Origin of the sequence: Streptomyces sp. NPDC101225 (assembly GCF_044767585.1) — a bacterium.
Lineage (GTDB): Bacteria > Actinomycetota > Actinomycetes > Streptomycetales > Streptomycetaceae > Streptomyces.
The window spans coordinates 1-57,671 of the sequence record NZ_JBIWOE010000036.1 but is presented as its reverse complement, the minus strand read 5'-3'; the positions used below and the strand labels follow the sequence as shown (position 1 = coordinate 57,671).

General features: G+C 70.2%; 41 protein-coding genes and 2 pseudogenes (1 of these 43 running past the window's edge). 25 read left to right on the top strand and 18 right to left on the bottom strand.

The window, feature by feature from the left end:
- The 9 genes and pseudogenes from ACIRPX_RS35515 to ACIRPX_RS35475 all read left to right on the top strand — a co-directional run.
- Positions 1 to 596 carry the end of an ABC transporter substrate-binding protein gene (locus ACIRPX_RS35515; protein ID WP_404203037.1) on the top strand. The gene continues 757 nt to the left of window position 1, outside the view, so 596 of the gene's 1,353 nt are visible here — the last part of the coding sequence; the start codon falls outside the window, past its left edge; it ends in the stop codon at positions 594 to 596.
- 45 nt (positions 597 to 641) lie between these two features.
- Positions 642 to 1,625: a carbohydrate ABC transporter permease gene (locus tag ACIRPX_RS35510; protein ID WP_404203035.1), complete on the top strand. Its 984-nt coding sequence runs from the start codon at positions 642 to 644 to the stop codon at positions 1,623 to 1,625.
- Entirely contained in the window at positions 1,622 to 2,503 is an 882-nt protein-coding gene (locus ACIRPX_RS35505; protein WP_404203034.1) for a carbohydrate ABC transporter permease, read from the top strand. The genes ACIRPX_RS35510 and ACIRPX_RS35505 overlap by 4 nt, the downstream gene beginning before the upstream one ends.
- An 88-nt stretch (positions 2,504 to 2,591) precedes the next feature.
- Positions 2,592 to 2,828: pseudogene (locus tag ACIRPX_RS35500) on the top strand (alcohol dehydrogenase); the annotation flags it as partial.
- A gap of 59 nt (positions 2,829 to 2,887) precedes the next feature.
- Complete coding sequence (locus tag ACIRPX_RS35495; protein ID WP_404203032.1) at positions 2,888 to 3,922, top strand: zinc-binding dehydrogenase; 1,035 nt, start codon at positions 2,888 to 2,890, stop codon at positions 3,920 to 3,922.
- 321 nt (positions 3,923 to 4,243) lie between these two features.
- On the top strand, positions 4,244 to 4,513 hold the full coding sequence (locus ACIRPX_RS35490) for a helix-turn-helix domain-containing protein (protein ID WP_404203030.1): 270 nt from the start codon (positions 4,244 to 4,246) through the stop codon (positions 4,511 to 4,513).
- 41 nt (positions 4,514 to 4,554) lie between these two features.
- Positions 4,555 to 5,550, top strand: coding sequence for an SDR family NAD(P)-dependent oxidoreductase (locus tag ACIRPX_RS35485; protein ID WP_404203028.1), 996 nt, complete (start codon positions 4,555 to 4,557; stop codon positions 5,548 to 5,550).
- A gap of 404 nt (positions 5,551 to 5,954) precedes the next feature.
- Complete coding sequence (locus tag ACIRPX_RS35480) at positions 5,955 to 6,290, top strand: hypothetical protein (protein WP_404203026.1); 336 nt, start codon at positions 5,955 to 5,957, stop codon at positions 6,288 to 6,290.
- A gap of 13 nt (positions 6,291 to 6,303) precedes the next feature.
- A pseudogene (locus ACIRPX_RS35475) lies at positions 6,304 to 7,516 on the top strand (cation:proton antiporter).
- A 217-nt stretch (positions 7,517 to 7,733) separates the two neighbouring features.
- Here ACIRPX_RS35475 and ACIRPX_RS35470 read toward each other — a convergent pair.
- Positions 7,734 to 14,771: a glycoside hydrolase domain-containing protein gene (locus tag ACIRPX_RS35470; RefSeq protein ID WP_404203024.1), complete on the bottom strand. Its 7,038-nt coding sequence runs from the start codon at positions 14,769 to 14,771 to the stop codon at positions 7,734 to 7,736.
- Positions 14,772 to 15,206: 435 nt separating this feature from the next.
- Between ACIRPX_RS35470 and ACIRPX_RS35465 the strand changes: the two genes are divergently transcribed.
- Complete coding sequence (locus ACIRPX_RS35465; protein ID WP_404203022.1) at positions 15,207 to 15,602, top strand: VOC family protein; 396 nt, start codon at positions 15,207 to 15,209, stop codon at positions 15,600 to 15,602.
- A gap of 368 nt (positions 15,603 to 15,970) precedes the next feature.
- Here ACIRPX_RS35465 and ACIRPX_RS35460 read toward each other — a convergent pair whose 3' ends face one another.
- Entirely contained in the window at positions 15,971 to 16,477 is a 507-nt protein-coding gene (locus ACIRPX_RS35460) for a universal stress protein (protein WP_404203019.1), read from the bottom strand.
- A 373-nt stretch (positions 16,478 to 16,850) separates the two neighbouring features.
- The gene (locus ACIRPX_RS35455) at positions 16,851 to 17,435 is read right to left on the bottom strand and encodes a TetR/AcrR family transcriptional regulator (protein WP_404203016.1); all 585 of its coding nucleotides are present in this window, start codon (positions 17,433 to 17,435) and stop codon (positions 16,851 to 16,853) included.
- A gap of 97 nt (positions 17,436 to 17,532) precedes the next feature.
- Here ACIRPX_RS35455 and ACIRPX_RS35450 point away from each other — a divergent pair, with 97 nt between their 5' ends.
- From ACIRPX_RS35450 to ACIRPX_RS35440, 3 genes are all read left to right on the top strand, one after another.
- Positions 17,533 to 18,780 carry an alpha/beta hydrolase family protein gene (locus ACIRPX_RS35450; RefSeq protein ID WP_404203014.1) on the top strand — a complete coding sequence of 416 codons (1,248 nt, stop codon included), beginning with the start codon at positions 17,533 to 17,535 and terminating at the stop codon, positions 18,778 to 18,780.
- 64 nt (positions 18,781 to 18,844) lie between these two features.
- Entirely contained in the window at positions 18,845 to 19,237 is a 393-nt protein-coding gene (locus ACIRPX_RS35445; protein ID WP_404203012.1) for a nuclear transport factor 2 family protein, read from the top strand.
- A gap of 114 nt (positions 19,238 to 19,351) precedes the next feature.
- Complete coding sequence (locus tag ACIRPX_RS35440; protein ID WP_404203009.1) at positions 19,352 to 20,029, top strand: class I SAM-dependent methyltransferase; 678 nt, start codon at positions 19,352 to 19,354, stop codon at positions 20,027 to 20,029.
- Between the two features lie 180 nt (positions 20,030 to 20,209).
- On the opposite strand, the gene ACIRPX_RS35435 is transcribed toward ACIRPX_RS35440, so the two are convergent.
- On the bottom strand, positions 20,210 to 20,749 hold the full coding sequence (locus ACIRPX_RS35435) for a YbhB/YbcL family Raf kinase inhibitor-like protein (RefSeq protein ID WP_404203007.1): 540 nt from the start codon (positions 20,747 to 20,749) through the stop codon (positions 20,210 to 20,212).
- 152 nt (positions 20,750 to 20,901) lie between these two features.
- On the opposite strand from ACIRPX_RS35435, the gene ACIRPX_RS35430 reads away from it, so the two are divergent.
- On the top strand, positions 20,902 to 21,606 hold the full coding sequence (locus ACIRPX_RS35430) for a GntR family transcriptional regulator (protein WP_404203005.1): 705 nt from the start codon (positions 20,902 to 20,904) through the stop codon (positions 21,604 to 21,606).
- A 365-nt stretch (positions 21,607 to 21,971) separates the two neighbouring features.
- Here the strand turns inward: ACIRPX_RS35430 and ACIRPX_RS35425 are convergent, their stop codons facing one another.
- Positions 21,972 to 23,873 carry an NAD-binding protein gene (locus tag ACIRPX_RS35425; protein WP_404203003.1) on the bottom strand — a complete coding sequence of 634 codons (1,902 nt, stop codon included), beginning with the start codon at positions 23,871 to 23,873 and terminating at the stop codon, positions 21,972 to 21,974.
- A 789-nt stretch (positions 23,874 to 24,662) separates the two neighbouring features.
- Between ACIRPX_RS35425 and ACIRPX_RS35420 the strand changes: the two genes are divergently transcribed.
- Complete coding sequence (locus ACIRPX_RS35420) at positions 24,663 to 26,123, top strand: glycosyltransferase family 29 protein (protein ID WP_404203001.1); 1,461 nt, start codon at positions 24,663 to 24,665, stop codon at positions 26,121 to 26,123.
- On the top strand, positions 26,120 to 28,450 hold the full coding sequence (locus tag ACIRPX_RS35415; protein WP_404202999.1) for a glycosyltransferase: 2,331 nt from the start codon (positions 26,120 to 26,122) through the stop codon (positions 28,448 to 28,450). Before ACIRPX_RS35420 ends, ACIRPX_RS35415 begins: the two co-directional genes overlap by 4 nt.
- A gap of 271 nt (positions 28,451 to 28,721) precedes the next feature.
- On the opposite strand, the gene ACIRPX_RS35410 is transcribed toward ACIRPX_RS35415, so the two are convergent.
- Positions 28,722 to 29,759 carry an SPFH domain-containing protein gene (locus ACIRPX_RS35410; protein ID WP_404202997.1) on the bottom strand — a complete coding sequence of 346 codons (1,038 nt, stop codon included), beginning with the start codon at positions 29,757 to 29,759 and terminating at the stop codon, positions 28,722 to 28,724.
- Between the two features lie 4 nt (positions 29,760 to 29,763).
- Positions 29,764 to 30,195 (bottom strand): NfeD family protein, encoded by a 432-nt coding sequence (locus ACIRPX_RS35405; protein ID WP_404202995.1) that lies wholly within the window; start codon positions 30,193 to 30,195, stop codon positions 29,764 to 29,766.
- A 455-nt stretch (positions 30,196 to 30,650) separates the two neighbouring features.
- Here ACIRPX_RS35405 and ACIRPX_RS35400 point away from each other — a divergent pair, with 455 nt between their 5' ends.
- Positions 30,651 to 31,532, top strand: coding sequence for a GNAT family N-acetyltransferase (locus ACIRPX_RS35400; RefSeq protein ID WP_404202993.1), 882 nt, complete (start codon positions 30,651 to 30,653; stop codon positions 31,530 to 31,532).
- Positions 31,533 to 31,703: 171 nt separating this feature from the next.
- Positions 31,704 to 34,364, top strand: coding sequence for an NACHT domain-containing protein (locus tag ACIRPX_RS35395; RefSeq protein WP_404202991.1), 2,661 nt, complete (start codon positions 31,704 to 31,706; stop codon positions 34,362 to 34,364).
- A gap of 245 nt (positions 34,365 to 34,609) precedes the next feature.
- Here ACIRPX_RS35395 and ACIRPX_RS35390 read toward each other — a convergent pair whose 3' ends face one another.
- The 9 genes from ACIRPX_RS35390 to ACIRPX_RS35350 form a co-directional block, all read right to left on the bottom strand.
- Positions 34,610 to 35,086, bottom strand: coding sequence for an SRPBCC domain-containing protein (locus tag ACIRPX_RS35390; RefSeq protein WP_404202989.1), 477 nt, complete (start codon positions 35,084 to 35,086; stop codon positions 34,610 to 34,612).
- Between the two features lie 64 nt (positions 35,087 to 35,150).
- Positions 35,151 to 35,396, bottom strand: a complete 246-nt coding sequence (locus ACIRPX_RS35385) for a hypothetical protein (protein WP_404202987.1) — start codon at positions 35,394 to 35,396, stop codon at positions 35,151 to 35,153.
- Positions 35,397 to 35,503: 107 nt separating this feature from the next.
- Positions 35,504 to 37,453, bottom strand: coding sequence for a PQQ-binding-like beta-propeller repeat protein (locus tag ACIRPX_RS35380; RefSeq protein WP_404202986.1), 1,950 nt, complete (start codon positions 37,451 to 37,453; stop codon positions 35,504 to 35,506).
- A gap of 49 nt (positions 37,454 to 37,502) precedes the next feature.
- Positions 37,503 to 39,086 carry a vWA domain-containing protein gene (locus ACIRPX_RS35375; protein WP_404202984.1) on the bottom strand — a complete coding sequence of 528 codons (1,584 nt, stop codon included), beginning with the start codon at positions 39,084 to 39,086 and terminating at the stop codon, positions 37,503 to 37,505.
- 31 nt (positions 39,087 to 39,117) lie between these two features.
- Positions 39,118 to 41,739 (bottom strand): hypothetical protein, encoded by a 2,622-nt coding sequence (locus ACIRPX_RS35370; RefSeq protein WP_404202982.1) that lies wholly within the window; start codon positions 41,737 to 41,739, stop codon positions 39,118 to 39,120.
- Between the two features lie 35 nt (positions 41,740 to 41,774).
- Entirely contained in the window at positions 41,775 to 43,160 is a 1,386-nt protein-coding gene (locus ACIRPX_RS35365) for a hypothetical protein (RefSeq protein WP_404202980.1), read from the bottom strand.
- Between the two features lie 98 nt (positions 43,161 to 43,258).
- The gene (locus ACIRPX_RS35360) at positions 43,259 to 45,121 is read right to left on the bottom strand and encodes a hypothetical protein (RefSeq protein ID WP_404202978.1); all 1,863 of its coding nucleotides are present in this window, start codon (positions 45,119 to 45,121) and stop codon (positions 43,259 to 43,261) included.
- Positions 45,122 to 45,708: 587 nt separating this feature from the next.
- A complete protein-coding gene (locus tag ACIRPX_RS35355) occupies positions 45,709 to 46,224 on the bottom strand; it encodes a putative immunity protein (protein WP_404202976.1) in 516 nt (171 codons plus the stop codon).
- A gap of 271 nt (positions 46,225 to 46,495) precedes the next feature.
- Positions 46,496 to 47,617, bottom strand: a complete 1,122-nt coding sequence (locus tag ACIRPX_RS35350; protein ID WP_404202974.1) for a hypothetical protein — start codon at positions 47,615 to 47,617, stop codon at positions 46,496 to 46,498.
- 128 nt (positions 47,618 to 47,745) lie between these two features.
- Here ACIRPX_RS35350 and ACIRPX_RS35345 point away from each other — a divergent pair, with 128 nt between their 5' ends.
- The 3 genes from ACIRPX_RS35345 to ACIRPX_RS35335 are packed head-to-tail and all read left to right on the top strand — an operon-like array spanning position 47,746 to position 50,840.
- A complete protein-coding gene (locus ACIRPX_RS35345) occupies positions 47,746 to 49,974 on the top strand; it encodes a TIR domain-containing protein (protein ID WP_404202972.1) in 2,229 nt (742 codons plus the stop codon).
- Positions 49,944 to 50,285 carry a RyR domain-containing protein gene (locus ACIRPX_RS35340; protein ID WP_404202970.1) on the top strand — a complete coding sequence of 114 codons (342 nt, stop codon included), beginning with the start codon at positions 49,944 to 49,946 and terminating at the stop codon, positions 50,283 to 50,285. Before ACIRPX_RS35345 ends, ACIRPX_RS35340 begins: the two co-directional genes overlap by 31 nt.
- Before the next feature lie 12 nt (positions 50,286 to 50,297).
- Positions 50,298 to 50,840 carry a hypothetical protein gene (locus ACIRPX_RS35335; RefSeq protein ID WP_404202968.1) on the top strand — a complete coding sequence of 181 codons (543 nt, stop codon included), beginning with the start codon at positions 50,298 to 50,300 and terminating at the stop codon, positions 50,838 to 50,840.
- A gap of 198 nt (positions 50,841 to 51,038) precedes the next feature.
- Here the strand turns inward: ACIRPX_RS35335 and ACIRPX_RS35330 are convergent, their stop codons facing one another.
- Entirely contained in the window at positions 51,039 to 51,320 is a 282-nt protein-coding gene (locus ACIRPX_RS35330; protein WP_404202966.1) for a hypothetical protein, read from the bottom strand.
- An 828-nt stretch (positions 51,321 to 52,148) separates the two neighbouring features.
- Here ACIRPX_RS35330 and ACIRPX_RS35325 point away from each other — a divergent pair.
- On the top strand, positions 52,149 to 54,464 hold the full coding sequence (locus tag ACIRPX_RS35325) for an FUSC family protein (protein ID WP_404202964.1): 2,316 nt from the start codon (positions 52,149 to 52,151) through the stop codon (positions 54,462 to 54,464).
- Between the two features lie 131 nt (positions 54,465 to 54,595).
- Positions 54,596 to 55,531, top strand: a complete 936-nt coding sequence (locus tag ACIRPX_RS35320; protein WP_404202962.1) for a MerR family transcriptional regulator — start codon at positions 54,596 to 54,598, stop codon at positions 55,529 to 55,531.
- Between the two features lie 346 nt (positions 55,532 to 55,877).
- Here the strand turns inward: ACIRPX_RS35320 and ACIRPX_RS35315 are convergent, their stop codons facing one another.
- A complete protein-coding gene (locus tag ACIRPX_RS35315) occupies positions 55,878 to 56,228 on the bottom strand; it encodes a GNAT family N-acetyltransferase (protein WP_404202960.1) in 351 nt (116 codons plus the stop codon).
- Positions 56,229 to 56,626: 398 nt separating this feature from the next.
- Between ACIRPX_RS35315 and ACIRPX_RS35310 the strand changes: the two genes are divergently transcribed.
- Together ACIRPX_RS35310 and ACIRPX_RS35305 are read left to right on the top strand one after the other, a co-directional pair.
- Positions 56,627 to 56,932 (top strand): DUF427 domain-containing protein, encoded by a 306-nt coding sequence (locus ACIRPX_RS35310; RefSeq protein ID WP_404202958.1) that lies wholly within the window; start codon positions 56,627 to 56,629, stop codon positions 56,930 to 56,932.
- Positions 56,933 to 57,054: 122 nt separating this feature from the next.
- Entirely contained in the window at positions 57,055 to 57,528 is a 474-nt protein-coding gene (locus ACIRPX_RS35305; RefSeq protein ID WP_404202956.1) for a GNAT family N-acetyltransferase, read from the top strand.
- Positions 57,529 to 57,671 lie beyond the last annotated feature (143 nt).

The window sequence follows — 57,671 nt, the reverse complement described above, 5'->3', positions numbered from 1 at the left end:
GTGCCCCGCAGGCCGGATTCACCGAGTGTCTCAACAGCTTCACCCAGGGCAAGACGGCGATGTGGTACGACGCCACATCCGCCGCCGGATCCGTCGAGGCGGCGGGCTCCCCGGTCGCCGGCAAGGTCGGCTACGTCCCGGCGCCGGTGGAACAGACCAAGAGCTCGGGCTGGCTGTACTCGTGGGCCTGGGCCATCCAGAAGGCGTCCACGCACCAGGACGCTGCCGCCAAGTTCATCGAATGGGCCTCCAGCCAGAAGTACGAGAAGCAGGTGGGCAAGGACCTCGGCTGGGCCAGGGTCCCGGCCGGCAAGCGGGCTTCCACATACGAGAACGCCGACTACGTGAAGGCCGCCTCCGCCTTCGCCCGGCCCACCGTCGACGCGATCAACGTCGCGGACCCGAACAACCCCGGCGTGCAGCCCCGGCCTACCGTCGGCGTGCAGTTCGTCGACATCCCGGAGTTCCCCGACCTCGGCACCAAGGTGTCCCAGGAAGTCAGCGCGGCCATCGCCGGCCGCGAATCCGTGAGTTCGGCACTGGACAAGGGGCAGAAGCTCGCCGAGGCCGTCGCCGCGAAGTACCGCAAGGGCTGACTCCGCCGAGCGGAGACGAGCAACAACGAGCGGAGACACCCTCCCATGACAAGCACATCCACCCACGGGACCAGGCAGTCCCGGGCACCGCGCCGTACGGCCGGGCCCGGGGCCGCCCGGCAACGCCGGCAGCCGTCGGCCAGGGCCCGCGCCTGGGGCCGGCGTGGTCCGCTGCTGCCCGCCCTGATCTTCATGATCGTCGTCACTCAGCTGCCCTTCGTGGCCACGCTGGTGATCTCCTTCATGAACTGGAACGCGCTGGCCCCCGGGGAACGCGGCTTCACCGGGTTCGGCAACTACACGCACGTGTTCAGCGACCCGGACCTTCGTTCCTCCGTCATCACCACCATCCTGCTGACGGCCACGGTGGTCCTCATCAGCCTCGTCCTCGGGCTGGGGCTCGCCCTGCTGATGGACCGCCACTTCTTCGGCCGCGGGCTCGTGCGCACTCTGCTCATCGCACCGTTCCTCGTGGTCCCGGTGGCCGCCGCCCTGGTCTGGAAACACGCCCTGCTCAATCCCGTCTACGGCCTGTTCAACGGGACCCTGGCCTGGCTGTGGAAACTCTTCGGTTCCACCCATCCGCCACAGCCGGACTGGATCACCGAGCACCCCTTCGGCTCGGTGGCGGCATCGCTGATCTGGCAGTGGGCCCCCTTCATGATGCTGATCCTGCTGGCCGGCCTGCAGAGCCGCCCGCTGGAACCGATGGAGGCCGCTCGCGTCGACGGAGCCAACGCCTGGCAGGCCTTCCGCCACATCACGCTCCCGCACCTGCGCAGGTATCTGGAGCTGGCCGCGGTCCTCGGATCGATCTACATCGTGCAGAACTTCGACGCGGTGTTCACCATCACCTCGGGCGGCCTGGGCACGGCGAACCTGCCCTACACCATCTACGAGAGCTTCTACCAGGCACACGACTACGGCCAGGCCTCCGCGGCCGGCGTCATCGTGGTGATCGGCAGCATCGTCTTCGCCACGCTCGCCCTGCGTCTGGTGTCCTCGCTGCTCAAGGAGGAGACGACATGACCACCAACGTCCTCGGGCGGCGTACCACAGGACACCGCACTCCTCAGGCCACCAAGGCCCGCCGCACCAACACCCTGTGGGGCCTGGCCGGCTGGGCAGCAGGCATCCTCTTCTTCCTGCCCATTGCCTGGATGGTGCTCACCTCGCTGCACGGCGAGACGGACGCCGCCACCAACCCGCCGTCCCTCGGCGCCCCTCTCACCCTGGACGGCTACCGTGAGTTCTTCGGCGCATCAACGGGAGCCGACCCGTGGCCGGCGCTGCTGAACTCCGTCATGGCGAGCGTGTTCTCCACCCTGTTCGTGCTCGCTCTGGCCATCCCGGCCGCCTACGCCCTGTCCATCCGCCCGGTCCGCAAGTGGTCCGACGTCATGTTCTTCTTCCTGTCCACCAAGATGCTGCCCGCCGTCGCGGGACTGCTGCCCATCTACCTCGCGGCCAAGAACCTCGCGCTGCTGGACAACATCTGGCTCATGGTCATCATCTACACGACGATGAACCTGCCGGTCGCGGTGTGGATGATGCGCTCGTTTCTCGCCGAGATCCCGGTCGCGATCCTGGAGGCCGCCTCGATCGACGGCGCCGGCCTGTCCACCGTCTTCCGCCGCATCATCATCCCGCTGGCCGCACCGGGCATCGCTGCCACCTTGCTGATCTGCTTCATCTTCAGCTGGAACGAGATGCTCTTCGCCCGTGTGCTCACCGGTGTCCGCTCGACCACCGCACCGGTCTTCCTCACCAGCTTCGTCACCAGCCAGGGCCTGTTCCTGGCCAAGGTGTGCGCCGCCGCCGTGGCCGTGTCCCTGCCTGTGCTGATCGCCGGATTCGCCGCCCAGGATCGGCTCGTCCAGGGCTTGTCGATGGGAGCCGTGAAGTAGTGAATGCCACCGACATCACCGCACCCGGACTCGCACATCCTGCGGGGCGAGTTCGCCCCCGACCCTGCCTGTCCTACCCGGCGACGCGTTCGTCAGCGCGCCGGTCGCCGACTGCGTCCCGTTGCCCGACCATGTACGTACCGCCGACGCCGCGCTCGTCGAACCGCTGTGCTGCGCCGTACGCGGTCATGTCGTGCTCCGCGACACCCTCGGTGCACGCGTTCTCGTCTACGGCGCCGGAACCATGGGGTTGATGATGCTCCAGCTCGCCAGGCGCACAGGCGTGGTCAGCGTCGATGTCGTGGACACCAATGCCGCACGCCTCCATGTACAGCCCGCCCACGACTCCGCGCACCACACCGCGCAGAACGGAAATCCAACGCCATGAGTGAATCGATGCGCCGTGTCGTCGTCCGCTCCATCGACGACGTCCAGCTGGAGCAGGTACCCGCGCCGGCTCCCGGAGACGACGAACTCCTCGTCCGGTCCACTCTGGTGGGCGTCTGCGGCTCCGACGTCCACGCGGCGCTCGGCGACCATCCCTTCATCGACCTCCCCTACCGGCCTGGCCATGAAGTCGTCGGTGCCGTGGTCGCCGCGGGCCCAGGGGCCGAGGACTTCAAGACGGGAGACCGCATCGTCGTCGAACCCAACCTCTACTGCGGCCACTGCCCCCAGTGCCTCGCCGGCCGCTACAACATCTGCGAACAGCTGAAGGTCTTCGGCTGCCAGACACCGGGCGCCATGGCCGACCTGTTCACCATCCCCGCCGACCGGGTCCACCGCCTGCCCGACACCATGACCGACCGCCAGGCCGCGCTCATCGAACCGCTCGCCACCCCCGTCCACGCCGTCGCCAAGGCAGGCGACCTCACGGGTCGTACCGTCGCCGTACTGGGCGCCGGCCCCATCGGCCTGCTCACGCTCATCGCCGCCCGGCACGCGGGAGCCGCACGCACGGTCGTCACCGATCTGCGGCCCGCCAAGCTCGAACGGGCCCGGCGACTGGGCGCGGACGTCACCCTGAACGCCGATGCGCCCGATCTCGTCGACCGTGCCCATGAGGTGCTCGGCGGGCGGGTCGACGTGGTCTTCGACTGTGTGGCACGCGCACAGTCGATGGCGCAGGCCACCGAACTCGTGGCGAAGGGCGGCCAGATCATCGTGGTGGGCGTCGGAGCCCCGGGAGCCACACCCGTCCGTCTCGACCTGGTACAGGACCGCGAAATCCGCATCGAGGGCACCCTGATGTACACCGCGGCCGACTACAGGACCTCCATCACCCTCATCACCTCCGGCGCCGTCGACGCCGACGAGGTCATCACGGCCGTCTACCCGTTGGAGGAAGCGGGCAAGGCCTTCACCGCAGCCCTCGACCCGGACCAGGTCAAGGTTCTCGTGTCCGTCCCCCAGACCTGACCGACGGGTGCCTACGGCCGGCAGGCCGCTCGGGTGCCACCGTACGGAGCAAACCACCGAGGGACCGCTGCGGTCACCCTGACACGCTCCGCTTCGTTCCGCAGCCGTCTCGCACGGGGCCCGACGAGACACGACGTCGCCCGGAGCCGGCCGTCCGCCGGCGCGTGCGGGAGGACTCCGACCGCGTCCCGCGGCGGTCTCAGACAGCTCGCTCGCCAGGCTTGTGTTCCGCCCGCCTCGCCCCCCGGGACACGGCTTCCCAGGACGCAGCGACCCGCCTACCGGGATCGTCGCGCCCTGTCGGGGCAGGAGGATGGAGTCATGGCCGGAAACGTGGACCTCGCCCAGTTCCTGCGGTGCTGCCGGGACCGCATCGACCCCAAATCGGCCGGTATCCCCAAACGCGGCACCTACCGCCGAGTACCTGGGCTTCGGCGCGAAGAAGTCGCCCAGCTCACCGATGTGAGCACCGACTACTACACCCGCCTGGAGCAGGGCCGAAACATCCCCCCTCGGACAGCGTCCTGGACCCCGTCGCCGAGGCCCTGCGCCTGGACGACGCGGAACGGGCGCACCTGCACCACCTGGTGAAGGTCCGGCCCGGCCGCCGCTCCCGGCGCACCACACCCGGCGTGCAGCGCGCGCGTCCAGGACTCCTGCGGTTCCTGGACTCCTTCCACGACCACGCCGCCTTCGTCCTCGGCAGGCGCGGCGACGTCCTGGCCACCAACCATCTGTGCCGCGGCCTGATCGCCGACTTCGACGCCCTGCCCTATCGGGAGCGCAACCTCACCCGCTGGATCGTCCTGTCGCCCGAAGCCAGAGCACTGTACGCGGACTGGGAACGACTGGCCGCGGAGATGACAGCGATTCTGCGCCTGGACGCCGGCCGTCACCCGGATGACGCCCGCACCACTGAGCTGGTCGGTGAACGGACGATGAAGAGCGAGCACTTCCGCCGCTGGTGGGACGACCACAAGGTACTCACTGCCCACGTCACCCCCGTCCGCGCCGACCTCGCCGAGGCGAACGGCATCGAGACCGTATGGAAGGCAGTGGAGGAGACCGGCCGCCCCCTGGCCGTCGCGGTGCTCAACGCAGGCCGCAGCATCGGAGGGCCTTTCCTCGACACCGACCTGGACGACGAACTCTCCCTCATCGCCCTGAACGTCACCTCGGTCGTCCACCTCGCCAAGCACGTCGCCCGGCACATGGCCACCCACCACGCGGGCAGGATCCTCGTCACCTCGTCGCTGTCCGCGACCCTGCCCACCCCCTACGAGACGGTATACGGGCCCTCGCGCGCCTTCACCCGCATGTTCGCCCTCGGCCTGCGCGAAGAGCTTAAGGACCATGGTGTCACCGTCACCACGCTCATGCCCGGTGCCACCGACAGCAACTTCCACGCCCGCGCCGGAATGACCAACACCGCCTTCGGCCCCGGCATGAAGAAGAACAGCCGCAAGGAAGTCGCCCGCCAGGGCTTCCTCGCCATGATGGAAGGCCGCGCGGAGATCGTAGGCGGCGACGCCGCCACCAAGCGCACCGCCATCCGACACCGCTTCCTGCCCGAGACCTACAAAGCGGCCCGGCACGCCGAAAAGGCAAAACCCCGCCCTCAGCACTGAGCACTCAGCAAGCTGGACAGCCAGGTCCAAGCGCCAAGACCGGGGGATGACAACGGCGTCAGCGGGCACGTGCGGTGGCGATCGGCCTTGAGCACCCCAGGACGTCGGTGCAATGGGCGGGCGTCCGCTTCGTGATCATGATCGCCTGCCGAGGCGAACCGTCCGTACGGCAGTAGCCGACCCTGCGTCACAGCGCGAGGATGTGGGGGAAGCGCCGCTGCCAGCGGCGTGAACCGGTCGGGCGGCCGGGCGGTCGGAGGCGCGGCGCGTTGTCGGCACGGGTCCGGGATGCCTTCCGCCGCACGGCGTACACCCGGTCGTGGCCGGCGAGGCACCGGGTGAGGGTGGCACTGGCCGAGTCGGTCGTGTGGCCGCCCGCCGCCGTCCTCTGCGAGGGAGATCTCATGTCCCAGAACACCGAGTCCAGGCCGGCAGAGCCGCGGATCGCGGGGACCGGCCGGGCCGTGCGGCGGCAGGCCCCCTTCGGCGACCGGCAGGACGCCGAAGGCGCACGGTGCGGCTTCGCAGCCAGGGCGCGAGGCAGGCTCGTCCGCGACGCCGACGGGCGCACCGGGCAGGGCCCGTACCCCGCCGGACCGGATGACGTGATCGTCCTTTCCGGGACGGACGCACGCGGTGGCGCGGTCACCGGTGAAGCGGTCACGGGTGAAGCGGACGGGACCACCCGCCTCGGACCTCTTGGCGCCGCGCGCCCGGACGCCGTCGTCGTCGCACCGTGACCGGAGGGGCTCCATGTCCAATTCCGGCACGCTGGTCCTGATCATGGCGGTGGCCGTGCTCGCCCCGCTTCTCGCGGAGGGGGCGGCGCGGCGGGTCCGTGTTCCCCTGGTCATCTTCGAGATCGCCCTGGGCATCGTGATCGGCCCGGACGCCCTCGGCTGGGCCGAGGACGATCGGGTCATCGACACCCTGTCCCGTCTCGGGCTGGCCATGCTCATCTTCCTGGCCGGATACGAGATCGACTTCGCGACCATCCGCGGTGCGACCCTGCGCCGGGCCACCGGGGCCTGGCTGATCTCGCTGCTCCTCGGGATCGGACTCGCCTTGGTGATCGGCGGCGGACAGACGTACAAGGCCTTCGTGATCGGTACGGCTCTGACCAGCACGGCCCTGGGCACCGTGCTGCCGATCCTGCGCGACAGCGGTGACCTGCACACCCGGTTCGGCACCGTGATGTCGGCGTTCGGGGCCGTGGGCGAGTTCGGCCCCATCGTCGCCATCGCGCTGCTGCTCAGCGGACGCAAGCCGGGCCAGTCCGCCGCCGTCCTGGTCCTCTTCGCGGCGATCACCCTCGCCGTCGTCCTGTGGGCGCTGCGACCGCGTCGGCCCTGGTTCTCCCGGCTGGTCGACAAGACCCTGGACAGCAGCGCGCAGTTCGCGGTCCGCTTCGTCATGCTGCTGCTCGCGGGGATGCTCGCTCTGGCCGAGTCCTTCGGCCTCGACATCCTCCTCGGTGCCTTCGCCGCCGGTGTCCTGACCCGGCTCGTGCTCCAGGGTGCCTCACCCGCTCACAGCGCCCAGATCTTCGGCAAGGTCGAGGCCATGGGGTTCGGTTTCCTCGTACCGCTGTTCTACATCGTCACCGGTATCGAGTTCGATCTGCGGGCACTCCTCGACGGCGCGCGCGCTTGCCCTGCTGCCGCTGTTCCTGCTGCTGTTCCTGCTCGTCCGAGGCGGGCCGGTGTACTTCTTCGCCCCGCGCGAGCTGCACCGCGCCGACCGGTCCGCCTTGACGCTCTTCGCCTCGACCTGCCTTCCGCTGGTGGCGGCGATCACGGCCATCGGCGTCGACCAGAAGGTACTCGCTACGGACGAGGCGGCCGCGCTGGTGGGCGCGGCGATGCTCTCCGTGCTCCTGCTGCCCCTGGCGGCGATGCGACTGCGTGCCGGGACCAGCGGGGGCGAGCGAGCGTCCTCCGCCTCGGCGGAGTCGGAAGCCTGGTGACACCGCGGGACCGGGTTCGAGTCGTGCAGAGGCAGAGGCAGAGGCAGAGGCAGAGGCAGAGGCACAGGCTGACGCAGCCGTTTCAGGCCGCGTCTGCCCCGGGCACCGTCACGGCTGTCCGGGGCGTAGGGCTCTGCGGGGCGCGCTGCGTATCCGCCAGGTCCGGCTCGGCGCAGGACCCTGCCGCGGCCTCTCGGGACGCGGCAGGGTCCGAGCGTCACGTCGTGCCGTGCGCCCGGGGGAGCCGCCCGGACTTCGCCCACTCCGCCGCCGGTGACCAGAGTCCCGCTCCGCCGGCGGCACCCGTGCCTGTTCCGGTGGCCGTCCCGGTACCCGTGCCGTCCCATGTGCCGGCGGGCCGCCATACGCCCGGTCCCCCGGAGGCGCCGGCACGGCCGTCACCGCCCGCCGCGACCGGCCGGTGATTGCGGTGCGTCCGCTGGAACCCGACCGTGTAGGTCCGGGTGACCGAACCGTTGGACGAGGTCACCTCGATGGTGCGGGTGGTGAACCTCGACGTGTGCGACGACAGGACCGAACCGCCGTCGGTGACCTTCACCCGGGCCCCGGACTGGGCCGGTACGGCGGACAGGACAGGGATCCTCCCGTTCTTCGGCCAGTCGACGACGTACGTGGACACGTCCGGATCGAACCCGTCGATCGCGACGCCCCCGACGGTGATCGCCTTGGCGTCGGCGACGCTCGCCTTGGTGGCGTCCGAGTAGTTCGTCACCCGGACCGACCCGTCGGCGCCCACGACCACCTGCGCCGTCATGGCCGCCGCCAGGTTGATCCGCTGCCAGCTCGCGCCACCCGCCGACGTGAGGTCGAGCGGGTACCCCGAATCCGTCGCCGTCTGCTCGAGGACCTGTGTGCGCTGCTCGGCGGTGAGATCCGGGAACGCCGTGATCAGCAGGGCCGCCGCGTCGGCCGGCGTCCTGAGCGCCTGCCCGGCCATCCCCGCCTGGGAGAACCCGTAGCTCAGGCGCTGGGTGTACAGGTCGACGTCCTGTGCCGGGCTCAGGCCGCCGTACGCGTCGCCCGCGCAGGCCGCGAGCGTGTCGCCGTACCCCTCCTTCTCGCACTGCTGGAGCAGCACGTTCTCCAGCTCGGTGTGGGCCTGCATCAGCAGCTTCGCGAAGTCGGGGTCGGCCCACCGGTGGGCCACGGTGGCCTGACCGGTGATGCGGCCGCCCATGACGTCGATCGGGTAGTGGAATCCCAGGACGATGCGGTTGTTCCCGTACTCCGAGGTGCGCGCGAGGATCGACGGTGCCAGCTCCGGCAGGAGGGTGGCCAGGACCGTGCCGGCCTCGTAGCCGCCGTAGGTGTGACCGCTCGGGTACGAGCCGCTGGTGGCGAGGCCGCTGTAGGAGCCGTCCTGCGACTCGTAGATGTCGCCGCCGTCGCCGACGAAACCGAGCCGCACGTACGGGCGCAGGTAGCCGTAGTGGTTTTTCGCCGCGTCATGGGTGTCGAGGTTCTTGGTGACGCGGCCGAACAGCGCGTTCGTCTTCGGCAGTCGGCCCGTGGTCAGGGCGTCCTCGTAGATCTGGCCGAGACGCGACCCGAGGCCGTCGGCCATGGTGACGGTGGCGCTGTGGGTCGCGTCGACCTCGGCGCGGTCCACCTCCTTCTGTGTCGCCGCGTTGTTGATGCGCACGGCGATCCGGTCGTTCTGAGCGGTGAGCGGGGTGCCGTTGGGCACCTTGGTGTTGGCGCCGAGGACGTCGGTGCGCAGATCGTCGATACCGCTGAGCAGGTCGTTGAAGTAGTCGCTCCCGTCGCCGGTCGCCGGCCACTTGTCCGACGCGTACGTCGCGTTGAGCGTGTCGTCCGGGAAGGGAGAGGGCACGTACGACGGATCGGAGGCGTCCGCCGCGGCGGTCACCGGGGCGGTGGCGGTGGAGTCGTCCGACGTTCCGGCCAGGGTGACCGCGGTGACGGTCGCCGTGTGGGTCTTTGCCCGGTCCCCGGTGGTCAGCAGCGCCGTGGTGGTCGTGGCGGGAACATGTGCGGTGGTTCCGTCGCCGAGGGACACCGTGTAGCCGATGATCGGGAACCCGCCGTCGCCGGCGGCACGCCAGGTCACACGGACCTGCTTGCCGTCGGTGAGCACACCCGTGACGGTCGGCTTCTGCGGCATCCCGCCGGCGGTGACCACGGGGGCCGTGGCGGGACTCGGCCGCGAGGAACCGAGCGAGTTCACCGCCCGGACGCGCGCCGTGTACGACGTGCCGGACGGCAGCCAGGTGAACGTCGTGCGGCGGCTGTCCGGATCGTGGATCTCGACCTGGTGACCGTCGTCGAGGGTGACCTCGTAGCCGGTGACCGGTGAGCCGCCGGTGTCCTCGGGCGCCTGCCAGGCGACGGTCACGCTCGTTCCGGACGAGGTCGCCGAGACCGCGGAGGGCGCGGCGGGCACCGTCCTGGGCTTCGTGGTGAGCGCGGCCATGGCGTGGTCGAGGGCCTCGTACCGTGCGGTGAGGGTCTCGTCCGTGGCCGTGTCGTTCGCGATCGCGGTCCGCGCGTCGGCGAGTGCCGTGGTGAACGCCTTCCACGAGGTGTCCGTGTAGCGGGTGTCGTCCAGGACCGCGGCGGTCGCGACCAGGTCCTCCAGCTTCAGTCTCGGCAGTGGGATCAGCTGGTCGGCGGCGAGGGTGAGGCTGCGGGTCCGGGTGTCCACCTCGAGCTGCGTCGCGTCCTCGGCGCCCACCAGGGCGCGCGCGGAGGCGAGTTCACGCCGGAAGACACCGAAGTCGATCGTGTCGTAGCGTGCGCCGTCGTCGGCGAGACCCTCGTACTGTTCGATCGCCTTCCGTAGGGCTGACGTGTCCGCGGGAGCGGGCGCGTCCACGTGGTCGAAGGTGATCCGGCCCAGGTTGGCGACGTACGGGTGCGAGGAGTCCGCGGTCGTCGTCAGCCGCAGGTGGACGGCGTGCGTGCCGGTGATCGCCTCGGGCAGCGTCAGGCTCGTGGTCCCGCCCGAGGACCACGCGGTTCCCGTGACCGGCAGGGGCACGGTCGCGTACGGCGTGCCGGGGTCGGCCGGGTCGAAGGCGCCGAGGTAGAGCTGAACGGCCGAACCGGTGCCGCAGCGCGCGGAGTTGTTGACGTAGGTGAACGTGACGGTGTTCTTCGGCGAGCTGCCGAAGTCGATGTCGCCGTAGTCGAGCCAGGCTCCGTCGTAGGTGCCGCCGAGATCGGTGGCGGAACCCGCGCCGGACCAGCCGGCCGGCTCGCTCTTGAGGCCGCCGCCGCTGTTCGAGTGGAACGCGGTGGCGTCGAAGCCCACGGGGGCGTCTGCGTTGCGGGTCAGGGTCAGCACGTAGACGTTGGCGACGTACGGCTGCGACGAGGTCTCGGTGCTGGAGACGAAGTCCGCGTAGACGTCCTGCACGCCGGTGAAGACACTCCGGTCCAGCTGCACGGTCGTGGTGGCGATGGTCCCCCAGCCCGACCCGGTGTAGTCGAGGGGGATGTCGACGCTCTTCGGGCCGTCCTTCGAGCCGAGGTGCAGCTCGATGTGGGAGTCCGACGCCGCACGTGACTGGGGCTTGTCGTAGCGGACGGTGAGGGTGTCGGCGCCGTCACCGAGGTCCGTGTCCTGCCACCGGGCCCAGGCACCGTTCGTCACGTTCTCGAAGATGCCGTTCGCGAGGTTGAGGGGAAGCGAACCGTCGCCGGTCGTGGTGCTGTTCGCCGCGCTGAGTGTGGCGAGCGTGGTCGTGGGGGAGGAGGAGACCTCGTTCGGCGAGAACTGGTACCAGTCGAAGTTCGACACCCACTGCTGGCCGGCCGGGGCGTGGAACACGAACGTCGCGCTCTTGGCGGCCAGCAGGGCGGCCGGGTCGGTGACGGCCGCCTGGACCGTGCTGTAGTACTGCCAGCCGCCGGTCCCGGGAAGCGAGGCGGTGGCGACCACGGGACCGTCGGCGGCGCCCGCGTGGATCTCGACGCTGCTCGGCTTCGCGTTCGCCGGCTGCGAGTTGGCGTAGCGGACCGAGACGCTGCGTGGGGAGACGCCGCCGAAGTCGAGCCCGGTGAACCGCTCCCACGCTCCCTCGGTGACACCTCCGAGGTCACCGTCGGAGTAGTACGCCTCCTTCACGAGGCTGGGGCCCTCCATCTGGGCCGGGGCCTCGGCCTGGAGCACGGCGTAGCCGCCCTCGTCGATGGTGAGCGTGTCGATGGCGGACCGTAGTGCGTCGTCCGCGGCCATCAGCGAGCCCGTCGTGGAGGCGGGGTCCGCGAGGAGGGTCCTCGCCCGTTCGAGCGCCGACCGGAACAGATTCCAGGAACCGTCGGAGTAGTGGGCGCTGCGCACCAGCGACGCCTGGTCCACGAGCGCGGCAAGGGTCTTGCGGTGCACCGCGGCGGCGGAGATGACGAGCGGATCGGTCGGTGATATCCCCGTGCCGCGCACGGTCGAGGCCGGCCGTCCATGGGCGAAGGCTTCGTCGCGGAAGGCGATGCCGAAGCGGGCGTCGACCTTCGTGGTGCCCTTGAGTGACAGCGTGGCCGTGCGCCGGCCGCTGACGCGGAGGTCCGCGGTGACGCCGTCCGGCAGGCCGGTCAGGCTCGCCGCCCCGGTCCTGGTGAGGCTGGTTCCCCTGCGGGCGGCGAAGGACGCCGGGCCGGACAGGGTGAGCTTCACGCTGTCGTCGACGGTCCCGTCCGCGGCGGTGTCGACGGTGCCCGGGTGGGCGGAGACGACGGTGTCGTGCCTGCCCGTTCCCGCGCCGCCGTCACCCGTGCCGCCCGTGTCGGTGTCGAGCGAGTACGCCGGCTCCGTGTCGGCGCCCCACCGGGAGGGCTTGGACCCCATGGTGAAGTCCAGGGATCCGCCGGAGATGATCTGGGAGTAGTCCAGCCATGTGTTGTTGAACCGCGAGCCGTTGAGGGTCGCCTTCTGCACGTAGTAGTTGCTCGGCGACACGCCGTCGGCCTTCACCGTGAACCGGCCGCCACCGGCGTACGTGATCGTCGTCGAGTCGAAGAACGGGCTGCCGATCTGGAACTGGCTGGAGCCCGCCGTCACCGGGAACAGGCCCAGGGCGGCGGCGACGAACATCGTCGACATGGTGCCGGCGTCGTTGTCCATGGTCGGCAGGAAGCCGTTCGGGGAGAGCTTGTACACCTGGGTTCTGACCGGCGGGGTGAACTCGCCGCCGGAGCTGGGGGCTTCGCCGGTGGAGCCGGTCGCGATGTAGCGGTTCCAGGTCGTGCCGGTGTAGATGGCCCGCACCCACTTCTGCGTCAGGCTCGGCTCACCGACGTAGTTGAAGAGGTAGGGGGCCTGCAGGTCGATCTCGTTGGCGTTGGAGTGCAGCATGGTCGAGCCGTCGTCGGCGGCGGAGTCCTCGCCGAACATGTGCTTGATCGCGGCCCGGCCGGCCTGCTGGCCGCCCATGGCCTCGATGAGGCCGCCCATGTCGTAGGCGTCGTACCAGTGGTACTGCCAGAGCGTGCCCTGGTAGAGGCCGGCCGCCTCGAACTTCTCGTAGTCGGCGCTCTGCCACTCGCCGTCCGCGGCACGCGGGGTGAGCAGACCGACCTCGGTGCCGTCGGCCGCGGTCCAGGCACCGGACTTCACGAGGTGGTCGATGGCCATGGTCGACTGCGTGCGCAGCTTCTTCGCGTCCGCCGTCTTGCCGAGGGCGTCGGCCACGACGGACAGTGCCCACTGGTCGTAGCCGCGCTGCACGGTGGTACCGGGATCACCTGTCACGTATCCCTGCCGCAGCTGCGCCCCCGTGTAGTACCCGGTGTACGCGAGCAGCGCCGGGTAGGCCTCGTCGAGCCGGTCGAAGTTCTTGTAGCCCTTCGACAGGGCGTCCGCGACCAGCACGGCCGAGCGCTCCCAACGCACCGTCGGGACCGAGTGGGTGAGGCTGCCCGGGCTCTTGCCGGCGGTGTGCGCGTCGGCGAACAGCTCGATGAGCGACTGCACCATGTCCCGGTAGGTGGGCGGGTCGATGTAGGCCTCGACGGAGTACTTGCGGAAGTCGTCCCAGGTGGACCAGCCGTCGTAGTAGGTGAAGCCGTTCGTCCTGTGCACCGCTCCGTCGACGCCGCGGTACGTTCCGCTGGTGCTGGTGGCGTTCACCGGCAGCGCGTACATGCGGTACAGGTGCGTGTAGAACTCCTTGGTGAGCGTCGACCCGGGATCGGACGTCGCGGAGGAGCGTACGTCGACGGCGCCGAGCGCGTGGTTCCAGTCCGCCTTGGTCCGTGCGCGCGCCTGGTCGAAGGTGAGGTCGCCCACCTCGTTGTGCTGGTCGGTCGCGGCCTGTTCTGCGCTGATCGGCGAGAGCGTGACGCGCAGTTCGACGTCGGCCCCGGCGGACGGGGCGAAGCCGAGCAGGGCTCCGGTGTCGGCGCCGTCCTGTGCGGTCGCGTCGCTCAGCTTGCCGTCGTTGCCCCAGCTCTTAAGGGAGGTGACGGGGACGTTCGTGGTGGCGTCGTAGTAGAGCTTGTACGAGGCGCCGTTGAACGACCCCGCGATGAGCCCGGTGATGGAGGTGGTCCCGTCCGCGAGCGTCGTCGCCTTCAGCGTCGAGCGGGTGCGGCTGGTGAAGTTGTTCGCGAGGTCGAGGACGAGTTGGGGACTCGCACCGGACGGGAAGCGGTAGCGCTCCAGCGCGGTGCGCGTCGTCGCGGTCATCTCGGCCTGGATGGTGCCGGAGTCGCTCTGCACCGCCGCCCCGGTCCCGGAGAGAGCCCCGAGGCCCACCTTGTAGGAGCCGGGCGTCGCGGTCTCGTCGTCATGGCTGAACGCGTGGGCGTAGGTGCTGGGGGCGGGGCGCCTGTCGTACTGCACGGAGGTCGGCACCACGAGCAGGTCGCCGCCGCCTCCGGACCCGCCGACGCCGTCGAGGTTCGTCGCGGTGAAGCCCGCGATGTGGTCCTGGTTGTAGTCGTACCCGGTGTGGTTGCGGCCCGGCGTGGTCATCGGGTTGACCTTGGCCAGTCCGTGGGGCGCCTGCGCGCCCGGCAGGTCGTTGCCGTCATCGCCCGCGGTGGACACGAACGGGTCGACCAGGCGCGTGTAGTCCGTCCCTCCCGACCCCGCGGAGGCGGCTGCGACCGGCACGGCCGCCGCCGCGCCGCCACCCGCCAGCGTGGCGATGCCGAGCGCCCCCGCGAGCAGCGCGGCGACCGTCGCGCGCAGCGGCCGGCGGCCGGGTCGGCGGACGGCTCTCGGAGGGACCACAGGGGGCAGGGCGAAGGGGGGATGGGATCTGATGGGCACGTCAACCTCTCCAGCAGCTGTTGTTCTCCGCACGCACAGGTCTGCCTCCGCGATCTGACAACGTTGTCTATTCGCGCCCGGGCGTACGACTCGAAGGAGGACGGAAAGTGAGCGCCAAGCATCGCACGCAACCGACGAATTGCACCCGCCGCGTTCACCGCCGTCTGTCATGACACACGGAGAAGACGTACGGAGCGCGACAAATATGCGAACACTGCGCGCGAGCCGGGCATGGCCACTACGCGCGCGTCGGCATGGCCTTTGCGTGCGTGCCGGACTGGCCAAGGCCCTTGGGGGTTCGGGAGAACGGTTCGGGGGAGGCTGCCGTCCGCCATGGGGCATCGATTCCACGGGCTGGCGGTCGTCGCGTTGGTGGACCAGAGGAGTGGCGTGGCCCCATAGGCTGAGCCCTCATCCGCACTGTCTGGGGGAGTAATGACAAGCAGGTTCACCGAGTTGGTAGTCGACTGCCACGACCCGGAGCGGCTCGCGGCCTTCTGGTGCGCGGTTCTGGGCTTCAAGGTGATCGACCGGAGCGAGGACAAGGTCGAGATCGGTTCCTGGGAGCCGACCGTCGAGGAGGTTCGGGCCCGTCAGATGCCGCCCACCCTGCTCTTTATCCGGGTGCCCGAGGGCAAGAGCGTGAAGAACCGGCTCCACCTGGACGTCAGCCCGATCGACGGCAGTACCGACGACGAGGTGGCCAGGCTGCTGGACCTTGGCGCCGCCAAGGTGGACGTGGGCCAGAACCCTGGCCTGAGCTGGGTGGTCATGGCCGACCCTGAGGGCAACGAGTTCGACGTCCTGCGCACCCTGGCACCGTCCAACTAGAGGTTCACGCCCATGGGTTGGCGGGCGTAGGCGGTCGGTGAGCGCGGGACGGGCTGATTCCCCCGCGTACCAAGCCATGCGCGGCCAGTTGGTGCTCGATGTCGCGGCCGAAGGAGTTCTTGTCGCCGATCAGGGTCTGTCCCGGCCGGGTGACAAGGAGTTGCGGTTCGGCATCGAGCAGGTCCAGCAGCGTCTCGCGCTCGTCGGTTGTCGCTCCGGTGAGGGGCGAAGGCGACGGGGAGTCCGTGGAGCGTGCACATCAGGTGCCGGGGCAAGGCCCAAAAGAATCCGCCGTGGCTGGCGCAGCAGCCGTACTCGGCCCATGCTCCCTCACCTCATGCGCGCAGCCGATCCGTTGGAATCGACACCTAGTGGTGGTGCGGTGGGTGCGGGGGCGTAGGTGGGGTGGGGATGCTGGACAGCGCCGGGGGGCTCTCCGGCCAGAGCAGGAGGATGGGGCAGGGGGCGTGGTCGATGACGAAGCGGCTGTGCGGGCTGAGGCTTTTCGGGCCCAGGCGGCTACGGTCACCGTCCCGGGCCACGATCAGGAGGTGTGCGTCCTCGGCTGCGGCGACGACCTCGCGCTCGATGCGGCCGGTGCGCGCGACGCGGGTACAGGGCCGGCCGAGCCGGTCGGCCGCCTGCCGCAGCAGGTGCTGCGAGGCTTCGGCGGCCAGCTCTTCCACCCGGGTGCCTGGATCCCGCTCCGGGCGGCCGCGGCCCAGCAGGCCGGCGAACGCGCCGTGCGCGATGGCCGGTAGCTCCTCGTCGCTCACGTGCAGCAGCACGATCTCCGCCCCGTCGGCCGCCTGGGTGCGGGCGGCGTCCACACAGGCGGGCCAGGTGCCCTCGACGATCCACACCACGACGGTCATACCAGTCATCCTCCGGCCTCTTGTTCCGGCGTCCGGCAGGTTCCGGCGGGCGCAGTGGTCTCCACCGGGTCGGTGCCGGGGCGGCAGGGGCAGTGTCGTGCCGAGCAGGTGAGCCCGGCTTCACCTCAGTGTCGTGCCCGCGCACGGTCCGCCGCCACAGCAGCGCCGCCACCGCACCGGCGCTGGTGAGGTCCGGTGCGATCGGTGCCTGGTGTTGCCTCTCGATCACCGGTCGGAACCAGCAGTCCGTGTCCTTCAGGATGCGCGCGAACGTCGCGGGGCTGTCGCGTTCGCTCGCCAGGGGCTCGACCTCGGGCTCGGGCTCGACTTCGGGCTCGGGCTCGGGCTCGGCCTCAGGAAAGGCGAACCCTGATTACGCGGCGCCCGCATCGCCGAGGAGTCTGCCCACCAGCAGTTCCGGGTAGCCGGAGGCCGGCGGGTCGATGCCGAAGATCGCCCGCAGGTAGAGCGGTGCGATGAGCTGGTCGAGGATCTCCTCCAGGGGCGGCGGGATCTCACCGCGGGCTGCGGCTCGCTCGCGGATGCGCTCGATGGAGTGGATCCGCCGCTGGAAATGCTGTGCGCGCTCCGCCCGAGTGGGGGTGCCGCTCGGCATGGACAGGGCGACGGCGCGTACGAGAAGGCGGCCTTCGGGCGTACGGATGCTCTCCACCCCCGCCTTCACCCAGGCGGTGAGGTCTCCGCGCAGGGTGCCGGTGTCGTGCAGCGGCCAGTCCCGTTCGAGGCGGGTGGTGACCACATCGGCCAGGAGAGCCTCGCGACTGCCCCAACGCCGGTAAATGCTGGTGTGGTTGACCCCGGCCCGTTGCGCGATGGCGGGGATGGTGAGGTCCGCGCCCTCGGAGAGCGACAGCAGGTCGATGACCGCCTGATGGACGGCTGCGCGGACCTGCTCGGAACTCTTGCGGACCCGTGGGGTCGGTTGTTGCGAAGTCACTCCCACATCGTAAGCACAGATGTTTGCTTGGCGGCGCTCATGGGTCTAGGGTGATCTCCGTAAGCACAGATCTGTGCTTACGGAATGAGGGAGTGACATGAAGCAGCTGCTGTTCCCGAACAACACCCAGTTCTGGTACGAGACCCTGCGCTCGATGAGCCACATCGCCTACGGCGGCGCCGACTTCGGTGAAGTGGTCTCCACCAGCGAGCGCATCGTCGAGGGCGACTACGACAGTTGGCACAGGGAGTGGCTGGCCACCGCCGACCGGGTGTCCGCGGAAGCGCTGAAGGCTCTGGACGCCGGCCACACGGTCAGCGCCCGGGACGGATTCCTGCGGGCCTCGAACTACTACCGCTCGGCGGAGTTCTTCCTGCACGGCCACCCCTGTGACCCGCGCCACGACCATGCCTACGACCGCTCCGTGGCCTGTTTCCGCTCGGCGGCGGCGCTGTACACCCCGGTCATCGAACCGGTCGAGATTCCGTACGAGGACACCACTCTGCCCGGCTACCTCTACCGGGCCGACACCACAGGGGAGCCGCGGCCGACCCTGATCATGCACAACGGTTTCGACGGCACCGCGGAGGAGATGCACTTCTTCGGGGCGCTGGCCGGCGTCGAGCGCGGATACACCGTGCTGGTCTTCGACGGCCCCGGGCAACCCGGGCCGCGCCACCACCAGGACCTGGTCTTCCGCCCCGACTGGGAGAACGTCATCACCCCGGTGATCGACTTCGCGGAGACCCTCCCCGAGGTCGACAACAGCCGCATCGCACTCCTCGGCATCAGCATGGGCGGCGTACTCGCCCCCAGGGCCGCGGCCTTCGAGCACCGCCTGGCCGCACTGATAGCCGTCGACGGCGTCTACGACCTCGGCCAGGTATCCGTCCGCAACATTCCCGGCGACCGCGAGGCAGCCGAACGCCTCCTGCGCGCGGACTCCGCCCCCGAACTCGACGCCGCGATGGAGCGGATCATGGCCACCGACGCGACGGCGCGGTGGGCGATCAACCACGGCATGTACGTCATGGGTGTCGACACTCCCCGCGCCTTCAACGCCTCGTACCTCGACTACACCCTCGCCGACGGTATCGCCGAAAAGATCCAGTGCCCCACCCTCGTCTGCGACGCCGCCGAGGACGAGTTCTTCAAGGGTCAGCCGGAGCAGCTCTACGACCACCTGACCTGTCCCAAGACCCTGATGGTGTTCACCGCCGAGGAAGGCGGCGGCGCCCACTGCCACCCTGGCGCCATGCGCCTGTCCCAAGCCCGCCTCTACGACTGGCTCGACGACACCCTCGCAGGCACGGGCACGGGCACGGGCACCGGCACCGGGGCCTGAGGCCCTCACCCACCAAGCACCGCCGCGCATCCCGCGCTTCCGAAGCCACCTGGAGGACACACCCATGACCCGCACGGGCATCAAGGCCGCACTCACCGACCTGCTCTTCAATGGGGACATCACCCTGACCGAGGCCGCCGAGCGCCACTTCACCCCCGACTACCGCCAGCGCACCGACGGCGAGTGGGCCGACCGGGCCGACTTCCTCGACCACATCGCCCACCTGCGTACGCTCGTGGTCGACGGTGAGGTCGAAGTGCACGAGGAGCTCTACGACGGCGACAAGTACGCCGACCGGCACACCTGCCACATCACGAAGAAGGACGGCTCGACCGTGAGCATGGAGGTCTACGTGTTCGCCGACCTCTCCCACGACGGCCGCTTCCAGCGCATCGAGGAGACCACCCTGATGCTCAAGGGCTCCGACGCCGACCGCGACCTGGGCAGCGCCCGCTGACCACGCCCCACGCGGCGAGGACACGCGCCCTCACTTTCGCACCACTCCTGCGAGCACCCGCGCGATCCAGAAGCCGGCACCGGCCGTGTCAGTGCCCCGGTCTAGGTTCGTCGCGTGACTGAGCCTTCCTACCTCGCCGCGGTCCGGGAGTCGTACGACACCGTGGCCGACGACTACGCCGCCCTCGTCAAATCCCCGTCTGAATTGGACCCGTTGTCACGTTCGATGCTGACCGCGTTCGCTGAACTTGTTCGAGCGTCCGACCAAGGTCCGGTCGCGGACGTGGGCTGCGGGCCCGGCAGGGTGACCGCGTACCTGGCCGGACTCGGAGTGACCTCCTTCGGCGTCGACGTGTCTCCGAAGATGGTCGAACTGGCTCGAAAAGCCTATCCAGACCTGCAGTTCACCGTGGGCTCCATGACCGCGCTGGAGATCGAGGACGGCGTGCTCGGCGGCATCCTGGCCTTCTACTCCATCCATCACACGCCTCCGGAGCTGCTGCCGGTCGTGTTCGCCGAGTTCCATCGCACCTTGGCGCCGGGCGGGCACCTTCTCCTCGTCGGCCACGTGGGTGCGGTTGAGTGCCGCCGTCCGACACATGCCTACGGCGGCCACCCCGTGTCCTACGAGTCCTGGCGCCGGCCGGCGGATCAGCTGGCCGGGCTGCTGGATGAGGCCGGGTTCACCGTCGCCGCCCAACTGGTGCAGGAGCGCGATGAAAACCTGAAGTGGAAGTTCGCCGGCTTCCTGGCAGACAAGCCAGTCGCCAGGACGGCCAGCCTCACTTCCTGACTCTCTGAGATGCTGATGAGAGCCCCTGGCGTCCGGGCTGTCCATCGCGCGAGTCGGGCACGGCCGGGCCGTTCCGACGTGCCGTGAGGAACGCTTCTGTGCCGGGACCCGCCTGCATGAGCTCCGCGACTCCGCGGGGATGCATCTCCGCGGAGTCGACGGGTGCGGACGTACTGCTTGTCAGGCGAGGATTTCGGCGGTGGCCGTCAGGACCGCGCGGCCGAGGATGTGGCCGGTCATGGTGAAGCCGAGGACGGCCGGGGTGGCATCGGCGGCAACACCTATGCGTGCGACGTCGAGAGCGTGCACCACGACGACATAGCGGTGCGGGCCGTGCCCGGCCGGCGGCGCGGCGCCGATGAAGCGAGCTGCACGGGCGTCGTTGGGCAGTTGGAAGGCGCCCTCGGGCAGCCCCGAACCGCTGTCGTCACCGGCGCCCTCGGGCAACTCGGTGACGGTGGCGGGGATGTCGGCGACGGCCCAGTGCCAGAAGCCGGAGCCGGTGGGGGCATCGGGGTCGTACACGGTCACGGCGTAGCTCCTGGTGCCCTCCGGGGCACCGCTCCAGGACAGCTGCGGGGAGACGTCCTTCCCGCCGGGGACGCCGAAGAGGCCGGAGAACTGCTCGGGCGGCCAGGCCGCGCCGTCGGTGACGGTGGTGCTGGTGACAGTGAAGGCGGCCGCCTCGGGGAGGCGTGCGAAGGGGTCGTTGGCGCTCATCGTGTCGTTCCTTTCGGACCGGGCTGTGGGTGTGGCGGTGCGGCAGGCGGGGGCCCGGCGGCATCGCGTGGGCCCGCGTCGCCCGGCGGCGACCGCCAGATCGACGATACAGCAGATAATCGATTATTGGGGTGACCGTCTATTGTGGAGGCATGACTCAGTCGGTCCACACCTCGGCCTCGTCGGGAAAGCAGATGCTCTCCGAGCAGGTGTACGCACACCTGCGGGACGCGATCATGCGGGGGGCCTACGCCCCCGGTGACGCCCTCAAGCCGCAGGACCTCGCCAGGGAACAGGGCGTGAGCCTCGCCGTCGTGCGCGAGGCGCTGGTGCGTGTGGTCGGTGAGGGCCTCGCCGACCGGCTTCCCAATCGCGGCTTCGCCGTCCCGGCCTTCTCCGACCGCCGCTGGCAGGAGATCAGTGAGGCGCGCCGGGCCATCGAACCGGTGGTGCTGCGCATGTCCGTAGAGCGCGGCGACATCGACTGGGAGGCCCGCGTACGCGCCGCTCATCACCGTCTGGCTCGCACCCCGGCGTACGAGCCGGGGGAAGGCGAGTACTACAGTGGCGCGTGGGCCGAAGCCCACCGCGTCTTCCACCGCACCCTGCTGGAGGGCTGTGGCAACCCCGTGCTGCTCGAGACCTTCGACCGGATGTGGAGTGCGAGCGAACTTGCTCGGCGCTGGTCGGCGCACCGCGTTCCCGACCGGGACCACGTGGCCGAGCACCGGAGCCTGGAGGAGGCCGCTCTGGCCCGCGAAGCCGACACCGCGGCCGAAGTACTGGCCGAGCACCTCACCCTGACCGCGGCCGGACTGACCGACTGCGCATCCGAGGAACCGGCAGGGAAGAGCTGACACAGCTCGCGGGATCGGGCCGGACGGACGGGACCTGATCCCCGGCGCCGCAGCCACTTTGACGACTCCGACGCGTCAGCTCTTCTCCCGACCGCCGTCGGCGGCGACTTCACGCTCCTTGACCTTGCGCCCGGCCGTACGCCCAGCCCTACGCCCGGCCAGACATCAGCCGCTGCCGGCCCCGACCGACAGGCCACGCGGCGCCGTTGCCTCGCTCACCACACCCACGCCATGGACGGCGGCCAGGCTCTCGATGCCTCCGGTCGCGATCCCTCGATGCCTCCGGTCACGATCCGCCGTCGCAGGCCGTGCGGCGCACGTGGATTCAGACGTTCTCGCCCGCAGCTCCTGCCGCGCACATGGGCTCAGACATTCTCGCCCTCGGACCGGACCGTCCTCATCCGCGGTTGCCGGCCGAGGAGTTCGGCCAGGCCCTGGCGTGTCGTGGCCAGGACGACCCGATCCTCGGGGCGCAGGACGTAGCCGGGGTGCAGATCCCACACCAGTCCGCCAGGGCGGCTGCCGTCGTCGTGGGCCGGCGTGGCGGACAGGTCGGGCAGGCGGTCGCCCGGCGCGGCGGTGTCCAGGGCGAGTACGCGCCAGGCCCCGGCCCGGAACGACTCGGCGATCGTGCGCCCTTCCAGCTGCGGGTGTCCGCCGACGTTCAGGGCGGCGAAGAGCAGCACGCGGCGTTCGACCGGGATGGCGCCGAGGATCTGCCGGCCCATCATCGCCCCGGCGAAGGCGGGGGCGGCAAGGGTGGAGACGCTGCGGCTGCGGGTGAGGGCCCGTGGGTGCGCGGCGCGCAGGGTGCGGTAGACGGCGGCCGCGAAGTCGTCGTCGTACAGGCGCAACCCCACCCTCAGATCGGGCTTGACCGAGCGCGCGTACAGCACGGCTTCGAGGTTCGTGGTGTCGCTGCTGGTGAGGGCCAGGAGGGAGTGCGCGCGGTGGACGGCGGCGGCTTCCAGGACGCCCTCCTGGGTGACGTCGCCGATGACGGTGGGCACGTGCAGGCGGCGGGCGAGCGGGACGCCGCGGGCCTCGGGGTTCTCCTCCAGGCACACCACCGGAATGCCGAGTTCCCTCAGCCGGGCCAGCACCCGGGTGCCCACCTTGCCGAGGCCGAGCAGGACGACATGACCGGACAGGCCGCGGGGCGGGCGGCGCAGGGCAGAGGCCGTACGGAAGGTGTCGAAGGCTTCCAGGGCGGCCGCGAACAGCACCGGCAGCAGCAGCAAGCCCGCGAGGCCCGCGAGGAGTTGGAGGATCTGGCGGGACGTGGGCTCGTCGACTGCCGGGTCGTTGATGGCGAACAGGTCGAGCAGGGTGAGGTATCCGGCGTGCAGCGGGTGGGAGTCGGTGGTCAGCCAGGTGGCGGCGGCCAGGCCCAGGAGGGCGGCCATGAGTCCGGCGATCGACCAGCACAGCCGGCGGGAGAAGAGGGAGGCCAGTGGTACTCCGCGCCCGGCGAGAGGGCCCGGTGGGGGAGTGGAAGCGCTGTGGGCGAGGGCCTCCAGGACCACCGTGCCGCGCCCTGTCGCCGCGGCCACGGTGTCGGCGTCCGGCAGCAGCGTCGGTGCTTCCCGGCCGCTGGCGTCCGAACCCTCAGCGCCCGCCGGGTCGTTGGTGGTGGACGACAGCAGAGCGAGCGTGCACAGCCCAGGGTCGGCGACCTCGCCGTGGCCCGGCGGGGTGCGCTCGGCGGCGCGCAGCAGCAGCCCGTCGGCCTGTACGACTTTGCTGGTGCCGGCGATGGCGGTGGCCGCGAGCGCTGGTGCCGCCGTGTCCGCGTCCGACAGGACCGTCGTGGAGGTGTCCAGGACCGCCGGGTCCAGCCCGGGGACGGCGAGGGCGGCGGCCTGGTCGAGGAGGTCCTCCAGGTGCTGACCGAGCCTCCGGTTGTAGAGCCGGATGACCAGGCGCAGCCGGGGGTTGAGGCGGCGGGCGGCCAGCGCCGTGTGGATGTTGGTCTCGTCGTCGTCATACACCAGCGCCAGCGCGGCGGCCTCGCGTACCCCGGCCTCGGCCAGGGCGGTCTCGTCGGGCAGGGGCGTCTCGATCACCCGCGGGGTCCCGGGCCCCGCGGCGGTGCGGGCCAGCGCCGCCTGCAGCCGGCCGAGCAGCGCCGACGCGCGGGGCACCGTCCCGCCGCCCGGTTCGATGCGTCCCGCCGACGGCACGACGAGGACGACGTGCTCGCCGTACACCGTGGTGAGTTCGGCGGCCAGCCGTTCGGCGAGGGCGTCGTCGCCACACACGATCATGTGTCCCGGCTGGGGGACCGATCGTGGCGGCTGGGGAATCACGGCCATGCGGTCCACAACCTCCGCTTCGGGCAGGACGAAGCGCCGCGGCCGGCCGTGCCGTCCCGCTCGGCGCTCGGAAGAGATCGGGCGGGGGGCGGGCTGCTCAACGGGCGGGAGGTGTACGCGGCGTCGCGGATCGCGGGGTGCTGGATCACGCCCCGGGGCGGCGGTGTACGGAGCGCTGGACACCTGGCCGTGGAAGTCACCGGACCGGTTTCCCTCAGCGTGGGCACGCGGCCTGGGCCTGTTCCCGCCGAGGAACCGACCGCGTCCGCCTCGCGCGGCCGTCGGTGTGCCATGCCCCGTTCCCGTTCCTCGTTCCGTTCGCCCTGTCCGGATGGCGGCCACGCCCCCCACCGCCACGGGCTCGACAGCCGCACCCCGCAGGAGAGGCCGATACCGCTCGGACCTGCGCGGGCCCGCCCCACGCTAGCGAAGATCGTCTCGCCGCGGTAGCGCGTGGCCGATCGACCGGCAGAGTCGGAGCGCGCCGTGCGAGGCGCCCCGTGACGCCACCCTCGCGTTCCTGCAGGCTCCGCGACCGGCTTGAGCGCGACGGGGCCGAGTCATGGAGAGACGTTGGTTGACGGGCCAACGATTCTCGCATCGGTCCCCATCGGTTCACCTGGATGTCGTTTTCGCTACCTAATTTTTCCCAGCAACCCCCCACGTCGCGGTAAACCTGTCGCCCGGCCAGGTCATCCGCATCAATTCACAGCAAGCATTTGGCAAATGCCCAGGAGTGCCATGACGAGGGTCGAGAACAGACGGACACGCATGCGCGGAGGGGAGTTGGACCACTGCCTGCGCGCGTGCGCCACGCACAGCGGCAAACTGGTCGGCAGCGTCGACAAGCGCCGCGTCGAACTGGCGGAACAGCTGCGCAAGCTGCTCGTCGTATGGGGCACGACCGTCGGCACCGCCCCTGCCCCGGCCGCCGGTGCCGCCGTGCTGCTCAAGCGCGCCGTCAAAGGGGCGGCGGCCCCCGCCTCCCCGATCGTCCCGGAGCTGCTCGACGCCCTGCTCGCCGTCGGCAACAAGGCACTGGAGTGCGGCTACGACGACGAGCTGAACCTTGCCCTGGTCATCAGCGACACCGTCCTTGCCCAGCGCAGGAACTCCCGCGCCGGCTGGCGGTTGCGCGCCCGCCTCCTGGAGGCCCTCGGCGACGAGGCGGAGGCGCTGGAGGCGTACGAGAAGTACCTCGAACTCACCCACGACGACGGCTTCGGCACCAAGGCCCGCATCGCCGGCCTGCGCGTCGCCGGTGAGAAGGAGCGCGAGCTGCTCGCGGTGCTCCGCCGTCAGGTTCCGCGCGGCGAGGAGTTCATCCGCCGTCCCGCCACCGACGTTTGGGCCGAGGGACTGGCCGCGCACGCCGTCGGTGACTGGGCCGCGGCCGAGCCCCGCCTCGTGGGAGCGCTCCTCAGGCTGGCCGACCAGCACGCCCCGGCCGCCGACCGGCAGGAACTGCTCAGCCAGTACCTGGACCTGCGCACCACCGTCCCGGGTGTCGACCTTCCCGCTCTCACCGAGGTCCTGGCCCTCTACGCGGAGCAGCGTCGTGCCCGGATGCGCGGACCGGTCGCCGACCCGACGATCGGTGGCGTGCAGTGGATCAGCCTGGGTGAGTTCCGTAACCAGATCACCGGCAAGTCCATCTGCCTGATCGCCAACTCCGGCCGTGTCGGGGCGAGTTCCCTGGGGGACGAGATCGACTCGTACGACCTGGTCGTGCGTTTCAACTCGTACAGGATCGATCCGCGGCACACCGGCCGCCGCACCGACGTCCACGCCACGATCCACAAGCACGGCTTCAACTGGGAGCAGCAGGTCACGACCCGCCTCGTCTTCGGCGGGATCTCCGGCGACTGGAAGTACTCCCTGCGCAACCGCCTGGTGCCCGGTGCCCAGACCTTCCTCGGCGACGAATCGCTGCGCTGGCCGGTGCGCAACATCGGCAGACTCGACTCCGACGTCTGGTCGGGCATCCCGACCACCGGGTTCAACATGCTGTGGCTGCTGGACTTCCTGGACGTCAGCCCGAAACTCGACCTGATCGGCTTCGACTTCTACCAGAGCGGTGCCTATCGCGTGCCCGAGGCCATGAAGCTGGCCATCACTCCCGTGCACGAATACACCAGCGAGAAGGAATGGGTCATGGAACGGGCCCAGAGCGTGACCGACATGAGGATATCCCTGCGATGACCATGACCTCCCTGACGCCGGATGCCTCCCAGGACTCGGCGATCGACGCGCGCGCCCTGACCGGCAAGCGGCGGGTCGCCTTCGCGAGCTTCGTCGACGAGAACTACCTGCCCGGCTTCCTCGCCCTGCTGCGCAGCCTCGCCCTGTCCAACCCGGAGGTGTGCGAGGACTTCGTCGTCCTCCACGACGACCTGCGCCCCGGCTCGATCGCCCGGATCCGGGCCCTGCACCCGCGGATCGTGCTCAGGCGCGTCGACGCCGAGCGCTACGACGCCTACAAGAAGGGCGACCAGGACAACTACCTGGTCCGCAAGGCCTACTTCATCCTCGACGTGTTCAGGATCCGCGGATACGACACGGTCATCACCCTCGACACGGACATGGTGGTTCTGGGTGATCTGAGCGAACTGCTGAGCCTGCGCGAGGGGTTGGCGGCCGTCCCGCAGTTCTTCTACGGACAGCACAAGCTGAACTCCGGGCTGCTCGTCATTCAGCGCGAGTACCTCAGCGACGAGTTCTGTGACCGGCTCGACAGGTGCGGCCGCGCGGGCGACTACGAGCTGGACAAGCACGACCAGGGCATCCTCAACGCCGTTCTGGACGGCGACTTCGTCCGCCTCGACGCGCGCTACAACTTCGTCAAGCGGCGTCTTTCGGGCGACCTGCCGGTGCCCGAGGACACGGCGATCCTGCACTTCACCGGCCGGCACAAGCCGTGGCAGGGCGGCGAGGCGGGCTACAGCCTGGCGGAGCAGCGCTGGCGGGAGTTCGAGCTGCCCGACGCCGAGTTCCACGCCGCCTACCTGGCGCGCGAGGGCGCTCTCCACCACGACCTGCTCGTCCACTACGGCACCCCGCACGTCGCCCGCACCGGCGATGTGGAGGTCGCCCGCAAGGTCGCCGCCGCGCACATCGCGGCCGGCGACTATCAGGACGCCGTCGACCTCCTGAGCAGCGTGCACATCCCGGTCGACGAGGCCTGGCCGCACGAGGTCCTTGGCCACGCCCTGATGAGCGTCTCACGCTACGAGGAGGCCAGGGCCCAGCTGCTGCTGGCCACGGCCGCCCCCAACCGGGCCGCCACGGCCTACGCCCGCCTCGCCCAGATCTCCTGGGTGCACGGCGACAACGCACAGGCACTGCAGCACGCCACGGCCGGCCTGTCCGTCGACCCGACCCACCGCCCCAGCCGTCTGTGGGCGCAGCGTGCGGCGGCCGTGCCGGGCCAGGAGCAGGGTGCCCCCGAGGACCAACTGGCCCACGTCGCCTTCTACATGGACCGCCAGGGCAATGCCGGAGACAAACTCCTTCCGCAGAGCGTCCGTTCGGCCTTCGGGCCGGACACCACATCCCGGCGCTGGCACTCCGTCCACGCCCACCGTCTGTTCGACGAGGCCGCCCTGCGACGGGTCAACCACCGTCGGGGCCTGGTCATCGGCGGCGGCGGCCTGTTCATCCCGGACACCATGCCGAACGGCAACAGCGCGTGGCAGTGGAACGTCCCGGACGAACTGCTCCGGCGCGTCGACGTGCCGATCGCCGTCTTCGCCGTCGGCTTCAACGCCTTCGACGGCCAGTCCTACCGTGCGGGGCGCTTCCGGGAGTCGCTGCGGCTGCTGGTCGAGCAGTCCTCCTTCTTCGGCCTGCGCAACCACGGGTCCATCGAGAAGGTGCGGGCCATGCTTCCGGCCCGGCTGCACGACAAGATCCGCTTCCAGCCCTGCCCCACCACGGTCACCCGGCAGCTGGTGCCCGGCCGGCAGGACCCGGCGGGCCGCGACGACACCATCCTGATCAACGCCGCATACGACCGCGCGGGCCTGCGCTTCGGCCATGACTACGGCTATTTCCTGGCCCAAATGGCCACAGCCGTCAAGGACTTGGGCGACCTCGGGGACGTCCGATGCGTGGCGCACTCGCTCGACGACGAGAAGATCGCCTTCGATCTGCGCCGGGAACACGGCATCTCGATGCCCGTCATCCCGATGTACGACTTCGAGAACGAGGAGATCCTCGACGTCTACGCCCGCACCAAGCTGGTGATCGGCATGCGCGGCCACGCGGGCATGATCCCGTTCGGCGTCGGCACGCCGATCATCAGCCTCATCTCGCACCCCAAGATGGCGTACTTCCTCAACGACATCGAGCGCCCCGAGTGGGGTGTCTCCGTCCACGACCGCCACCTCGCCGCCCGCCTGGTGGAGCGCTCGCGTGACCTGCTCGCCGATCACGCGAAGACCGTGGCCGACGTGCACGGTCGCCAGCAGGAGCTGTGGAAGGTCACCGAGGCGAACGCCGCCGATCTGCGGGTCCTCCTGGGCGACTGAGGAGGACCGCCCGAACCGACCGGCGCTCCCCGACGCCGGAACGGGCCCCTCGCCTTCGTCCGAAGCGTCGACCACGGTCGGTGCGCCCGGGACCGTCCGCGGGGAGCCGGTGGAAGGGGAGTCGGGCACGCGGAAGGGAGTCGGGCACGTGCAAGGGTTCGCGGCCGGCGTGGTCGGTCGCGAACCCGGAGCCGGACGAGCCGTCCGGGAAAACACGCCTGCAGGCCCGGCGGCAGGCGTGGCACGGATGGCGCGTAACGGTTCTCGGCCGTCAGAGAGGGGGCTGGGACGGGAGGGAGCCGGGAGTCACTCGATCGGCCCTGGCCGCGTCCGCGAGGGCGGCGGCCGCGGCCTCCGCGGCCTGAGCCGTGTCACTGGCCGCTCCGGCGGCAGTGTCGTCGGCCGGCTTCTCGCGGGTGGCCGGCGACTGCGGCAGCACCTCGGTGAAGGCACGGGAGACGCCCTGGAGCGCCGCGGTCACCTCGCTGGGAATCATCCAGAAGGTACTTCCCGAGCCCTGCGCGAGTTGAGGCAGTGTCTGGAGGTACTGCCAGGCGAGCAGCTTGGGGTCGGGGTCGTTGCGATGCACGGCCTGGAACACCTCGTCGATGGCCCGGGACTGTCCCTCGGCCTGGAGGATCGCGGCCGTGCGGTTGCCCTCCGCGCGCAGCACGGCGGCCTGCTTGTCGCCTTCCGCCGTGAGGATCTGCGACTGGCGCTGCCCCTCGGCGGTGAGGATCGCGGCCCGCTTGTCCCGCTCGGCCCGCATCTGCTTCTGCATCGCGTCCTTGATGGTCTGCGGAGGATCGATGGCCTTGATCTCCACACGGTTGACCCTCAGTCCCCACTTGCCGGTGGCCTCGTCCAGCACGCCCCGCAGTTGGCTGTTGATCGTGTCCCGTGAGGTGAGGGTCTTCTCCAGGTCCATGGATCCCACGACATTGCGCAGGGTCGTGACGGTGAGCTGCTCGACCGCCTGAAGGAAACTGGCGATCTCGTAGAAGGCCGCTCGTGGATCGGTGACCTGGAAATACAGGACGGTGTCGATCTCGACGACCAGGTTGTCCTCGGTGATGACCGGCTGCGGCTTGAAGGAGACGACCTGTTCCCGCAGGTCGATCAGCGGATGAACGCGGTCGATGTAGGGGATGACGAGGTTGAGTCCGGGATTGAGGGTCCGGTGGTAGCGGCCGAGTCGCTCGACATTACGAGCCCGTGCCTGGGGGACGATACGGACGGCCCGCACCACGGTGAAAATCGCGAACAGCGCGAGGATCAGGCCGGCAATCAAGAACGCCGATGTTTCCATGGTTTCAGTCCCTGGGGTAGACGATCGCTGTGGCGCCGCTGATCTCTATGACGTCGACGGTCTTTCCGGCAGGGATCACCAGCGTCTCGTCGTAGGCGCGGGCCGTCCATTCTTCGCCGTCGATACGGACCCTGCCGCCCTGGCCCGTCACCTCCGAGACGACGTGGGCGGCCTTCCCGACGAGCGCGTCCACGCCGAATCGTGCCGTTTGGGGCTGGAGCACGTGGCGCAGCGCGATCGGGCGCACGAACAGCACCGTGACCGTGGAGACCGTGGCGAACACCAGGAACTGGAGAGGCACCGGCAGTCCGACCGCGGCGGATCCCGCCGTGACCAGGGCGGCCACACTCAGCAGTCCGAGCGCGGCAGTCAGCGTGAAGATCTCCGCGACCGCCAACACGGCTGCGATCATCAACCAGATCAGCCACAGGTCCATTGCGTGCCTCTTTTGACCGGTGCGGGTGCTCAAGGGCGTGACTCCCACCAGTGAACCGCGACTTGGGGCCACCGCGACACCCATGGGCGGGAAAGCCCCACCGGCTCAGCGAAGTGGGCCGGTCCGGCGCGCCCGCAACGACTCATAGCGCTCTTTGCCCCTACTTTACCCACGAAAGGGAGATCACTATCCTCACCGCGGGGGGTAATCCGGAGTCGATCTTCTACCGCCGGAGGCTCCCGTGAACGCCCGAAGGCGCCTGCGGCGAGACGCCTCACCAGCCCGGCGCTCCGAAAAGCCTTTGCCTGCGAGCCCTCCGGCCCGTTAGGTTCTGCCGGCCGTCCGCGTCGTGCCGGACCGGCGCTTCGAGGAGGAGGTGTGGAGCACATGCGCAGGAGTGCCCAGCAGGTGAGCCCGTGCACCGACCGCCGCCACCTCCTCACGACGGAGACACCTTGTCACTCCGCATCACCGAACTGACCGACCCCGCCGAAGGGGCCCACAGCCGACGCCTTGCATGGCTGGCGTCCGATGCCGACTCCATCCCGGTCGGAACCGCGTTCCTGCGGCTGTTCAGCGATCCCGGACAGGAACACCTGGCCGAGCTGACCCTCCACGTCCACCCCGCTCAGCGCCGCAACGGCGTCGGCTCCCGACTCCTCGACGCGGCCGCGGCCACCGCACGGAGCGACGCCCGACGCTGCGTCCTCGCAGAGTGCGCGGCCGGATCACCCGGCGACCACTTCCTCGCGGCGCGCGGATTCCGCAAGGTCCTCACCCTGCGGTACACCCGTCTGCGGCTGGCCGACGCGGACACCACCGCCCTCACCGAGATCACCGGGCGTCCCCATCCCGGCTACCGGCTGGTGTCGTGGCGGGGAACCGTCCCGGACGAACTCGCCGGGACGTTCGCCGCCTCACGGCGCGCCATGGACGACATGCCCATGGACGACGCCGACCACGGCACCGTGACCTGGGACGTGGACCGTGTCAGGGCGGTGGCGAAAGCCGTCGAAGACCGCGGCGACCAACTGCACACGGTCGCCGCCGTCGACGCCTCCGACGGCACGATCGCAGGGTTCACCGAACTCGTCGTCCCGGGCAGCGGCACAGGGGATGCCCAGCACTACGGCACCGGCGTACTGCCCGAGCACCGCGGACGCGACCTCGGCCGGTGGATGAAGGCCGAGTCGATCCGGCAGGCCCGTGAGCTCCACCCGGAGCTCGACAGCCTCCTGACCGACACCGCCGACAGCAACACGCACATGAGGCGGATCAACGACAGCCTCGGCTACGCACCCACGCACACCACATACCAGTACCAGCTCGACCTCTAGGAGGTGAACGAACGGGCCGGACGTGGGCACCACCCCGTCCGGCCCGTTCGAGGCCAGATCCGGAACCCGGGTGTTCCCGTGAGCGCCGGCCCACCCGATCCGGGTGATCGGTCACCTGGCGTCGCGGGAGGCGCTCTTGAACGCCGCAGGGACACCTTTTAGGTTCGAACGATGGATCCTGCAAGCATCGGATTACGGATCTCGGCGAGCGTCGTGACGCCCTTGGTGAAGCGGCTCATCAGGCAGGACGGACCCGGCGCCGGGCTGGTGGACGAGCAGGTGCGTCTCTCAGCCCTCGTCTCCTTCCACGGGGAGAAACGCGATCTCGCCGAGGACGACCTGCGCCGGCTCACCGGAGAACTGGTCTCCCGGGCACGGCGCGCCACGGGACCGCGCGAGGGTTTCCCGGATGACGAGTACACGGCCGTGGTGGACGCCGTGACCAGGACCCTGTCCGGGCTGGGCGAACTCGACATGGACGACGTACAGGCGGTGGCGCTCGGCCCGGAAGGGTTCGTGCGCCGGCTGCGCCTGAGCACGCCGGACGCGTGCCAGCACCTGTCGGCGGACGCCACCTGGTTCCACGACCGGCTGGTGGAGACGGCCGGCGTGCACATTCTGCACTTCTTCACCCAGCGGTCCACGTTCCTGGCCCGGACCGCCGTCGAACAGAGCCGACGCCTGGAGCAGGCGATGCGCCTGCTCGAGCAGCTGCCGTCGCCCGACGCGGCGGACCTGGGGTTCGAGACCGCGTACGTGGAGAGCCTCGTCCCTCTGCACGGGCAGGTGACGATCGTCGGTGTCGACTTCGTGAACTCCCCGGGAAGCTGGTCGCTGGACGCCACGTACGTGCCGCTGGGAGCGGAGCCGACCGGCGAGGAGCCCGTCGAGCGGCGGCCCGGCGAGGCGCCGGGCGACAGCGCGACCGGCACCACCGGCGGCCCGGCCGCCGTCGGTGCGGCTGCCGGTCCGCCGCCCACCGTTCCCGTGGATCACGCGCTCGGCGGAGCTCCCCGCATCCTGGTGCGCGGAACCGCCGGATCCGGCAAGACGACGCTGATGCAGTGGCTGACCGTGCAGACGGCCGCCGACCGGCTGCCCGAGTCGCTGCGCCCGCTACGCGGTCTGGTGCCGTTCATGCTGCCGGTGCGGCGCTTCTCCGACCAGGACATGCCCTCACCCGCCGACTTCCTGTCGGCCTCCCACCACCCCATGGCGGGCTCGGAACCGGACGGCTGGGCGGTGCGGGTGCTGCGCTCGGGCCGGGCCCTGCTGCTGGTGGACGGCATCGACGAGGCCCCCGCCGGACGGCGGCAGCGGATCCGTGAGCAGATCGACATGCTCCGGCGCACGTTCCCCGGCAATCGCTGGGTGGTCACCACCCGCCCCTCCGCGGTACGCGAACAGTGGCTCACCGACCAGGAGTTCACCGAAATCACGCTCACGCCCATGAACCGCGACCAGGTCGCCCGGTTCATCCGCGCCTGGCACCGCGCAGCGGCAGGTGAGGCCGGCACCGACACCGCACGGCTGGCCGAGTACGAGCGTCGGCTCCTCAACTCCGTACGCCTGATCCGGGAATTGCGCGGGCTGGCCACCAATCCGCTGATGTGCAGCCTGATCTGCGCGCTCAACCGTGACCGCAACGGAATCCTGCCGCGCGGCCGCAAAGCCCTCTACAAGGCGGCGCTCGCCATGCTCCTGGAGCGCCGCGATCCGGAACGAGAGGTGGACGCGGACGGGATCGTCATCGACCGGGAGGCCAAGGAGCGTCTGCTGCAGAAACTGGCGCACTGGATGCTGCTCAACGACCTCACGGAGATGGACAGGACCACCGCCGTGGGCACGCTGGAGCGGTTCCTGCCGGCGATTCCCAGCGCGGGCAGCCAGGGCAGCGCGGAGGCGCTGTTCGAGCACCTGCTGCACCGCACCGGACTGCTGCGGATGCCGACACCGGGCTCCGTGGACTTCGTGCACCGCACCTTCCAGGACTACCTCAGCGCCAAGGAGGCGGTGGAACGGCACGACTTCCGTTTCCTGGTCAACAACGCGCACCGCAGCGACTGGGACGAGGTGATCCGGATGGCGGTGTCCCTGGCACGGCCCGACGAGTGCGCGCAGATGATGCAGGACTTGGTCTCCACACGCCCAGGGCTGACCGCCGCCCAGGCCAAGTACTGCAAACTGCTGGCCTCCGCCTGCCTGGAACACGCCACGGAGATGAGCCCCGAGACCCGGGAGATGGTGCGCCGGCGCACCCGTTTCATCGCACAGCCGGACAACCTCGCCAGCGCCCGCACCCTGGGCTGGATCGGCCCGATCGCCCTCGAACTGCTGCCGGATCCGGAGAAGATCTCGGACCGCAAGGCCCTCCTCCTCGCCGCCACGGCGAGCGGCGTCCGCGACGATGCCGCCATCGACTACCTGGCCCGCCTGCGCGACCGCCGTTCCCTCGCCGTCCGCAACGAACTGGCAGCCGCCTGGCCCCGCTTCGACACCGAACGCTACGCCGCCGAGGTCATCGCCCACCTCGACCCCGAGGACCTCTACTTCACGGTCACCAGCCCCGAGGAGATGGCGGAGCTGCGCCGCCTGGGCGGCCGCGCCAGGATCCGCGTCACCGAACTCCTGCCGTCGGAGCAGCTCTTGTCAGGCCTGGTCCGATCGTGTCTCACTCATCTCTACCTCTTCGTCCACGACACGAGCAGCTCCTTGGACTGGCTGGCGGCCTTCCCCCACCTGACCACCCTCCGCCTGGGCCCCCACGCCGGCCTCGCCCAGGACCTCCCCGCGGGCATCCACGTACAACGCGACGCCGTGCGGGGGGCGTGAGGCTTGCGCAACGCATCACTGAGGGTGCACGGTCCTCATCCCGGGAGGCGGACGTCCACGACGTCATAGCCAGGTGGTGGCCTGGCGTGAAGGCGACACGAATCCGCTGGGCCGCTCGTTCGCCGTGATCGAGCCTTCCGCCGGGACGGCTCCGCGCTGCGCACGATCGCCCCTTGCCGTGGCAGCGTCAGGTGAGGCCGCCTGACCACTCCCGACAAGTCCCGGCGGCATCCGGAAACGATCGGTCAAGAACCGACCACCTTGGCGAGGTTGTCCATCTCGTTCGTCCGCCCGGCGGCCAGCCGCCCGGTCCATTCCTCGTCGTGCATGGTGTCGGCGGTCATCGTCACCTGCGTGCCACCGTCGTCCGTCGGACGCAGCTCGACCTCGGTGAGGAACTCGTACGGCTCGACGTCGGGGATGAAGTCGGCGAGTGTGCTGTAGGCCAGACGCCGGGTGGGCTCGACCTCGGTGAACGTCTTGTGCGAGGTCGTACTCAGCGGCAAGCCCGCGTTCTCCATGAACGCGACCTGCTGGGGGCCGGTCGCGGTCATCGTGTAGGTCAAGGTGCCGCCGACGCGCAGGTCCAGGGTGTCGACGTGCACGGTGAACCCCTCCGGCGCCCACCAGGCCTCGATGCCGGCCGAGGTGGTCCACAGCTCCCAGATCTTCTCCGGTGCGGCGGCGTAGGTCCGTTCGACCTGGATCTTCCGCGTCGTCATACTGTCTCCTGGTTTCACGAATCGGTGACGGCATCGAAGAGTCTGGCGTCGGCCGGGTGATCTGTCATCGGTGTTCATCGGGCGGCGTGTTGGACCTGCGGCACGAGCGGGTGACTCGCCCCGGCGACCAGGGGGTCTCGACCATGGTCGTCTCCAGGATGCGTCCTGCCTCGACGAGCGGCACCTCGACCGCCTGCGTCCGGCACACCGAGGTCCCGGCCGGCCGGGAGCGCTCGTCCGGCACGGCCTCTGCGGCCGGCTCAACGGCCGGAGCCTCGACGGCCTCGGTGTCCGTCGTGGTCTCGCCCACCGGACGCCACCTTGATCATCGGTTCTGCCGTCCGCTGCCAGAGCCATCGCCGCGCGCGACACGGCAGAGGGGGCGGTCCGCGACGGACCGCCCCCTCTGCAGCGCCGCTACCGCGGCCCCGGTGCCGCCGAGGGCAGCGCGTGGAGCATGCCGCCGGACGACGTCGCGTGGATGCTCGTGCCGCCCGGGGCGCAGACCGTGGCCAGGATCTGTCCGCCGAGGTCGAAGCTCTGCAGTGACGTCCCGTCCGTGGCGTCCAGCAGATGCAGTCGTCCGCTCCACCCGCCCGCGTAGACGGCGGCGCCGTCCGTGCACAGGGCGAAGAACTCTTCCGGTCCCGGGTGCGGTGAACGCCAGACCTCCTCGCCCGTCGCCGCGCTGTGGCAGTGGAGCATGCCCGCAGCGTCCCCGACGACCACCGTGTCGGCCACCCGCACGGGCGGTGCCAGCACCGGCGCGTCGAGCTGTACCTCCCAGACGGGGAAGCCGTCGGCGCTGGACACACAGCGCAGGGTGCCCTCGCCGTCCGCGACCACCAGGTGCTCCTCCAGCGGCAGTGGCGCGGCGAGGACCGGGGCGGGCAGCGCCGTCGGCGACCTCCAGCCGAGCGTGCCGTCCTCGTCGTTGACGCACAGGATCTCGCGGCCGGCCGCGGCCGACAGGTACACCTGCCGGGCGCCCGCCGCCACCGGCAGTGCGGGGGCGCCCGAGGCGTCGGTGAAGGGCCCGGCCGCCCACCACAACCGGCGTGTCACCGCGTCGAAGTGATGCAGCCGACCGGTGGCCTCGCCGAGGAACGTGCTCTGCCGGCGGAGCAGGACCTGGGCACCGACGGCGGTTCCGGACTGCCGGGACCACAGCAGGCGGCGGTCTCGGCTGTTCCAGGCCTCCAATCGGCCCTCGGCGTCACACAGCACCAGCACGTCGCCGTCCGCGCACAGCCGGACCGGCGCGGCGAGATCCGTGCGGCGCTCCACCGGGGCACCGGTCGAGGCATCCAGCCAGCACACGGCGCCGCTGCGGTCGGCGGTCACCACAGCGCCGTCCTCGGTGGCCACGAGGCTGTTCGGCCACTCCCCGACGCGGGCGCTCCAACTGCGCCGCCCCGGGCGGAAGGGCACGGTCAGATCGGTGGCGTTGCCCGCCGCGGTCAGGAAATCGTGCAGCTCCGCCCGGTAACCGGCCAGGCCGCGGACCACGTCCCTGGGCAGCCGGAACGTGCCGGGCGGGCCGAAGCCGTCGGCGATCTCGTGCAGCTTGGGGCGGGCGGCCGGGTCGGGGGAGAGGCAGGCGCGGATCAGCCGGCCGGTGGTGTCGTCCGGCAGCCCGGACAGGTCGGGTTCCATCCCGGTGAGGCGGCGGACCAGCATGGCATGCCCGGTTTCCTCCCCGGTGTAGGGGGCGTGGCCGGTCAGGGCGTAGAGCAGGATGGCCGCCACGCCGAAGACGTCGGTCTCGTGGTCGGTCCGGTCCAGGCCGCGGATCTGTTCGGGCGCGCAGAACTCCGGATGGCCCATGACCGTGCCGAGGGCCAGCGTGACCCGCTGTCCCCTGATCCGGGTGAGCCCGAAGTCGATGATCCACGGACCGTCCTGGGTGAGCAGGATGTTCCCCGGGTGCAGGTCCCGGTGCAGCAGCCCCTTGTCGTGCGCGGTGCGAAGGGTGTCCACCAGCTCGGCGGCCACAGCGTGCACCGCGTCCCGGGGCAGCGGACCGTGCGTGTCCACGATGCGGTAGAGGGAGAGGCCCGGGATGAAACGGGTGGCCAGGGTGGGCCGTTCGCCGACGCGGAAGTCCAGGGCCAGAAGCTCGGGGATGCGGGCACCCTCGCAGCGTTTGAGTGCTTTGCTCTCCTGGTGGAAGCGCTGCATGTGCTGGGAGTCCTCGATGAACTCCGACTTGAGCAGTTTGACGGCGGCCAGGGTGTCGGTGGCGTGACGGCCGTCGGGGCGCCGGCCGAGGTAGACCTTGCCGAAACCGCCCGTCGCCAGCTTTCCGAGCAGCCGGAACCCCGCCGCCTCGGGCGGATCGTTGTCCGGGTCGAGCGGTGTCACCATGTCTGCGTCCTTTCCGCCGGGCGGACCTCACGCGGCGGGCCCGGACGCCTCACCGCGCCTCCGCCGGCACGCTCTCCGTCTCGTGCGAGAAGCCGATGCCGCACAGCACGGTGGACTTGCCGAGCTCGCAGACGCCGCTGTCGTCCAGCCGCTCACCGCCCCGCAGCGGCGCCGGGCGCTCGCAGTGCAACCGGAGCACCTCGCCCCCCGCGTTCCGCCGGCCGCGCACGGTGACCCGGGCACGCACCTGCCCGGCATCCGTCTCATGGACGACCTTGCGGCCGTGCAGCGGAATCCCCTGGCGGTTGCCGGACCGCAGATCCGTCACGACCAGCAGTCCGGACAGCCTCGGGTTGCGCCGGTTGTGCACCTGGACGGCCGCCGCGCCACCGAGCAGCAGCACCAGCAGGACCAGCGGGTAGAGCCAGCCGGGTGTGTGGCCGGGCACGGTGCCCCGGAGCCGCACGTCGGTCATGACCGGTGCACCCGGGGAGAAGTCCCGGTCCCCGAGGGAGCCGCGCACCACCGTCGTCCACCCGGAGGAGACGTCGGCGCGCAGCGTCACGTGCGACTGGAAGTCGCTGGAGCCGGGGAACACGCTGAACTGCGCGTCCTGACGCCAGGTCAGCCGCACACGGACGGTCGTGCGCTCGCCGGGGTGGAGGGTGACGGGGCCGGCTCCGCTCAGCCGCGCCGACCCGGGGCCGCCGTCGGCCGAGAGGCGCACGGTCAGCGGCACGTGCCGGGTCCTGGACTCCAGGGTCACCCGCAACGTGCGGCTGCGGGACCCCGTGCCCCCGCCGGTCGACACCGTGACCGCGCCGTTGTCGGCCGGGCGCACCGCCTCACCGCCGACCGACACGGCGACGCTGCGGCCGCGGTCGGTGCGCAGCACACTCAGCGCCTTCTGGCTGCGGACCTGGTCCTTGGCGTCGCTGAGCTGGGAGCCCAGGGCCGCCGGGTCGACCGGCAGGATGCGCGGTGAGGCGAAGGCGTTGCCGAGGATGTCGGCGATCTTGGTGCCCTCGGCCAACGGCAGCCCGTAGCCGGTGATCCGGCGGTCCGTGCTCAGCGCGCCGTAGCGCTTCTTCAGATCCCGCCATGCGGGGCTTCCCAGCGTGGCGTAGGGGGTGCCCTGGGCGTTGACCGAGCCGTCGGTGAGCATCAGGACCGCTCCCACCGGCGCGGTGGTGTGCTCCAGTTGCTCGGCGGCGGCGTTGAGTCCGTCGCCGTGATTGCTCGCCGACTCCTCGGCGGTGCGCGGGAGTTCCTTGTCGATCAGGTCACCGGTGCGGGTCGCCGGCGACAGGGGGTGCACGACGCTGGTGGCCCTCCCGAAGGTGATGACGGCCACCTGGTCGGCCGGGGTGAGCGAAGCCAGGAAGTCGGCCAGGCGCCGCTTGACCGTGGTGTAGAGCGGTACGCCGTCGGGCCCTTTGTCCTGCATGGAGCTGGAGACGTCGACGAGCACGACGTAGGCCGCCGGGACGTCGTCGACCTTGAGTGAGCGGTAGATGTCGTCGCGGGTGACGGGCGCGTCCGCGGCCGGCGCGGGCACCGCTCCGAACAGGGCCATCAGGACGGTGAGGGCAAGCAGCACGGCGTGGCGGGCCGCTGCCCGGATGGTGAGCATGAGGTGTCAGTCCCCCTGGAGCGTGCGTGGTTCAGGTGCGGGTGTGGCCGGAGGCCTTGAGTTTGCGCAGGCGGTCCATCTCGACCTTCCACAGCGACCGCCGGTCTTGGAGCTGCCGGATCTCGTCGGCTGCTTCGGTGTCCTGCCGAGCCAGCAGTCGCGTCGCGTGGTCGCAGTAGTACGTGAGGAGCGGGCGGTCCGTGTCCACCCTGGCGATGGCGTTCTCCAGGTCGGCCCGTTCCTCGACGGCGCGTTCCGCCCCGGCGTAGAGGGCCCACTCCGTCTGGTAGGCGTTGAACACGGCGAGGATCCGCTCGCCGATCTGGCGCTGGCCGCGGACCGCCCAGGCCATCAGGGCCGCGCAGAGCTGGTCCTTGTCGGCCTCGGCGCGTCGCGCGGCGCACGCGTGAGCGGCCAGCGTGCCGCAGTCCTCGGGCGTGCCCGAGGACTGCTTCGCGAAGCGCAGGACCTCACGCAGGGCCAGTGCGGAGCGCAGCGCGGGGAGCCGGCCGGTCAGCCGTGTCAGCCACTCGGTGTCCCTGTCCGTCTCGTCCCAGTGCGGTGTCTCGGCGGCCAGCCGGTGCACGGCGGCGAGGACGCTCTGGGGGTAGGGATCGGACCAGTCCAGGACGTACAGGGTCAGGTTGCGGCCGGCCGGGCCGGGGCCCTGTCCCGTGGCCGGGTCGACGGCAAGGACGCCGGCCAGCAGGTCGCGGACGATGCCCCCGGCATGCCGACGCAGAAGCTTTCCCTCGAGTGCCGCCCGAAGAGCGGTGGCATAGGTGGTGACCCGGTGTTCCGAACCGCTCGTACCGGGCAGCGGCGGCGTGGCGACCACGGTGGTGAAGCCGGACGGGGGAAGCCCCGTCAGTGCGCACAAGACGTCCCAGAGGGCCGCCGTCTCGGGCCGCAGTCCGTCGGGCCGCCGCGCGAGCGCCTCCTGCAGCAGCGCCCCGGGGTCCGCGTCGTCCGGCGCCACGGCGGCCGTGAACAGGGAGCCGATCAGCGTGTCGAGGAAGCCGGGATGCTGCAGCACCTCGTTGCCGTGGCCGCAGGCGACCGCGCCCTCCAGCAGCAGAGCCGGCGCGCCGGGTTGGCCGGCCGTCCACTTGCGGGCGGCCCCGGCCAGGCCGGTGCCGGTGCTCAACATGGAGTACAGCACGGGCAGTTCGGCGCTGCCGGCGATCTCCACCGGGCGGCGGGGGTCGGGTTCGCCGCACAGCCACCGCAGCCAGGCGTGCACCCGTGCGGCGGGCTCGGACATGTCGTACAGAGCGCGGACCAGTCGGCTCGCCAGGCCGGCCCTCTGGCGCAGCATGGACTGGGTGAGGTCCATGCTGCCCGCGGCGAACGGTACGACACCGGGCAGCAGGGACTGCGTCACCGGCTCGGGTTCGTGCGGCGCGCAGGTGGCCAGCGCCTCGTCCATGACACCGGCCAGGATCTGGTCCAGCGGATCCAGGTCCAGCCCGGCCCTGACGCGGGCGGCGCGCATGTTCTCGAAGGAGGACAGGGCCGCCTCCGTCCGACCGTCGAGGAGGTCGCCGCGCAGCTGCTCCCGGAAGGCCTGGGAGGTGCCGTCCTCGGACAGATGCGGGGCCACCGCCGCCAGGCTCTCCTCCGGGCCCTGCAGCGCGAGCGGCGCGAGGACGGCGAGTTCCGCGGAGCCGATCTGCGGGGTGCGGACGGCGAGGGCGATCTGCTCGTGGCCCAGCGTCCGGCCCTCGTCGATGTCCTGTACCGCGGCCAGCGCCCGGTCGAGCCTCGCCAGCACGTCCAGCGCGTACCCGGGCGTGCCCGGGTCGGCGATGTCCAGCGGTTCACGGGCATCGGCCAGATGGCGTACGACCGCCGTGCCGCCCTGCTTGGTCCAGTTCTTGAGGAGCAGGTCGTGGTACGTGCGTGCCTGCGAGGACAGTCCGCCGAGGTCCGGCAGTTCGCCGCTCAGGGGCAGGCCGGTCACCCCGGGCGCGCCGAGCGGATCGCCCCAGAACAGGCGCATGGGAACCTGGGCGCCGGGGGAGATCGAGGTGGCGGCGGACAGCGTGCCGCGCACACCGAAGGGCAGCAGCGCGGCCACCGAGTCCAGCGTGCGCAGCACGCCGAACGGCTCGTATCCGCTGTTGCCGGTCAGCGCCACCGGGCCGTCCAGCAGATACGCCGCGGCGGCCGCCAGCCATCGGGTGGTCGCCGAGACGCTCGGCGTGATGTGGCCGGCGATGTCGTTGACCAGGAGGTCCTCGTCGTCGAAGATCAGTTCGGCGGGGCCGGTGCGGGTCTCGCTCAGGCTCTCGGCGGTGGTGACGGCCGCCCGGGCCAGGGCACACCAGCCGATTCCCGTGTCCCGCACATGCGGGTAGGGCACCGCGAAGTGGCTGATCCGGTGGATGAGCCGGTTGCTGATGTCGAAGTCTTCCGATCCGTCCAGCAGGAAGACCCCGACCGTGCCGGTGCCCTCGCTGTCCGGGGCGCAGCCGATGGTGATCCAGGGCAGCCGGTCCCCGGGTGACGGTGTCCCGGGCGTCCAGTGCTGGATGGCTGCGTTGAACTCGCCGCTGCGGTCCGGCGGATGGGCGGCGAGAACCTCGTAGCCGCGCGTGGTGCGGGGGACCTTGCCCCACAGCGCCCAGTCGGCGATCAGCCCCGATGCCATGGTGTGCTCCTCCTCGTACGGTGTCGGTTGCCGGATCAGGGATGCACGGGGCCGAATCCCCGAAGGAAGAGGTACGGCTCCAGGACGTTCACGGGCCGCGGTGTCGACAGGAAGTGGACGGCGTCCTCGGCGTGGTTGATCAGGGACGGGTTCTCGATGTCGAACCCCCGGTCGGGGTCCACCCAGAAGCCGACGGCGGAGCAGGCGAAGTAGCCGATGCGTTCGGGCGCGAAGTACTGGCCGATGAGCTTTTGGATCTCGGGCAGGCTGCTCTGCGGGATGGCGTGGCAGAGTCCCTCGTAGAGCCGTTTGGCGTCCACGACCTGGGGCTGGCCGGTACGCGGGTTGACCCGGATGTTGCCCTGCTCGCAGGCCAGGCGGAAGATGCGGTCGTCGTCGAACTTGGCGATGCACACGGCGATGCTGTGCGGCAGGTGGTTGCCCTGGCGCTCCCCGCGCATGTGGATCTCGGTGGCGACCCGGCGCAGGACCCCGCTGAAGAAGTCGGCGCTCTGGCGGGTGTCGTGCGTCAGCGGCCCGTCCTCGTCGTTGACCAGCCACTCGCGGACCGGGTCGACGACGTAGACCATGGCACGGGAGTCACTCAGATCCCTGATCAGCTCGTCCCCGTACTTCTTCCCCGTGTCCGAGTGCAGGTCGAACGCCTCTCCGGGCATGTCGCGGACGCTGACCTGGAACTCGGTCTGGTCCTGGGCGCGTTGGGTGGCCCGGCGGAGGAACCTGCGCCTCGCCTGCGAGAACCGGGTACCGCCGAGGTCCCCGGCCAGCGTGAAGCGGATCAGGCCCTCCGGCCTGATGGTGGCGCTGGGGAACGTGCGGTTCCGGTACAGGCTGCCCTCCAGCCTGTCGAGCACCGCCTGCGACGCGTGGTCCTCGGGATACAGGGCCCACTTGCCGTAGAGGGGGTCCTGGACGGCCTGGGACAGCGCGGCCAGCAGGGTGGACTTCCCGCTGCTGTTCCCACCCCACAGCGTGATCGCCGACTCGGGTGCGACGGTCCGGCCCGACGGTTCCCGGGTGGCCGTCGCGCCGTCCGCGTGCGCGGTCGCCGACTTCTTGCCGCCCTTCTTCGTCGGCTTGTCGGCGGGAGCCGAATCCTCCGGGTCGTCGGCCTTCTCCAGGAAGACGCTGGGCAGTGCCCGGGGCGCGACGCGGGGCGCGGCGGAGGCGCGCGCCCTGTCCTGCGGTGCGGTGGCTGGTTCCTGGCGCGGAGCGGGGGGCGCGGACCCGGCGCCGGGTCGGGCCGTGGTGGGGGGTGCCGCCGGCGCCGGCGGCAGGGCGTTGCGTCCCACCAGGGTGGACCGGCCCAGGACGTCGAGCGGTGACTGCTCCCGGTCCCGATGCCCGCGGTCGGGTTCACCGTTCCTGGCCCGCTCGGGCGGTGTGTCGTCGTCGACCATGGATGTGCTCCTGCCTGACGGCCGGCGGACCGCGTCCGCCTGTGGTGGTGGCCCGGTCCGCGAACTCGCGCGAACCGGAGGGGTGGGTGAGGTCTTCGTCAGCCGGCGGCGGCCGGCTCCCAGTCACCGGCCGCGCCGTCGGCGACGACCAGGCGGATCGGCGGGCCGTCCTGGGACTGGCGCAGCGCCGGTGCCGCGACGGCCGCGGCGATCACTCGCGGATCGTGCCCCGCGCTGAACCGCCCCTCCGTGCCGAACTCGCCCCAGGCGTGGTTCGCCCAGTCCGCCAGGTGGGGCTCGCCCGCCAGGTGGTCCATCCAGAACGGCTCGTCGACGACCGCCACGCATGCCAGGCCGTCGTAGTGGCGTGTCTCCTCCAACTCGGCCCGCCAGTCGAGCCGGTCGGGGCAGATCCGCACCGCCGCGCCGCGCCGCAGCACCTGGGGCGGCCGGACCCGCGGATGCGGCGGACGGGAACCGACGACCAGCAGCACCCGCTGACTTCCGGGCCGCCACAGGTGACGCCAGCCGAAGAGCTCGCGGGGTATGTGTTCCAGACCGGTGGCGAAGTCGTGCCGCAGGGGACTCGGGCGCCATGACCCCAGACCGTGCACCGCGTCCGGCGCGGTCGACATGCCCAGGCGGTGCACCACCGGGTCGTTCTCACCGGAGCGGTGCAGCGGGTCGTGGTCGCGGTAGCCGATCAGCCCCACCCGGAGGGCGTCCTCGGTGCCGACCGCGTCCTGTACGGCGGTCACGACGGCCGCGGCTTCGTGGAGCCGCTCCTCGACCGCGGTGCCGCCGTCGACCTGGGATCCGGCGATCTCCACGGCGACCATGAGGTCGAGCGGACGCGGCCGGGGGAGCTGCCGTGGGGTGGCGGCCGCAAGGTGGGGCCAGGGGGTGGGCTCGGGGCTGTGATGTCCGGCGTGCCGCAGTTCCACCGCCTGGTGTCCGCGCAGGGCGTAGGACAGGGTGGTGCGGGATCCGGGGGAGAGCCGGAGCCGGTCGACCCGCAGGGGCAGCCATTGGGCGGGCGGCTCGTCGTGGCCGGCCGTGACGACTGCGGCGATGCTCTCGCCACCGGTCACGTCGTACGGTGCGGCGGTGACCGGGACGTGTGCCACGGGACCGGCGGTCGTGCCGTCCGCGCGGCTGCCCGCGGGGAACAGCGCGCGGCGCACCAGGGCGACCGCCCCCGAACCCCCGTCGACCCGCGCGGCCGCGAGCCACACCGTGGCGCGCAGTGGAAGTTCGGCCACCAGGTCCTCCGGGGCCACGGGCCAGCGCGCGGACAGCCGCAGGGACAGCAGCACCCCCGCCTGCGTCCGCACCGCCTCGGCCGCCCGTTCGACGGGCCACCAGCCCGTGGCCCGGACGACGACCAGCAGTGGGTGCGTCGTATCGCGGCGGTTGGCCCGCACGAAGGCGGCCAGGGCTTCGTGCAGCGCCTTGTCCACGCCCGCCGGCGCGTGTCGTGCGCCGCCCGCGAGGGCGAACAGGCGCGAGGCTCGTTCCGGCGGCAGCACGTCGGCGGCGGGGGCCAGCGCCGTCCACGACGACTCTGCGAGCCGTATCAGCTCTGGCACCGGGGCGGCGGGCGCATGGGTGAGCCGACTCATCCGCAGGCGTTCGCAGCCGACTTCCAGGACGTCCAGCGCGGGGAGAGCACCGGAGGCGAAGCGGGTGAGGGTCCATCCCAGGCCCGCCCGGGTCAGCCGGAGCCGCTGCTCGTCCCGCACGCTCCGCCAGGCCGATCGCCAGTCATGGTGCGTCGGTCCGGGACCTGTCTCGGCCACGAGGGCGATCACTTGCCGCCCGAGGGGCGGTATCGCCCGGGAGGAGTCCCCGCCGCCGTTCTGGTCCCCCGCGCCGCCGGACCCCGCGGCCAGCTGGTCCGCGACGCGCAACGCGGCTTCGAGATCGGCCGCGAGGAAGTTCACCCCATGGTTCGACTGCACTGTTCGCACCCCCCGATACGGCCGCGCCGCCGAGGCAGACGGCTGCGACCGCTGTTGCACACGCATCAGACATGGGTCGGCCCTCGCACAAAGGCGGCCATGACTGAGAACGGAACCCGGAATCCCCTGTCCGGTTGCCGGTTCACATTATCGCCAGTCGGCCGTATGCAACCTGTCCTCGTCGACTTTTGTCGCCACGTCTGCCCCGCATATCGTGCGGTGAAGGAATAGCTCCTTATTGCGTCGACGTGTATTCGTATCTGATTGTTTTTAAGCAGGATGAAGTTTCAATGCGACTGAGGGGGGCGGGTTCTGTTCGAACGTCAATTCGGGCGCGAAAGGCCTGATCGGAGAGGTGCCACGGGCGTCGGGGAGTCCGAGCGTCCGAGTGTCCGGGAGCCTGAGAGCCTGGGAGCCTGGGAGTTCACATCCGATGGGCACACCCCAATCAAGCTCATCAGTCCACGTTGCGGGGGCGCGTGGCGGGAAGAACTCTGACGGTGACGTCCCGCCGGGTGCTGTTCCGGCGGGACCGGCTCGGTGAGGTGTCCTCCCTTTCGGCGCGATGCCGGTGGCGCAGCGCGGCCTCAGCAGTCAAACACCGACCAGCAGATGTCGTTGCGCAGTCGCTGATCGTCACGTACGAGCTCGCGAATCGCCTCCGGGAGCCGATCGCGCTGCCACCGGCACTCCAGCCGCCCCGCGGCCTCACTCCTGTCCGTCGGTGCGGCGGCGCGTGCGGCCTTGATGGCGTACGCGGCGGCCCCGAGTTCATGCGCGGCGACGTGTGCGACGACCGCGGCCTGGCCGGCGGCGTAAGCGGCGTGCCGTGCCGTGCCGCGCAGGTCTCGGGCCGCGCCCATGGCATGGCCGCCCGCCGCGCGCGCCTGCATCATCTTGACCTCGCCGTGCGCCCAGGCGCGGGCATGCTCGATCGCCTGGCGCGGCCGTGGGTCCTCAGGCTGAGCCGACTCGAAGAGGCCAAGGACGTGCTCGGCACAAGCTGCCGCCCAGAGGGCGAGGAGATGGTGATTCGAATCAGTGAGGGTCCCACCACGGCGGATCGTCACGAAGCGAGGGTCCCTGACCTTCGGGAGGATCATGGTTGGCATTCCTTCCTGCCGGTATCCGCCACCGATTTCCGGCCGGACGGGATGTCTTCTCAAAGATTGCCTTCTCCCGCCGCGTCATTCTGGAATGCGGCCGTCGGACAAGGGCGCCGGGCAGTGCGAGGAGACGGCGGTCTTGCCGGTGAGCCGGCGGGTGGAGAGGTCGGTCATGACCAGATGCCGAGATGCAGATGCTCCCGAGCAATGACGTCGGGTCGCATCCCTGAGCCTGCAGGCTGCGAAACGGCGCGGGTTGCCGTGCCGCTCAGGCGTGCGGACCGTCGCTGCTCGAAGGCCGGGACGCACCCGGCGCCAGCGGGTCCGGCGGGGGGACGGACGGCGGGCCCGCCGCGCCGGTGCGCAGTCGCTCGAAGACGAGGTCGAAGGTGAAGCCCGCGGTGAAGCCGAGCGGAATGGTGAAGAACAGCAGTCGGCGCACGTCCAGGTGGTCGAGAAGAGCGGGGAGGGTCAGTAGTTGGGACGCGACGTAGAGCAGGACTGAGACCAGCCCGGCCCCCAGCCCCCGCACCGCCGCACGTCCCCAGCGCACATCGCTCTCGAAGGAGTTGCGCAGGATCGCGCCCGCCGCCGAGGCCACCAGCGGGGCGCCGACCAGGACCAGCAGATCCAGGGCGCCCGCCTGCTCCGACTGCCGGGCTGTCGCCAGCGCCGCGAGGGAGACCAGCATGCACACCGCCGCCACGGTGAGACCTTGGGCCGACCGCCGGGCCGCCGTGCGTTCGCCCCGCGCGCGTTCCGCGAGGGCGCGCAGCCTGCGTTCCCGCTGTCTGAGCAGACAGGCGATGAGCCGGGAGGCGGACGCCGAGGACCAGTTGTCGCCCATCAGACGGATGTCGGCGTCGTCCGCGTCGTTGCGGACCTTGTCGAAGTTGATCCACACCTGTCCGGCCCCGCCGCCGAACGCGGCCACCGTCACCAGCGGCAGACGCTGTGCCAGGGCGATGATGCCGGCCACCCTGGTGGACTGGCCGCCGCCCATCAGGAGCACGCCGTCACAGCTCAGCAGGGTGTGGTAGAAGGCAACCTCCCATTCGCCACTGCTGTCGCGGAGGATCTCCAGGCTGGCGTGGGCGTCCGGCGCCAGGCCGAAGTCGACATCGCTGTGGCGCGGCGGGAAGGCCGCGACCCGACCCGGCTCCGCCTCGGTGCAGGCGTCCGCGTACCCGGCCACGACATCGGTCTCGATGTACTCGGCGCTGCTGGAGAAGACGGCCAGATCACAGCCGGCCCGGGCGAGTTCTCTGCCCAATTGCCGGCAGGCATCGGGAGCGAGTTCGATGGCCTTGAGCGGGTGGGAGAAGGCACGGTTGGGGTCGGTGCTGCCGATGACGGCTATGAGAGGACGCGCGGACTGCGGCGAAGTCATGTACCAGTCTAGGCAGTTGCCTCTGATGTGTCTCGACTGGTTCAGCGGGGTTTCGTCGTATTTCTTGGAGTTCGGGGTGTAGTCGCGCGCGCGTGGGGGGATGGGTGAGCCGACGGTGGGGAGAAGTGATGGCAGGCGTGACCCGGATACCGGCCTATTTCAGCCACAGCTACTGGGCAGAGGACCGGGAGCTGAACGAGCACTTCTGGAGCCTCTTCTGGAACGAGGGCTTCACCTTCGCGGTCGACCCGAAGACCAATCCTCTCTCGCCCACGCATCTGGAACTGATGATGGATCAGAGCTCCTGTTTCGTAGGTGTGGTGACGCATCGTCAGGAAGAACGAAGGTACCGTGCCTCGCCTTTCATGGTGCACGAGCACGACCTCGCGCTCCAGGCGAGAAAGCCCAGGCTGGTGTTCATGGAGAGGGGTGTGTCGGCCGGGTTCTTCCCGGTGGCCGACGAGCAGCGCATCGTGTTCAACCGCCGCCAACTCCCGGACACGGGCGAGGTGAAGCCCGCGATCGACCGCCTCACCAGCCGGAGCGGTCCGGTCGGCGGCGCTGCCAAAGGTCTGCTCGGCACGGTCGGACTGATCCTGCCGGACGATGCCGCGTACCGGGCCGCCGAGCCGCTCATCCGGCGGGCGGTGGAGGACGTCGGATACCGCGCCCGCACGATCAGCCTCGAGTTCGAGGACCTCTTCGAGTTCCTGCTCGCCGTCGACGGATGCGACTTCGTCGTCGTCGATGTCGCCTCTCCCCACGCGGTGCCCTGGGTCTTCCCCGAGCTGAGTGGCCGCTTCCGGCCGACCCTCAAACTGATCCACGACCCACCCGACGGCCGGTACGTGCCGCAGCCGTCGAAACTGGTCAGCGGGGCCGCCCTCCGGGCGGCCGAACCGGCGGACCGCATCACGGTGCACTGGAGCTACCCGGAGGAACTCGCCGACCGCGTCCAGGACCTGGTGGCGCGGTTCTACCAACCACGGTTGGAGTTCGAGACCTTCGAGGAGGGCGTCGGATACTTCCGCAGCCTCGGCCGGGCACAGGGCAGCATCTTCCTCAGCAACGCCCGCGGGGACGACGCGCTGGCTCAACGCGTCGGACGCAGCCTCGAACTGCACAACCTGTCGTACTTCCACTACCTACGCCGCAACACCATCGAGCTCGGTGCCGACTGGCGCAGCCAGTTGTACGCGAACGTGGCCGCGTGCCGCCTGTTCCTTCCGCTCATCAGCCGGCACTACTGGGAGAGCGAGTACTGCCGGGAGGAGTACGACATCGCCGAACGCCTGCGCGCCGACGGCCGGTTGGTGATCCTGCCGTACTTTCTCGGTCCTGGAGTGGCACGGCAGGTCAGCTTCCAGGGTCGGGCCATAGGCCACCTTTCCCAGGACGAACAGGTCGCGGTCATCAGCCGTGACGTCGACAACGAGTTCGTCGAGCGCCGCCGACTGGAGGACCGCGGCGTCACGGCCGGTCAGCGGGGGGCCGCGGCCCACGCGCCCGCCCCGGGACGCCGGTGCGACATCGCGCTCGTCACACTCCTGCCCGAGGCCCACGAGGCGCTGCGGCGGCATCTGGAGACCTCCGGTGCGCCCACCGAGACCGCACTGCACGGCACCGGATGCGCATGGCTGCGCGCCAGCGTCCAGGCCGTGGGCCGCAGCAGCGCGTACGAGGTGGTGGTGGCCCAGCCCTGCAGTGGCCGCGACGGTGTCGGCAACGCCGTCGCCGCCACGATCGAGGAGCACCAGCCCGAGACGGTGATCTTCCTCGGAGCCTGCTGCGCCATCGCGCCCGACCTCGTGCCCGGCGACGTGGTGATCTCCAACCGTCTGCACGGCTACACGTACGAAGAACTGGAACAGAGCTGTCTGCCCCGCCCGGACCGCAGCCACCTGGCGCATGAAGGGGTGGCCGCGCTCGGTGACAGTATGCGCCTCAACTACACCTACTGGACCGAGAAGGTGTACGAGCGGCCACCCGGCGGTCCCCGCAACACCGGACCGCGTGTGGTGGTCGGGCCGATCGCCTCGGGGGACGCGTCCGTCGGCGGCAGCGGGGACCCGGCCCTGCGGCGGGTGATCGGCGACTGGCCGGGGCTGGCCGCCGTCGAGCTCGGGGGCGCGGACGCGGCGGGCGCCGTCACCCAGACCCGTAGGGCCGGCCGGACACATGTGTCGTTCTCGATGGTGTGCGCCGTGGCTGGGACCGCCACCGACGGCATCTCCGTCAACTCGGCGCGGCCGGAGGAGGAGAAGGCCTGGAAGCAGTACGCAGCCGATGTGGCCGCCACGCTGGTCCTGGAAGCGATCCGGTTGGCATGGCCCAGTCCGCCCAGGAGGGACGGATGATGCGACGGGACAGGCGGCAGACGTGGACGCCCCCACCTTCCGGCAGTGCGGACGTGAAGGTCCCCGACAGCTTGCACGGCTTGATCGAGATCCTCGCCGAGGAGGCCCACAACAACTGGGCCCGGCAACGTCTGTCCGAGGGCTGGCGGTACGGGCGCCGGCTGAGCCGTCGACGCAGGACGCACCCTCTGCTGGTCCCGTACTCCGCGCTCACCCATGCGCAGCAGGAGGCGGACCGCGTGGTCGCCATGGGGTCGGTGAAAGTGATCCTCCGCCACGGTTACACCCTCCAGGAGCCCGCCGACCGGTGAAAGGGGCGCTCCATGACGACCATCGCGGTGACCGGTCACATCGACCTGACGGCGCGGACCTCCGTCCTGGTGCGCGCTGCTCTGGACGACCTGCTGCGGAGGTACGCGGCCGACGGGGAACTGGTCGGGGTCTCTTGTCTCGCCAGGGGCGCCGACTCTCTCTTCGCGGAGGCCGTGCTCGCCGTCGGCGGCCGGCTGGCCGTCATCATCCCCTCCCGGGACTACCGGCGTGCCCGGGTGCGGCCTGACCACGCGCTCGTGTTCGACCGCCTGGTCAAGGCCGCCCACGACATCGTCGTCCTGCCGATCGAGACCGGCGGCCGGCACGCGTACGAGGCGGCGAACAAAGTCCTCGTGGAACGCGCCGACCGGCTCGTCGCCGTCTGGGACGGCACTCCGCCCACCGGCAGAGGAGGCGGCACCGCCGACACCGTGCTCGAAGCCCGTGCGGCGGGCGTCCCCGTCGACGTGGTGTGGCCCGACGGGGCCGAGCGCACCCGCCGGGAGCACCGCGAGGGCGCCGCCGACCGGTGCGCGGGTCCGGAATCCTCATGACCGTCGTAGTGACTCCCGCGCATACGCCGAAATCACTGGGCGGGATCCGGAAGGTGCAGGAGGGACCGGCGCAGCCGTGCTGTCGGTGGCGTCGGCTCGGCCTCGGGGCGTACTACGCCGCTCCCCGGTCACCGTGGCTGGACAGGCCAGGGCGGTCTGCCGTCGCCCCGGCCCACCTGTCGTAGCCGAGGGGTGTCATCACGCCACAGGCATACCCGGCTGACCGACCGGGGTGCGGATCTCCGACATGGCCTTCTTCACGATGACCTTGGACAGGTAGCCGGAGCCGAAGAAGATGTTCATGAGGACGTACCAGAAGTTCTGCCATCCGGTCAGGGTGACGAGTCCGTACTCTTCCAGGGCCTTTCTGATGGGGATCTTGGCGAAGTACGAGGCGCCGAACCAGATGCATCCGAGCACGTACCAGAAGGCTTCGGCGCTGGTGGTGTTGCCGTGTCCGAGTGACTGGGACTGCGTCATTTCAAGCCCTTTCAGAGCGAGTCGTGTCCAACGACTGATCATTGTGGGAGTACCCGGGGCCGGGGGGAGAGGGTCGTGCACGGTTCGTGGCCGATTTGTGATGCTGACAAGTGCCGCCCCTCGTAACGGCGTTGGCCACGTCCGGCGGTCACCGGCCCACCCTCGCTTCGGCGGCGGCGGAGCGCGCTGCTGTCCGAGGAGGATGCGGTGGCGAAAACGGGTCCATGGTCGGCGGGAAGCGCGAGCGCGGCGTCTACGGAGCCGGGGTCTCGTTCCAGACCTTGCGTGAAGGCAACGAGGTGGGCGCCAAGTCGACGCCGCGGACTCGGGTACGTGGGGCATGCGCTGGGAGCTGTACGGCGCGGGCGTGGCGTCTGATGGTGTTCAGGGCCGACTGGTGGCGATGGGCGTAGCCGAGTGGGCCGACGGACTGGTTGCAGTTCATGATCGCGTCCGACGGCACGTCTTTGAAGAGGCCGTCCGTGCTGTTCGCAAGGTGCAGTGCCGCATTGTCTGGATGGGACCATTTGGTCCTTTGTGCGGGTGGCGATCTGTTCCGGCGAGTGTGGCTGATCGATATATCGGCAGCAGCCGCTGCGACGCCGTGCACGGTGGACGGTGGGTCACCGCGGCCGCCTGCCCGCACAGGCGGGAGCGGGCGAGGGCGGGGGAGGGGAGAATGGGGCGGTAGCGTTTCGAGGGGCGCGCCCGACCCTCACGAGAATGCCCTTCCCGTTGAGGCGCAGAGCGGTGGGGAGGGGCCGTCGTGTAGATCCGTCAGGCCGATTTCGGCCCAGCGGAATGAACGAGGGTACCTCTGTGAGCCTGATGAAACAGCTGATCGAACGCGATCCCGGGCTCCTGGCCCTGCGGCGGTCGGGCCGCGCAGCGATCGTGGCGGCCGGCCTGTTCGCGATCGCCGTGGAGGTCATCGGCAACGACACGATGGCCGTCTTTGCGGCATTCGGCGCTATCGCGCTGCTGCTCTTTGCCGACCTCGGTGGTTCACCGAGGGACAGACTCGCTCTCCAGGGCATGCTGACCGCAGCCGGCGCAACCTTGGTGTGCATCGGAACCCTGGCCTCCCGAACCGTCTGGCTGGCAGCTCTCATGGCGGCTCTTGTCGCATTCGCCGTGCTGTTCGCCGGCGTCGTCAGTTCCGTTCTGGCAGGGTCCTCCACGGCGCTGCTGGCCAGCTTCATCCTGGCCGTCACGCTTCCCGGCGGCCCAGGAACCATTCCTGAACGCCTGGTCGGCTACCTCATGGCGGGAGCAGCCTCCCTTGTGGCGGTGACCCTTTTGTGGCCGGCCCCGACGCGAGACCCGTTGCGTCGTTCCGCTGCCCGGTCCTGCAGGTTTCTCGCACGACGGCTACGGGCCGAGGCCGACTGCGCGCGCGGCGATTCCAACGCGGATCAACGGCTTACCGCGGACGAGACGACGACGCAGGCCACTGCCGCAGTGAGTGAGCTGCGCGCGACGTTCTACGCCACGCCGTACCGGCCAACGGGGCTGTCCACCGAGACGCGTGTACTCGTCCGCCTGATCGACGAAGTGGTATGGCTGGCGGAGATCCTCAAGCGCATGCCGCTCGACGGCATGAGCGGGACGACGGCGACAGCAGTCCATGAACTCGAACTCGCAGCCTCCGAGGTGCTGGAGGGCGGTGCGAATGCTCTCCAGGCCGGTAGGGTCCCCCCGGACGCGCTGAGCGGGGGCCTGCGAAGACTCCAAGACGCCCGCGCGGCGATGGAACAAGCTGTGACCCGGGCGCCGTACCCCGTAAATGTCCCTGCCTCGCAGGGCGGCGTCACGACATTCGTGAGTTCCCTGGAGCCGGGCTTCCGCGCCCAGGAGGTGAGTTTTGCCGTATCGGCGATCGTGACGAACATCGAGCTCTACGGTGCGGTGCGGGTTCGCCGATGGTGGGAACGGGTGCTGGGCCAGCGCCCGGTAGGCGTGACCTCGCCTCTGTCAACGGTTCACGAAAGGGCCGGAGCCCACGTCGATCACCACTCCGTGTGGCTGCACAACAGCCTCCGCGGTGCGGTCGCGCTCGGCCTGGCGGTGCTGATTGCCGAACTCACCGGCGTGCAGCATTCGTTCTGGGTGGTGTCCGGCACACTGGCCGTACTGCGTTCCAATGCGTTTCAGACCGGCCAGACCGCCCTGCGTGCGCTGCTCGGCAACGTGGCGGGCATCATCGTCGCCAGCGGGCTCATCTTCACGCTCGGCTCCAACATCACGGTCTTCTGGCTGCTGCTTCCGCTCGCCATCGCTTTCACGGGTTTGGCGCCGGCCGCGTTCTCGTTCGCGGTCGGACAGGCGGGCTTCACGGCCACGCTCCTCATCCTGTTCAACATCATCGAACCGGTCGGCTGGGGGATCGGTCTGGTACGTCTCGAGGACGTCGCGATCGGCTGTGCCGTGAGCGCCGGTGTGGGATTCCTCTTCTGGCCGCGCGGAGCAGGCGCCGCCCTGGGGCAGGCGGTGGCCGAAGCGTTTGCCGAGAGCGCACGGTACCTGAGGACCGCGGTCGCATACGGAGTGACGCGTTGCGACAGTCTCGTCCGCACCGCCCCCGTGCCGCACAGCGAGAAGCGGGCGGCCGCAGCCGCGGCCAGAAGGCTCGATGACGCATTCCGCGGCTTCCTGGGCGAGCGTGGCACCAAGCGCCTCCCCCTCGCGACTGTCACCGTCCTGATCACCGCGGTTGCCGTCCTGCGGCTGACTGCGGACTCCATCCTCGACCTCTGGGAACGCGATGAGCCCTTCCCGGCGGGAGACAGGACCGCCGCGCGAAAGGAGATCCTGGAGAGCGGGACCGCGGTGTGCAACTGGTACCAGCAGGCAGCGCGGGCGCTGGCAGGGTACGCGGAGGTGCCCGAGGCCCTGCCCGGGGAACCGGCCAGGGACGTACGGCTGATCTCCGCTGTCCGCCGTGACCTTTCTGATCAGCACGGGCTGGGTACACGCACAGCGGTCAAAGTGATCTGGACGGCGGACCACATTGACGTCGCCCGCCAGCTGCAGACGGCACTCGTGGAGCCGGCACGGGCGGCGGCAGTCCTGCGGCACGGGACGAACTCGGCCACGAGGCATCGGCTGACGCGGTGGCGGCCCCAGCACACCGCGGGCGATTGACGGTTCCTTGCTTCGGCGGAAGGGTGAGTGACCGGTGTGTCCGGAGGCATCGTCAGGACTTGTGGAGCGATCGGCCGTCGGCAGGGGGACGGGCTTGAGTCTCCTGTAGGGGGAGACGCCAGGGTGAGGGTATGGACGGCGACACGCTCTACTCGATCGGCGAACTGGCCCGGCGGACCGGTCTGACGGTCAAGGCCATTCGGTTCTACTCCGATCGCGGGATCGTGGCACCGACGGACCGCAGCCCGGCCGGCTACCGCCTCTACGACATCGACGCCGTCGCGCGCCTGGACCTCGTCCGGACCCTGCGGGAACTGGGAGTGGACCTGCCCACGATCCGCAGGGTCGTGGAGCAGGACCTCTCGCTTCCCGAGGTCGCCGCGACGCACGCCGAAGCCCTGGCCGTGCAGATCCGCGTCCTGCGCCTGCGGCATGCGGTGCTGACGGCGGTGGCCGAGCGCGGGCTCACTGCTGAGGAGACGGATCTCATGCACAAACTGGCGCGGCTCTCCGAGGACGAACGCCGACGTCTGATCGAGGACTTCCTCGACGCCGCCTTCGGCAGCCTCGAAACCGACTCCGCGTTGGCGGGGATCAGGCGCTCGATGACTCCGGACGTACCCGACAGCGCCGAGGCCGAGCAGGTCCGGGCGTGGGTGGAGTGGGCCGAACTGGCGGCAGATCCGGACTTCCGCGCCACCATGCGGCGGATGACCGAGGACCACGCGGCCGAACAGGCACAAGGCACCACCGGCCCGCGCCGCGACCTCGGTGCAGTGGTCCGTGACCATGCAGGGTCGGCCCTCGCAGGGGGCATCGCTCCGAGGTCGCGCCGAGCCGAGCCGATCGTTGCGGCGCTTGCGGCTCACCATGCACACGCCCTTGGCCGTCCCGACGACATGGAGCTGCGCCGTCTGCTGCTGGCCCGGCTGGGGCGTATGAGCGACCCGCGCCGCAATCGGTACCTCCAGCTCCTCGCAGTGATCAACGGCTGGCCCGCTCCGGAGAATCTGGTGCCGGCGGTCACCTGGTCCATCGAGGCCGTGCGCGTTCGAATGGAACGGTAAAAGGCCGGGGATCGTCGGCCGGCCTGGGCGGCTTCGACAGGCTCTGCGCCGCCGCCCCCTGCCTGCCTCGTCTGCCTGCCTCGTCCGGACAGGCCGCGATCATGCGCCGCCTCAGGCAGTACGCGGCCCTTAGTCCCGGATCAAGAAGGATGTCGCAGCCAAGGATCACAAGCGGCGGCTCGCACACAGGGATGCGCCGCCCGATCGCAGTCCACGCATGTCCGGCGCGCCGAGCATCCGGACGCCGCCGCTTCGTACCTTCGACCGATCTCTCCACGGCGTCGACCGTGAGATCCGACAGGGACGACGCGTACGGTTCGACGACGAGTGCGGGGCGCCCTTGGCTTCAGTGACCGCTATGCGTGTCGCGCGCCGTGCGAGTGGCGATGAACGCCGAACGGTTGATGTCGACGGCTTCATTCCAAGCGGGGTGGGCTTGGACGTAGTCGGCCACAAAACCGCAGTAGACGCCCACCTTGGCCTGACTCCGGCTCAGGTCCTCCAGGGCATAGCGCGCCATGGCCGACGCGATGCCCCGATGCCGTAGGTCTTCGTTCACGTACGAGTGCGTGAGCGAGACGCGTCCGCCCGTGGTCTCGTAAGCCAGGGTGCCGACAACCTGGCCATCGATCAGTGCCTCGTAGAGGCGGGCCGTCTCGTCCTTGCGCACGTCAATGGCGGCCGGTGATGACTCCATGGTCTCTTCTCGCTTCGCTCGTCTTCGGTCGGTGCCTCTGCAGACACCTCACCAGGGCACTTTAACGGACTACATGGTCCAATATATGACACGTAGCTACTACTCTACGAGCTGTTGAGCGCATTAAGCGGACCATATAGTCCGGATGATGGAGCTCGCCCGAGCAGCACGGGCCTCAGGACACGGGTAAGAAGCGGTGCCTCGCCCGACACCAACCTCCATCCAACGTGCACGTCGGCCTTGGACCGCCCCAACTGGACGCCCCGCTCGTGTGCGAGGCCTCAACGGTGATGGCGACTGAGAGCCCTCGCGCAAGGGATGAGGGCCTCTGGACGGTGCGGTCAGCCGCGTGAGGGTGGATGTGACCCGAGGTAAGGCAATGGCGAGGGGAAAGAACGATGAAGGCACTCGTGGGCAAGGCCGTAGTGGCGGAAGCTGCGAGCGATTCTGTAGTCAGTATTGAGGGAAATGCCTACTTCCCGCCGGACTCGGTGGCGGCGGGCGTGCTGCGCAAGAGCCCGACCCTCTACATCTGTCCCTGGAAGGGGAGGGCGCAATATCACGACGTCCTGGTCGACGGGACGGTGCTCAGGGACGCGGCCTGGTCCTATCCGAGCATCAAGGGCTCGGCGGCCACCCGTGTCGGTCGCGACTTCAGCGGGTACGTCGCCTTCGACGTACGAGAGGTCAGGATCGAGAACTGACACGGCGCTGTGATATGTGAGGTCGCAGGAAAGTTTCGCCGCTGAGCATGCCGAATTCTGCGTGTCGGCGACAACGAATGCAATTGAGCTATCAGCTACTCCCGACGATGGAAAGTGTGGCAATGGCGGCCAATCTTGAAGCCGAGGCGTCCGCTCGTGAAGAGAACAACGCTGCGCTCATCGCCGCTTTGGGAAAGCCGAATTCCGACGAAGTGGAGTCCAGCTGGGAGCTCGATGTCCTCAATGACGCGGAACACGGTCGCTGGACCGCCAGCCTCGGTCCCGAAGCGATCGCCGAGCTCTCGTACCGTTTCGTGGGCGGCCGCGTCGTGCTGCTGACGACCTGGGTCGACCCCGCTTACCGTAAGAATCGGGTGGCCACGGAGCTGATTTCTCGCGTGCTGGACGAGATCCGCGAAAGCGGGAGGACAGTCACCATCATCTGCCCGGTCGTGGGCGTGTTCATCGACCGCAACCCGGAGTATGCCGACCTCATCGACAAGGTCCATCCCGGTGCCGGCGCCTACCCCGAGCGCGCCCCCGAAGGAGTTGCCCACAACCAGGAGCTCACCGCTGTCGAGCGCGACTTGGCGTAGCGGCGTAGCCGTACGGGGTGAGGTGCTTTCCGGCTCCGCCGGCCTAGTTCCAACGCCGTGTAGTTAGCGCTGGGTGTCCGGTGTCAAGTTGTGCGGGTGGTCTGGATGTCGATGCTGATGGTGGCTTTGTAGCTGGTTCTGTC

What these genes read in the sequence shown, in the direction of transcription:
- ACIRPX_RS35510 (WP_404203035.1), top strand. Translation starts at nt 642, where the DNA reads ATGACAAGCACATCCACCCACGGGACCAGGCAGTCCCGGGCACCGCGC.
- ACIRPX_RS35505 (WP_404203034.1), top strand. Translation starts at nt 1,622, where the DNA reads ATGACCACCAACGTCCTCGGGCGGCGTACCACAGGACACCGCACTCCT.
- ACIRPX_RS35495 (WP_404203032.1), top strand. Translation starts at nt 2,888, where the DNA reads ATGAGTGAATCGATGCGCCGTGTCGTCGTCCGCTCCATCGACGACGTC.
- ACIRPX_RS35490 (WP_404203030.1), top strand. Translation starts at nt 4,244, where the DNA reads ATGGCCGGAAACGTGGACCTCGCCCAGTTCCTGCGGTGCTGCCGGGAC.
- ACIRPX_RS35480 (WP_404203026.1), top strand. Translation starts at nt 5,955, where the DNA reads ATGTCCCAGAACACCGAGTCCAGGCCGGCAGAGCCGCGGATCGCGGGG.
- ACIRPX_RS35465 (WP_404203022.1), top strand. Translation starts at nt 15,207, where the DNA reads ATGACAAGCAGGTTCACCGAGTTGGTAGTCGACTGCCACGACCCGGAG.
- ACIRPX_RS35460 (WP_404203019.1), bottom strand. Translation starts at nt 16,477, where the DNA reads ATGACCGTCGTGGTGTGGATCGTCGAGGGCACCTGGCCCGCCTGTGTG.
- ACIRPX_RS35450 (WP_404203014.1), top strand. Translation starts at nt 17,533, where the DNA reads ATGAAGCAGCTGCTGTTCCCGAACAACACCCAGTTCTGGTACGAGACC.
- ACIRPX_RS35445 (WP_404203012.1), top strand. Translation starts at nt 18,845, where the DNA reads ATGACCCGCACGGGCATCAAGGCCGCACTCACCGACCTGCTCTTCAAT.
- ACIRPX_RS35435 (WP_404203007.1), bottom strand. Translation starts at nt 20,749, where the DNA reads ATGAGCGCCAACGACCCCTTCGCACGCCTCCCCGAGGCGGCCGCCTTC.
- ACIRPX_RS35430 (WP_404203005.1), top strand. Translation starts at nt 20,902, where the DNA reads ATGACTCAGTCGGTCCACACCTCGGCCTCGTCGGGAAAGCAGATGCTC.
- ACIRPX_RS35425 (WP_404203003.1), bottom strand. Translation starts at nt 23,873, where the DNA reads ATGATCGTGTGTGGCGACGACGCCCTCGCCGAACGGCTGGCCGCCGAA.
- ACIRPX_RS35420 (WP_404203001.1), top strand. Translation starts at nt 24,663, where the DNA reads ATGACGAGGGTCGAGAACAGACGGACACGCATGCGCGGAGGGGAGTTG.
- ACIRPX_RS35415 (WP_404202999.1), top strand. Translation starts at nt 26,120, where the DNA reads ATGACCATGACCTCCCTGACGCCGGATGCCTCCCAGGACTCGGCGATC.
- ACIRPX_RS35410 (WP_404202997.1), bottom strand. Translation starts at nt 29,759, where the DNA reads ATGGAAACATCGGCGTTCTTGATTGCCGGCCTGATCCTCGCGCTGTTC.
- ACIRPX_RS35405 (WP_404202995.1), bottom strand. Translation starts at nt 30,195, where the DNA reads ATGGACCTGTGGCTGATCTGGTTGATGATCGCAGCCGTGTTGGCGGTC.
- ACIRPX_RS35395 (WP_404202991.1), top strand. Translation starts at nt 31,704, where the DNA reads ATGGATCCTGCAAGCATCGGATTACGGATCTCGGCGAGCGTCGTGACG.
- ACIRPX_RS35390 (WP_404202989.1), bottom strand. Translation starts at nt 35,086, where the DNA reads ATGACGACGCGGAAGATCCAGGTCGAACGGACCTACGCCGCCGCACCG.
- ACIRPX_RS35380 (WP_404202986.1), bottom strand. Translation starts at nt 37,453, where the DNA reads ATGGTGACACCGCTCGACCCGGACAACGATCCGCCCGAGGCGGCGGGG.
- ACIRPX_RS35375 (WP_404202984.1), bottom strand. Translation starts at nt 39,086, where the DNA reads ATGCTCACCATCCGGGCAGCGGCCCGCCACGCCGTGCTGCTTGCCCTC.
- ACIRPX_RS35370 (WP_404202982.1), bottom strand. Translation starts at nt 41,739, where the DNA reads ATGGCATCGGGGCTGATCGCCGACTGGGCGCTGTGGGGCAAGGTCCCC.
- ACIRPX_RS35365 (WP_404202980.1), bottom strand. Translation starts at nt 43,160, where the DNA reads ATGGTCGACGACGACACACCGCCCGAGCGGGCCAGGAACGGTGAACCC.
- ACIRPX_RS35355 (WP_404202976.1), bottom strand. Translation starts at nt 46,224, where the DNA reads ATGATCCTCCCGAAGGTCAGGGACCCTCGCTTCGTGACGATCCGCCGT.
- ACIRPX_RS35350 (WP_404202974.1), bottom strand. Translation starts at nt 47,617, where the DNA reads ATGACTTCGCCGCAGTCCGCGCGTCCTCTCATAGCCGTCATCGGCAGC.
- ACIRPX_RS35345 (WP_404202972.1), top strand. Translation starts at nt 47,746, where the DNA reads ATGGCAGGCGTGACCCGGATACCGGCCTATTTCAGCCACAGCTACTGG.
- ACIRPX_RS35340 (WP_404202970.1), top strand. Translation starts at nt 49,944, where the DNA reads ATGGCCCAGTCCGCCCAGGAGGGACGGATGATGCGACGGGACAGGCGG.
- ACIRPX_RS35335 (WP_404202968.1), top strand. Translation starts at nt 50,298, where the DNA reads ATGACGACCATCGCGGTGACCGGTCACATCGACCTGACGGCGCGGACC.
- ACIRPX_RS35330 (WP_404202966.1), bottom strand. Translation starts at nt 51,320, where the DNA reads ATGACGCAGTCCCAGTCACTCGGACACGGCAACACCACCAGCGCCGAA.
- ACIRPX_RS35325 (WP_404202964.1), top strand. Translation starts at nt 52,149, where the DNA reads ATGAAACAGCTGATCGAACGCGATCCCGGGCTCCTGGCCCTGCGGCGG.
- ACIRPX_RS35320 (WP_404202962.1), top strand. Translation starts at nt 54,596, where the DNA reads ATGGACGGCGACACGCTCTACTCGATCGGCGAACTGGCCCGGCGGACC.
- ACIRPX_RS35315 (WP_404202960.1), bottom strand. Translation starts at nt 56,228, where the DNA reads ATGGAGTCATCACCGGCCGCCATTGACGTGCGCAAGGACGAGACGGCC.
- ACIRPX_RS35310 (WP_404202958.1), top strand. Translation starts at nt 56,627, where the DNA reads ATGAAGGCACTCGTGGGCAAGGCCGTAGTGGCGGAAGCTGCGAGCGAT.
- ACIRPX_RS35305 (WP_404202956.1), top strand. Translation starts at nt 57,055, where the DNA reads ATGGCGGCCAATCTTGAAGCCGAGGCGTCCGCTCGTGAAGAGAACAAC.